This window comes from Actinomadura spongiicola, assembly GCF_003432485.1.
Lineage (GTDB): Bacteria > Actinomycetota > Actinomycetes > Streptosporangiales > Streptosporangiaceae > Spirillospora > Spirillospora spongiicola.
Genome location: NZ_QVNQ01000008.1, coordinates 57672 through 113771, shown reverse-complemented (window position 1 = coordinate 113771; position 56100 = coordinate 57672). Strand labels below are relative to the sequence as shown.

The 56100-nt window shown below is 70.6% G+C and carries 52 protein-coding genes and 1 pseudogene (1 of these 53 cut by a window edge); 21 read left to right on the top strand and 32 right to left on the bottom strand.

Going from position 1 to position 56100, the window contains the following annotated elements:
* Positions 1-45 precede the first annotated feature (45 nt).
* The 5 genes from D0T12_RS24710 to D0T12_RS24690 form a co-directional block, all read right to left on the bottom strand.
* The gene (locus D0T12_RS24710) at positions 46-1590 is read right to left on the bottom strand and encodes an MFS transporter (RefSeq protein WP_117402079.1); all 1545 of its coding nucleotides are present in this window, start codon (positions 1588-1590) and stop codon (positions 46-48) included.
* Between the two features lie 80 nt (positions 1591-1670).
* Positions 1671-4781, bottom strand: coding sequence for a BTAD domain-containing putative transcriptional regulator (locus D0T12_RS24705; RefSeq protein ID WP_199487679.1), 3111 nt, complete (start codon positions 4779-4781; stop codon positions 1671-1673).
* A gap of 45 nt (positions 4782-4826) precedes the next feature.
* Positions 4827-5897 carry a DUF6348 family protein gene (locus D0T12_RS24700; protein WP_117402077.1) on the bottom strand — a complete coding sequence of 357 codons (1071 nt, stop codon included), beginning with the start codon at positions 5895-5897 and terminating at the stop codon, positions 4827-4829.
* A 77-nt stretch (positions 5898-5974) separates the two neighbouring features.
* On the bottom strand, positions 5975-7141 hold the full coding sequence (locus tag D0T12_RS24695) for an epoxide hydrolase family protein (protein WP_117402076.1): 1167 nt from the start codon (positions 7139-7141) through the stop codon (positions 5975-5977).
* 126 nt (positions 7142-7267) lie between these two features.
* Positions 7268-8536: an outer membrane protein assembly factor BamB family protein gene (locus D0T12_RS24690; RefSeq protein ID WP_117402075.1), complete on the bottom strand. Its 1269-nt coding sequence runs from the start codon at positions 8534-8536 to the stop codon at positions 7268-7270.
* 293 nt (positions 8537-8829) lie between these two features.
* Here D0T12_RS24690 and D0T12_RS24685 point away from each other — a divergent pair, with 293 nt between their 5' ends.
* The gene (locus D0T12_RS24685) at positions 8830-9807 is read left to right on the top strand and encodes a DEAD/DEAH box helicase (protein WP_117402074.1); all 978 of its coding nucleotides are present in this window, start codon (positions 8830-8832) and stop codon (positions 9805-9807) included.
* Here D0T12_RS24685 and D0T12_RS36720 read toward each other — a convergent pair.
* The 8 genes and pseudogenes from D0T12_RS36720 to D0T12_RS24650 form a co-directional block, all read right to left on the bottom strand.
* Positions 9772-9861 (bottom strand): annotated as a pseudogene (locus D0T12_RS36720) (DUF397 domain-containing protein); the annotation flags it as partial. The gene D0T12_RS24685 and the pseudogene D0T12_RS36720 overlap by 36 nt on opposite strands.
* Positions 9851-10039, bottom strand: coding sequence for a DUF397 domain-containing protein (locus tag D0T12_RS24680; RefSeq protein ID WP_117402073.1), 189 nt, complete (start codon positions 10037-10039; stop codon positions 9851-9853). The gene D0T12_RS24680 and the pseudogene D0T12_RS36720, both read right to left, overlap by 11 nt.
* Positions 10040-10058: 19 nt before the next feature.
* Entirely contained in the window at positions 10059-10247 is a 189-nt protein-coding gene (locus D0T12_RS24675) for a DUF397 domain-containing protein (RefSeq protein ID WP_117402072.1), read from the bottom strand.
* Positions 10244-11125: a helix-turn-helix domain-containing protein gene (locus D0T12_RS24670; protein WP_117402071.1), complete on the bottom strand. Its 882-nt coding sequence runs from the start codon at positions 11123-11125 to the stop codon at positions 10244-10246. Before D0T12_RS24670 ends, D0T12_RS24675 begins: the two co-directional genes overlap by 4 nt.
* A gap of 462 nt (positions 11126-11587) precedes the next feature.
* Positions 11588-12097 carry a hypothetical protein gene (locus D0T12_RS24665; RefSeq protein WP_117402070.1) on the bottom strand — a complete coding sequence of 170 codons (510 nt, stop codon included), beginning with the start codon at positions 12095-12097 and terminating at the stop codon, positions 11588-11590.
* Positions 12097-12543 (bottom strand): hypothetical protein, encoded by a 447-nt coding sequence (locus D0T12_RS24660; protein ID WP_117402069.1) that lies wholly within the window; start codon positions 12541-12543, stop codon positions 12097-12099. Before D0T12_RS24660 ends, D0T12_RS24665 begins: the two co-directional genes overlap by 1 nt.
* A complete protein-coding gene (locus D0T12_RS34975) occupies positions 12540-14363 on the bottom strand; it encodes a hypothetical protein (protein WP_147339622.1) in 1824 nt (607 codons plus the stop codon). The genes D0T12_RS24660 and D0T12_RS34975 overlap by 4 nt, the downstream gene beginning before the upstream one ends.
* Positions 14364-15020: 657 nt before the next feature.
* Positions 15021-15467, bottom strand: coding sequence for a hypothetical protein (locus D0T12_RS24650; RefSeq protein ID WP_117402067.1), 447 nt, complete (start codon positions 15465-15467; stop codon positions 15021-15023).
* Between the two features lie 179 nt (positions 15468-15646).
* Between D0T12_RS24650 and D0T12_RS24645 the strand changes: the two genes are divergently transcribed.
* The gene (locus tag D0T12_RS24645; protein ID WP_158581619.1) at positions 15647-16552 is read left to right on the top strand and encodes a helix-turn-helix domain-containing protein; all 906 of its coding nucleotides are present in this window, start codon (positions 15647-15649) and stop codon (positions 16550-16552) included.
* Positions 16553-17053: 501 nt separating this feature from the next.
* Here the strand turns inward: D0T12_RS24645 and D0T12_RS24640 are convergent.
* Positions 17054-17350, bottom strand: coding sequence for a hypothetical protein (locus D0T12_RS24640; protein WP_117402065.1), 297 nt, complete (start codon positions 17348-17350; stop codon positions 17054-17056).
* A 31-nt stretch (positions 17351-17381) separates the two neighbouring features.
* Positions 17382-18920 (bottom strand): toxin glutamine deamidase domain-containing protein, encoded by a 1539-nt coding sequence (locus D0T12_RS24635; protein ID WP_158581618.1) that lies wholly within the window; start codon positions 18918-18920, stop codon positions 17382-17384.
* Positions 18921-19453: 533 nt separating this feature from the next.
* On the opposite strand from D0T12_RS24635, the gene D0T12_RS24630 reads away from it, so the two are divergent.
* From D0T12_RS24630 to D0T12_RS24615, 4 genes are all read left to right on the top strand, one after another.
* Complete coding sequence (locus tag D0T12_RS24630) at positions 19454-20011, top strand: SMI1/KNR4 family protein (RefSeq protein ID WP_117402063.1); 558 nt, start codon at positions 19454-19456, stop codon at positions 20009-20011.
* A gap of 109 nt (positions 20012-20120) precedes the next feature.
* Positions 20121-20351 (top strand): hypothetical protein, encoded by a 231-nt coding sequence (locus D0T12_RS24625; RefSeq protein WP_117402062.1) that lies wholly within the window; start codon positions 20121-20123, stop codon positions 20349-20351.
* Between the two features lie 430 nt (positions 20352-20781).
* Positions 20782-22587: an McrB family protein gene (locus D0T12_RS24620; RefSeq protein ID WP_117402061.1), complete on the top strand. Its 1806-nt coding sequence runs from the start codon at positions 20782-20784 to the stop codon at positions 22585-22587.
* Positions 22584-23786: an McrC family protein gene (locus D0T12_RS24615; protein WP_117402060.1), complete on the top strand. Its 1203-nt coding sequence runs from the start codon at positions 22584-22586 to the stop codon at positions 23784-23786. Before D0T12_RS24620 ends, D0T12_RS24615 begins: the two co-directional genes overlap by 4 nt.
* A gap of 83 nt (positions 23787-23869) precedes the next feature.
* Here the strand turns inward: D0T12_RS24615 and D0T12_RS24610 are convergent, their stop codons facing one another.
* Together D0T12_RS24610 and D0T12_RS24605 are read right to left on the bottom strand one after the other, a co-directional pair.
* Positions 23870-24325 (bottom strand): hypothetical protein, encoded by a 456-nt coding sequence (locus tag D0T12_RS24610; protein WP_147339620.1) that lies wholly within the window; start codon positions 24323-24325, stop codon positions 23870-23872.
* Between the two features lie 279 nt (positions 24326-24604).
* Positions 24605-25471: a hypothetical protein gene (locus D0T12_RS24605; protein ID WP_117402058.1), complete on the bottom strand. Its 867-nt coding sequence runs from the start codon at positions 25469-25471 to the stop codon at positions 24605-24607.
* A gap of 356 nt (positions 25472-25827) precedes the next feature.
* Between D0T12_RS24605 and D0T12_RS24600 the strand changes: the two genes are divergently transcribed.
* The 3 genes from D0T12_RS24600 (at position 25828) to D0T12_RS24590 (ending at position 27808) form a co-directional block, all read left to right on the top strand.
* A complete protein-coding gene (locus D0T12_RS24600) occupies positions 25828-26253 on the top strand; it encodes an ATP-binding protein (RefSeq protein WP_117402463.1) in 426 nt (141 codons plus the stop codon).
* On the top strand, positions 26250-26828 hold the full coding sequence (locus D0T12_RS24595) for a hypothetical protein (protein ID WP_117402057.1): 579 nt from the start codon (positions 26250-26252) through the stop codon (positions 26826-26828). The genes D0T12_RS24600 and D0T12_RS24595 overlap by 4 nt, the downstream gene beginning before the upstream one ends.
* A gap of 101 nt (positions 26829-26929) precedes the next feature.
* Positions 26930-27808 (top strand): SAM-dependent methyltransferase, encoded by an 879-nt coding sequence (locus D0T12_RS24590; protein WP_117402056.1) that lies wholly within the window; start codon positions 26930-26932, stop codon positions 27806-27808.
* Between the two features lie 18 nt (positions 27809-27826).
* Here the strand turns inward: D0T12_RS24590 and D0T12_RS24585 are convergent, their stop codons facing one another.
* On the bottom strand, positions 27827-28228 hold the full coding sequence (locus D0T12_RS24585) for a PPOX class F420-dependent oxidoreductase (protein ID WP_117402055.1): 402 nt from the start codon (positions 28226-28228) through the stop codon (positions 27827-27829).
* A 154-nt stretch (positions 28229-28382) separates the two neighbouring features.
* Between D0T12_RS24585 and D0T12_RS35975 the strand changes: the two genes are divergently transcribed.
* Positions 28383-29015: an excalibur calcium-binding domain-containing protein gene (locus D0T12_RS35975; RefSeq protein ID WP_199487678.1), complete on the top strand. Its 633-nt coding sequence runs from the start codon at positions 28383-28385 to the stop codon at positions 29013-29015.
* A gap of 33 nt (positions 29016-29048) precedes the next feature.
* Here D0T12_RS35975 and D0T12_RS24575 read toward each other — a convergent pair whose 3' ends face one another.
* Genes D0T12_RS24575 through D0T12_RS24565 form a run of 3 tightly spaced genes read right to left on the bottom strand, consistent with a single transcriptional unit; the run spans position 29049 to position 30827 of the window.
* Positions 29049-29522, bottom strand: a complete 474-nt coding sequence (locus D0T12_RS24575; RefSeq protein ID WP_117402054.1) for an NUDIX hydrolase — start codon at positions 29520-29522, stop codon at positions 29049-29051.
* 18 nt (positions 29523-29540) lie between these two features.
* Positions 29541-30104, bottom strand: a complete 564-nt coding sequence (locus tag D0T12_RS24570) for a carboxymuconolactone decarboxylase family protein (protein WP_117402053.1) — start codon at positions 30102-30104, stop codon at positions 29541-29543.
* Positions 30105-30131: 27 nt separating this feature from the next.
* Complete coding sequence (locus D0T12_RS24565) at positions 30132-30827, bottom strand: DUF4286 family protein (RefSeq protein ID WP_117402052.1); 696 nt, start codon at positions 30825-30827, stop codon at positions 30132-30134.
* A gap of 140 nt (positions 30828-30967) precedes the next feature.
* Between D0T12_RS24565 and D0T12_RS24560 the strand changes: the two genes are divergently transcribed.
* The 3 genes from D0T12_RS24560 (at position 30968) to D0T12_RS24550 (ending at position 34422) form a co-directional block, all read left to right on the top strand.
* Positions 30968-31744, top strand: a complete 777-nt coding sequence (locus tag D0T12_RS24560) for an IclR family transcriptional regulator domain-containing protein (protein WP_117402051.1) — start codon at positions 30968-30970, stop codon at positions 31742-31744.
* Positions 31745-32040: 296 nt separating this feature from the next.
* Entirely contained in the window at positions 32041-33381 is a 1341-nt protein-coding gene (locus tag D0T12_RS24555; RefSeq protein WP_117402050.1) for a cation:dicarboxylate symporter family transporter, read from the top strand.
* A 225-nt stretch (positions 33382-33606) separates the two neighbouring features.
* Entirely contained in the window at positions 33607-34422 is an 816-nt protein-coding gene (locus D0T12_RS24550) for an SGNH/GDSL hydrolase family protein (protein ID WP_117402462.1), read from the top strand.
* A 24-nt stretch (positions 34423-34446) separates the two neighbouring features.
* Here the strand turns inward: D0T12_RS24550 and D0T12_RS24545 are convergent, their stop codons facing one another.
* The gene (locus D0T12_RS24545; protein ID WP_117402049.1) at positions 34447-35535 is read right to left on the bottom strand and encodes a lysylphosphatidylglycerol synthase transmembrane domain-containing protein; all 1089 of its coding nucleotides are present in this window, start codon (positions 35533-35535) and stop codon (positions 34447-34449) included.
* 255 nt (positions 35536-35790) lie between these two features.
* On the opposite strand from D0T12_RS24545, the gene D0T12_RS24540 reads away from it, so the two are divergent.
* A complete protein-coding gene (locus D0T12_RS24540) occupies positions 35791-36990 on the top strand; it encodes an aminotransferase class I/II-fold pyridoxal phosphate-dependent enzyme (protein ID WP_117402048.1) in 1200 nt (399 codons plus the stop codon).
* Between the two features lie 49 nt (positions 36991-37039).
* Here the strand turns inward: D0T12_RS24540 and D0T12_RS24535 are convergent, their stop codons facing one another.
* On the bottom strand, positions 37040-38089 hold the full coding sequence (locus D0T12_RS24535) for a threonine aldolase family protein (protein WP_117402047.1): 1050 nt from the start codon (positions 38087-38089) through the stop codon (positions 37040-37042).
* 64 nt (positions 38090-38153) lie between these two features.
* Entirely contained in the window at positions 38154-38717 is a 564-nt protein-coding gene (locus tag D0T12_RS24530) for a hypothetical protein (protein WP_117402046.1), read from the bottom strand.
* 536 nt (positions 38718-39253) lie between these two features.
* Between D0T12_RS24530 and D0T12_RS24525 the strand changes: the two genes are divergently transcribed.
* Positions 39254-40744 (top strand): helix-turn-helix domain-containing protein, encoded by a 1491-nt coding sequence (locus D0T12_RS24525; protein WP_233526266.1) that lies wholly within the window; start codon positions 39254-39256, stop codon positions 40742-40744.
* On the opposite strand, the gene D0T12_RS24520 is transcribed toward D0T12_RS24525, so the two are convergent.
* A complete protein-coding gene (locus tag D0T12_RS24520) occupies positions 40728-41471 on the bottom strand; it encodes a histidine phosphatase family protein (protein WP_117402044.1) in 744 nt (247 codons plus the stop codon). The genes D0T12_RS24525 and D0T12_RS24520 overlap by 17 nt on opposite strands.
* A 61-nt stretch (positions 41472-41532) precedes the next feature.
* Here D0T12_RS24520 and D0T12_RS24515 point away from each other — a divergent pair, with 61 nt between their 5' ends.
* Together D0T12_RS24515 and D0T12_RS24510 are read left to right on the top strand one after the other, a co-directional pair.
* On the top strand, positions 41533-41898 hold the full coding sequence (locus D0T12_RS24515; protein ID WP_117402043.1) for a hypothetical protein: 366 nt from the start codon (positions 41533-41535) through the stop codon (positions 41896-41898).
* 118 nt (positions 41899-42016) lie between these two features.
* The gene (locus tag D0T12_RS24510; protein WP_117402461.1) at positions 42017-42427 is read left to right on the top strand and encodes a hypothetical protein; all 411 of its coding nucleotides are present in this window, start codon (positions 42017-42019) and stop codon (positions 42425-42427) included.
* 75 nt (positions 42428-42502) lie between these two features.
* Here the strand turns inward: D0T12_RS24510 and D0T12_RS24505 are convergent, their stop codons facing one another.
* Positions 42503-43141 (bottom strand): NERD domain-containing protein, encoded by a 639-nt coding sequence (locus D0T12_RS24505; protein WP_233526265.1) that lies wholly within the window; start codon positions 43139-43141, stop codon positions 42503-42505.
* Between the two features lie 446 nt (positions 43142-43587).
* Entirely contained in the window at positions 43588-44352 is a 765-nt protein-coding gene (locus tag D0T12_RS24500; protein ID WP_199487676.1) for a TetR/AcrR family transcriptional regulator, read from the bottom strand.
* Between the two features lie 109 nt (positions 44353-44461).
* On the opposite strand from D0T12_RS24500, the gene D0T12_RS24495 reads away from it, so the two are divergent.
* Both D0T12_RS24495 and D0T12_RS24490 read left to right on the top strand, forming a co-directional pair.
* Positions 44462-45427 (top strand): ATP-binding cassette domain-containing protein, encoded by a 966-nt coding sequence (locus D0T12_RS24495; RefSeq protein ID WP_117402042.1) that lies wholly within the window; start codon positions 44462-44464, stop codon positions 45425-45427.
* Positions 45424-46215, top strand: coding sequence for an ABC transporter permease (locus D0T12_RS24490; protein WP_117402041.1), 792 nt, complete (start codon positions 45424-45426; stop codon positions 46213-46215). The genes D0T12_RS24495 and D0T12_RS24490 overlap by 4 nt, the downstream gene beginning before the upstream one ends.
* Positions 46216-46551: 336 nt before the next feature.
* On the opposite strand, the gene D0T12_RS24485 is transcribed toward D0T12_RS24490, so the two are convergent.
* A complete protein-coding gene (locus D0T12_RS24485) occupies positions 46552-47286 on the bottom strand; it encodes a zf-HC2 domain-containing protein (RefSeq protein ID WP_117402040.1) in 735 nt (244 codons plus the stop codon).
* Positions 47283-47882, bottom strand: coding sequence for a sigma-70 family RNA polymerase sigma factor (locus tag D0T12_RS24480; RefSeq protein ID WP_117402039.1), 600 nt, complete (start codon positions 47880-47882; stop codon positions 47283-47285). The genes D0T12_RS24485 and D0T12_RS24480 overlap by 4 nt, the downstream gene beginning before the upstream one ends.
* Positions 47883-48223: 341 nt before the next feature.
* On the opposite strand from D0T12_RS24480, the gene D0T12_RS24475 reads away from it, so the two are divergent.
* Positions 48224-48982 carry a hypothetical protein gene (locus D0T12_RS24475; protein ID WP_233526264.1) on the top strand — a complete coding sequence of 253 codons (759 nt, stop codon included), beginning with the start codon at positions 48224-48226 and terminating at the stop codon, positions 48980-48982.
* A 76-nt stretch (positions 48983-49058) separates the two neighbouring features.
* Positions 49059-49487: a PPOX class F420-dependent oxidoreductase gene (locus D0T12_RS24470; protein WP_117402038.1), complete on the top strand. Its 429-nt coding sequence runs from the start codon at positions 49059-49061 to the stop codon at positions 49485-49487.
* 197 nt (positions 49488-49684) lie between these two features.
* Here the strand turns inward: D0T12_RS24470 and D0T12_RS24465 are convergent, their stop codons facing one another.
* The 3 genes from D0T12_RS24465 to D0T12_RS24455 form a co-directional block, all read right to left on the bottom strand.
* The gene (locus D0T12_RS24465; protein ID WP_117402037.1) at positions 49685-52258 is read right to left on the bottom strand and encodes a GMC oxidoreductase; all 2574 of its coding nucleotides are present in this window, start codon (positions 52256-52258) and stop codon (positions 49685-49687) included.
* A 43-nt stretch (positions 52259-52301) separates the two neighbouring features.
* Positions 52302-53396: an alpha/beta hydrolase gene (locus tag D0T12_RS24460; protein WP_117402036.1), complete on the bottom strand. Its 1095-nt coding sequence runs from the start codon at positions 53394-53396 to the stop codon at positions 52302-52304.
* A gap of 186 nt (positions 53397-53582) precedes the next feature.
* Positions 53583-56100: the 3' portion of a helix-turn-helix transcriptional regulator gene (locus tag D0T12_RS24455; protein WP_117402457.1), read on the bottom strand. 497 nt of this gene lie beyond the right edge of the window; only the last 2518 of its 3015 coding nucleotides appear in the window; its start codon lies beyond the right edge, outside the window; it ends in the stop codon at positions 53583-53585.

Below are 56100 nucleotides of genomic sequence, written 5' to 3'. Positions count from 1 at the left end.
CTCGTTGTGAACTATCACCAATCTAGCAAAGTGATATCACTTTTCCTAGTGCGGGGGTGTGCCGACCGGTTCGCGGTCCGCGGCGTCCGGGATCACCTTCGGTACGCGGCGAAGCGTGACCAGCGCGAACACCGCGACCAGGGCGGCGAACCCGGCGCTGCACAGGAGCGCGGCGTGCATGCCGTCCACGAACGCGTCCCGGGCGGCCGCACCGACCTGGGCGGCGAGCGCGGGCGGAAGCTCCGCGGCCGACAGCAGAGCCGCGCCGAGGGAGTCGCGGGCGGCGGAGGCGGCGGGCGCGGGCACGCCCGCCGGCAGGTCGAGCACGTTCCGGTACACCGCGTTCAGGACGCTGCCGAGGACCGCCATGCCGAGCGCGCCGCCCAGTTCCGTGGCGGTCTCCGAGATCGCCGACGCCGCCCCGGACCTGTCCTTCGGCACGGACGCGAGCACGGTGTCGCCGGTGACCGTGAGGCCCATGCCCATGCCGACTCCCGACAGCAGCATCATGGGCACCATCGCCCAGTACGAGGTGTCCGTTCCGACGGTCAGGAAGAGCCCGAAACCGCAGGCGGCGAGCAGGAGCCCGGCGGCGACGACGCGGGCCCGGCCGAGCACGGCGATCAACGGCGCGGCCAGTAGCGCGCCGCCGACCATGGCGCCCGCCGCCCCCGGCAGCCCGGCCAGGCCCGCCCGCAGCGGCGACCAGCCGAGCGCCAGCTGGAAGAACAGCGAGAAGATCAACGACTGTGCGACCAGGGCGAACATCGCGAACATGGTGGTGACGACCGAGCCGGCGAACGCGGCGCGACGGAACAACCGGACGTCGATCAGCGGCTCGTCCAGCCGCGTCTGCCGGATCATCAACGCCGCCAGCGCCACCACGCCCACCGCCGCCGAGACGGGGATCCGGGCCTCGTCGAGACCGTGCGCGGCGGCCTCCTTGATCGCGTACACGAGGCCGAGGACGCCGACGACCGACAGCGGGACGCTGAGCAGGTCGAGCCGTCCGGGCACGGGGGCGCGCGACTCGCGCAGCACGACCGCGCCCGCGATCGACGCCAACGCCATGATCGGCACATTGATCAGGAAGACGGAGCCCCACCAGAAGTGGTCGAGCAGCGCGCCGCCGAGGACGGGCCCGAGCCCGACCCCGAGACTGACGACGCCCATGAACGCGCCGACCGCCATCGTCCGTTCCTTCGGCTCGGTGAACGCCCGGCGGATCAGCGACAGGCACGACGGCATCAGTGTCGCGCCCGCGACGCCCAGTACGGCGCGGGCCGCGATGAGCAGTTCGGCGCTCGGCGCGTAGGCGGTCACGGCGGACGCGGCGGCGAACAGCGCGGTCCCGATCAGCAGCAGCCTCTTGTGTCCGATCCGGTCGCCGACGCCGCCCATCGTGATCAGCAGTGCGGCGAGCGCGAAGCCGTAGGCGTCCGCGATCCACAGGAGCTGGGTGGACGAGGGCCGCAGGTCGGCGCTGAGATGCGGGACGGCCTGGTTGAGCGCGGTGAGGTCGATGTTCGGCACGAGCGCGACCAGCAGGCAGATCGCGAACGTGCCCCACTTGCGTGCGGGGGTGTCCATGCCCGTGACCTTCGCGGGCGGCGCTGACCGTCCTCGCACCGTCTACTGACGGGCCCCGACCCCGCGTGGTCAGCGGACGGTCAGCCAGCGGCGAGTAGGGTGTGGGCCTCCTCGCGGGACAGCGCGGCGCCCCGGCCGAACGCCGCCTCGTACGCCGTGTCGCCGAGCAGGCCGCGCGCCCCGGCCGCCACGCGCGCCGCGTCGGTGTCCCCGGCGACCTGGACGGCCCGGAGCACCGCCGACGCGCCGAGCAGCGTCGCCGCCCGCTCGCCGTCGCCCTCGGCGACCGCGACGCCCGCCAGCCCGACGCCCGCGTTCGCCCGGTACATGAAGATCGGATGGTCCAGGGACATGTCGAGGGCCTCGGAGAACAGCGCGCGGGCCCGGTCGTGGTCGCCGTCCGCCGCCGCCAGCCAGCCGAGCCCGACCAGCGCCGAACCGCGGACGGCCGCGGCGATGAACCGTTCGGAGGTGTACCCGGTCAGCGCCGTCTCGTACAGCCGCCGTGCCGCGGCGACGTCCCCGCGCAGCCGCGCCACCTCAGCGAGCCCGTGGTAGCCGCCCGCGACCTTGTCGGGGGTCCCGGCGCGGCGGGCCGTGTCGATGCCGCGTTCGAACTCGGCGCGCGCCGCGTCCAGGTCGCCGTCGAGGATGCGCACGAAGCCGCGCTGGTACAGCAGGTCGGCGGTGTCCTCCAGCGCGCCGAGCCGTTCCATGAGCGCCACCGCCTCGTCCAGCAGCGCCAGGGCCCGGCCGCGGTCGCCGCGCCGCGCGGCCCCCTGGGCGAGCGGGTCCAGCGAGTTGGCCGTGCCCCAGCGGTCGCCGCACTTCCGGAAGCCGCGCAGGGCCAGCGCGCCCGCCCGCTCCATCTCCGCGACGTCGCCGTTCGCCTGGGCGATGAACACGTCGCTCATCCGCACCAGCGCCCGCGACCACGGATCGTCCCCGACCTGCTTGGCGAAGATCTCCAGGTCGGTGCGGCCGGGCCCGGCGGTCAGGGCCCACAGGACGATGGCGACCGGATGGGCGAGCGGACGCTCGATCCGCCGCAGGAACGCCTCGGCCCGGTCGAGCCACGCCACCGCCCGCTCCCCGGTCACACCGCCCGCCACGGCCGAGGTGACGCACAGGACGTACTCCTCCTCCAGGCCCTCCGGCGGGTCGTCGACCGCGTCGAGCAGCTCGACCGCCAGCGGCGCGCCCTCGACACGTCCGCGCAGCCACCAATACCAGGTCAGCGCGGCGGTCAACCGCAGCGCCGACGTCGGGTCGGCCCGCACGCACCGTCGCAGCGCCGCGTGCAGGTTCCCGTGGTCGGCGGCCAGCAGGTCCAGCCATTCCAGCTGCGCCGACCCGCGCAGATGCGGGTCGGCGCGCTCCGCCAGTTCGAGGAAGAACGCGGCGTGCGCCCGCTCGAACCGTTCCGTCTCACCCGCCTCGGCGAGCCGCTCCGCGCAGAACGCGCGGATGGTGTCGAGCATCCGGTACCGGTTCCCGTCGCTCTGCACCAGCGACTTGTCGGCCAGCCCGGCGACGAGCTCGCCCGCGTCGCCCACCCCGCAGATGCCGGACGCCGCCGCCAGCGTGAACCCGCCGGAGAACACCGTCAGCCGCCGGGCCAGCGTCCGTTCCGCCTCGTCCAGCAGGTCCCAGCTCCACTCGACGACGGCCCGCAGCGTCCGGTGGCGGGGCGCGGCCGTCCGGTCGCCGCGCGACAGGAGCCGGAACCGGTCGTCGAGCCGCGTCGCGACCTCCGTGACCGGCAGCGACCGCAGCCGCGCGGCCGCCAGCTCGACCGCCAGCGGCAGCCCGTCGAGCGCCCGGCAGATGCCCGCGACGGCCTCGGCGTTCCCGTCGGCGACGGCGAAACCCGGACGCACCGCCTCCGCCCGGTCGAGGAACAGCCGTACCGCCGGGTACGCCGCCAGTTCGCCCGCCGGGACGCCCTCGGGCGGCGGCTCCAGCGGCGGAACGGGCAGCAGCGCCTCACCGGTGATGCCCAGCGCCTCCCGGCTGGTCGCCAGCACCCGCAGCCGCGGGCACGCGCTCAGCAGCCGGTGCGCGAGTTCCGCCACCGGCGCCACGACATGCTCGCAGTTGTCCAGGACGAGCAGCGCCCGCCGCCCGTCCAGCGCGGTGACCAGGCGTTCCACCGGGTCGGGCGGACCACCGGGCACCGGCCGCATCCGGCCCTCCCGCAACCCGAGCGCCCCGAGCAGCGCCTTCGGCACCTCCCCACCGCCGACGGGCGCCAGGTCCACGAAGCAGACCTCGCCGTCCGCCCGCTCCGCCGCCTCGACCGCCAGCCGCGTCTTCCCCGCCCCGCCCGGCCCGAGCAGCGTGACGAGCCGCCCGTCCGCGAGCATCTTCCCGACCCGCCGCAGCTCGTCCTCCCGCCCGACGAAGCTGGTGAGCCGCGCCGGAAGGTTCGCCCGGACCGTCCGCTCCGGCTCGCCGCGCAGGATCGCCACGTGCGCGTCGGCGAGCTCCGGCGACGGATCGGCGCCGAGCTCCTCGGCCAGCGACCGCCGCCCCGCCTCGAACACCCCGAGCGCCTCCGCCTGCCGTCCGTCGCCGTGCAACGCCCGCATCAGCAGGGCCCGCGCCCGCTCCCGCAGCGGCTGCGCGTCCACCAGCTCCCGCAACAACGGGACGACCGCGCCCGCGTCACCGTCCGCGAGCCGCGCCGCCGCGAGGTCCTCCACGACCGCCGCGCGCTCCTCCTCCAGCCGTACCGCCCGGGTCCGCGCGAACGGCGCGGCCACGTCGGCCAGCGCCGCTCCCCGCCACAGGCCGAGCGCCTCCTCGAACAACGCGCCCGCCGCGCCGTGCCGCCCCTCGGCCGCCGCCCGCCGTCCGTCCATCGCGAGCCGCTCGAACCGGTGGACGTCGACCTCCTCGGCTTCGACGAGGATCCGGTACCCGGCGGGCAGCCCTTCCACGACCACGTGTCCACCCGGATCGGCGTCCCGCAGGACCCGCCGGAGCCGTGACACCTGCGACTGCAACGCGTTCGCGGCCCCGCTCGGCGGCTCCTCCCCGTACAGCCCGTCGATGAGCCGCTCATGGGTGACGACCCGTCCCGCCTCCAGCACCAGCATCGCCAGCAACGCCCGCACGGTGGGCCCGCCCACCGGCACGTCCGCCCCGTCGACCCAGACCGCCACCGGGCCCAACACCCCGAACCGCATCCCCCGATTCTCCCGCAGGACGGGTGCGCCGGCGGCGCCGTGCCGCTACGGGCCGTCGACGGGGACGAGGAGGCCGAACACCCGGGTGCCGACCATCCCGGTGGGCAGCGGGGCCGGGCTGCCGGCGACCACGGTCTCCCCGGCGGGCCACGGCCGGCTGTCCAACAGCACCTCGTTCGTCTGCAACCGGCCGTCCTGGTAGGCGGTGAACACGCGCAGCGCGTGCACCTTCCGGGTGAGCGGCTCCGCCCGCAGCGTGTCCAGAAGCCGGTCGAGAAGGGGTTCGATCGACGGGACCGTCTGGTCGGTGAACGTGTTGACCTGGTGGCCCAGGACCAGCTCGAACATGCCGCCGGGGTGCTCGTGCCGCGACCGCTCCACCTGGTCGGGGGCGGCGCCGGGACGCAGTAGCCCGTCGATGATCGGATGCAACGAGCCGCCCTCGAACTTGCGCACCGCCATGCCGATCGCCTCCCGCCAGGTCGCGCCGAACCCGGCGAGGCTCTCCACCAGCCACGGGGCGGCCAGCGCGGGATGCGCCACGGCGAAGTCGATCTGCACCATCACCATGCCGTCCGGTGCGGGGTGGACGAACAGCTTCGTCTCGGCCCGCGCGCCATCGTCGAGGCGCACGTCGTGACCGTCCAGCATGGCGTTGAAGATCGCCCGCGGCGAGGGCACCCCGCCGTCGCCGGGCTCGACCGGCCGCAGGTCCGTGGCCGCGCTGGTCTCGCCGGGCACCAGCTCCTCCAGCTTCTCCCCGGCGTTCAACGCGTTGTTGATCGCGTTGAACTCGCTGCTGCGCAACGCGATCCGCTCGATCTCACCGCGGTCAGCCTGCTGCGCGCGGGCCAGCGCGGCCAGGAACACCGGCTCGTCCCGCAGGTCCACCCGTCCGCTCGGCGTCACCAGCACGTCGTGGAACGCCACGTTCGGCAGCAGCCGCCGCGTGTACGCCATCGGCAAGAAGACCAACAGTCGGTCGGCGAGCCACGGCTCGACGCCGGCCCCCGTCAGCCGCCGCCACACCTCCTGGTCGCCGGGCGGCTCCGCCCCCGCGCAGAACGCGGCGACACCCGCCTCGACGGCCCCGTCGAATCCCACTAATCCGATCATCGCGGCACCCTATCGCGCCCGTGACACCGGACGAGGCCGCCCGACCCTTGGGGACGGACGGCCTCGAAAGAGGTGGGTCAGCGCAGCGAACGGAAGAAGGCGCGGACGTCGCCGGTGAGCAGCTCGGGACGTTCCATCGCGGCGAAGTGGCCGCCCTCGTCGAAGTCGGACCAGTGGACGATCTTGTTGGCCTGCTCGGCGTACCGGCGGATCGCGACGTCCTCGGCGAAGCAGGCGACACCGGTCGGGGTGGTCGGGGGCTCGGTGTTCCACGAGCCGCCCCCGTGCAGGTTCTCGTAGTACATGTTCGCGGCCGAGCCGATGGTGTCGGTGAGCCAGTACAGCATCACGTCGGTGAGCATCCGGTCGCGGTCGATGGCGGTCTCCGGAAGATCGGCGGACGGGAACGTCCACTCCTTGAACTTCTCGACGATCCAGGCGAGCTGGCCGACGGGGGAGTCGGTGAGCCCGTACGCGAGGGTCTGCGGCCGGGTCGCCTGGATCTGGAAGTAGGCGCTGCCGTCCTGGTGCCAGTTCGCGAGCCGGTCGAGGCGGGCGAGCTCACGGTCGTCGAGGCCGGCCTTGTCCTCGTCGGACACGTCCCCGAACGGGATGAAACCGAAGGTGGCGGCGTTCACGTGGACGCCGACGACGTGCTCGGCGTCGATACGGCCGAGCTCCGGCGCGACGAACGCGCCCATGTCACCGCCCTGCGTCCCGTAGCGGTCGTACCCGAGGCGGCTCATCAGCTCGGCGAACGCGCGGGCCACACGGTCGGTGTTCCAGCCCGGCTCGCCGGTCGGACCGGAGAAACCGAACCCCGGCATGGACGGGATGACGACGTGGAACGCGTCGGCGGGGTCGCCGCCGTGGGCGCGCGGGTCGGTGAGGGGCCCGATCATGTCGAGGAACTCGACGATCGAGCCGGGCCATCCGTGGTTCAGCAGCAGCGGCAGCGCGTCGGGTTCGGCGGAGCGGACATGAATGAAGTGGATGTTCTGCCCGTCGATCTCGGTGGTGAACTGCGGGTACCGGTTCAGCTCGGCCTCCTGGGCACGCCAGTCATAGGTGGTGCGCCAGTACTCGGCGAGTTCGCGCAGGTAGTCGCCGGGAACGCCACGCTCCCAGGCCGCCCCGGGCAGGGCCGCGCCCCACCGGGTGCGGGCGAGACGGTCGCGGAGGTCCCGCAGGTCTGCTTCCGGGACGTCGATGCGGAACGGGCGGATCTCGCTGGAGACGGTCATGATGCTCCCCTGATCGGAACGGATCGTTCTGTTCTCACTATAGCAGAACGGAATCATCTATTCCAATAACCGGGTGGGCGAGAGTGAGGCGGCCACCTCGACGGCGATCGCCACGGGGCGGCCGGCTCACTTCCTGCCGGCAGGCTTCTCCTTCGGCGGCTCGAAGGCGGCGAGCACCGGCTCGGCGCCCGCCCTGGAGCCCTGCCGGACCAGGATGAAGCGCCCGTTCGCCCAGTACAACCGGGCCTCCCGCCTGATCATCTCCTCGATCCCGGTCATCGACGTGGGGATCGCCATCAGCTCCGTCGACCTCCCGGTGCGCGGGTCGAGGGCGACCACGGTGCCGGGATCATCGGCATGGCCGCGTCTGCGCGACGGGATCGGCGGATGCGCCGCGATCAACCGGCCGCCCTCCCAGGCCACCGGGACCAACTCGGCCCCGTCCTCGATGTCGCTCTCCCACAGGCGGCGTCCCGTGCCCAGGTCGTGGGCGACGACCTTCTGCCCGCTGAACGTCCCCGACGACACGCGCAGGTACGCCGTCGTCCCGTGGAGCACGAGCCCGTTGCACCACGTGACCTCCCCGTCCGCGCAGTGGACGTGACGGCTGGTGTCGCGGCTCAACTTCACCCGCCCCACCGGGGCGCCGGTCTTGTCCAGCATCATCACCTCCTTAACCTCCCCGCCGTACTCGTCGCCGATGCCGACGACGACGGGGTCCGTCGAGAAGATCCCCGCCACCCCGGTGTCCTCACCGAGCTGCCGGGTCCACCGCGGCCTGCCGTCCTTCGCGCCGAGCAGCTGCATCGCGGTGGTCATGCCGCCCCGGCACCTCAGCTCGGCGACCAGCGCGGCACCGCCGCCGACCCCCGAGTACAGGCAGCCGTCGAGCAGCCCGATGTGCCGCCAGGCGGGCCTGCCGTCACGCAGCCGGAACGCGTTGATGCCCTCGTCCTCCCGCTGCACCGCGACGAACCCGTCCGCGATGACCACCTGGGTGTCCTTGTCACCGCTGGAGTCCCACGCGGGCAGCGGCCGCTGCCACACCGCCGTGCCGCGCACGACATCGATCACCTGGACGCGGTCGCACTTGAGCGTCCCACCGCCGTGCAGCACCGCGATCCGTCCTCCCGCCATGTGCTTGGACGCGGCGCACAGGTCCCCGGGCAGCGCCACGGCCCAGCGCTTCGTCCCGTCCATCACGCCGTACCCGACCACCTGCCGCGCGGCGGCGAGCACCAACACGTCCCCGGACGGCCACGCCAGGGGATCGTGCGGCGCCGGCGGCGCCTTGGCATTGTCGAGCCACCACGCCAACCTCGCCGTCGGCCCCGACGATGTTCCGCCACCGAAGAAGACGTCCCGCACGACGAAGAACGCCATGACGGCGAACATCACCGGAAAGATGAGAAAGACCAGATACCGAGGGTCCTGAAGCTTCCGGCGACCCCGTTCAGACCCCGGTGGCGGACAAGAGGAGTCAAATGGCGAAGGCACGCGTAGTTCCTACCACGAACACCCATTCCCGAGGCGCACCTGGGGCCAATTCGTGTTAACTCGATCAACAGATAGATCAAGAGACATACTGGTTTGACGGCCGCCCCGCGGGCGGCCACGGTTTCCCGGAAGCTTGTCACCCGGCGGCTTTCCGGGGCCTCATTTGAGGAGCCGTGAACGGGAGGGGCGGGATGGACGTCTTCGGCGTGCACGACCGGCTGATCAAGGACTATTCGGAATTCACCTCCTCCCTTGTCCAGGTCCGCGACGTGAAGATCGCCGACCATCTGCGGGACGAGCAGGAGGACAAGGTCCGCTGGCCCGACCCCTGGCTGTCGCTCAACCCGAACTTCGAGCCCGGCGGCACCGTCACCGAGCTCGTCGCGCGGGACGTGCTGCACCCCCACTGCGCACGCTTCTTCCGCGCGAAGAAGCACGAGGCCGACGACGGCGCCCGCACGCTCACCCTTCACCGGCACCAGCGGGACGCGATCGAGGCCCCGAAGTCAGGTGACAGCTACGTCCTGACGACCGGCACCGGGTCCGGCAAGAGCCTCACTTACATCGTCCCCATCGTCGACTCCATCCTGCGCGACCCGGAGCCCGGCCGGATCAAGGCGATCGTCGTCTACCCCATGAACGCCCTGGCCAACAGCCAGCTCCACGAGCTGGAGAAGTACCTGACGTGGGGCATGGCCGCCGACGACCGGCCCGTGACGTTCGCCCGCTACACCGGCCAGGAGGGCGAGGAGGAACGCGACCGGATCCTGCGCCGCAAGCCGGACATTCTGCTGACCAACTACGTGATGCTGGAGTACCTGCTGACCCGCCCGGTCGAGCGGCAGCAGCTCATCGGCGCCGCGCAGGGCCTGCGGCTCCTCATCCTGGACGAGCTGCACACCTACCGGGGACGGCAGGGCGCGGACGTCGCGATGCTGGTCCGGCGACTGCGGGACGCCTGCGACGCGCCCGGCCTCCAGTGCGTCGGCACCTCGGCCACCATGGCGACGGGCGCGACGTTCGCAGAGGCCCGAACGCGTATCGCGGCCGTCGCGTCCAGGCTGTTCGGCGCGGACGTGCGACCGGACCGGGTGATCGCGGATGCCGATGGTGCCCCTGTGGCTACGGGCCACCTCGACGCACCCGCCGTCAGGGTTGCTGTGCCGTGACTTGCGCCAGCCGTGGAAGGTCTTCGTCACGTACCCAATCCTGTCAGGTGCCACGACGAATGTGCTCGAGGAAACGAGCCCATTCGGCCGGTGAGAACTCGAGGATGGGGCTGTGGTGAAGCTTGGTGTCGCGGACTCCGATGGTTCCGTGGATTGCTCGGCCCACCTCGATGCAGTGGCCGTTGGGTTCGCTGTGGCGTGACTTGCGCCAGCCGTGGAACATCTGGGTCATGTCCGTGATCCTTCTTGGCTTAGGCGTCACGGCGGATACGTTCAAGGAGTTGTGCCCACTCGGGGGTGGAGAACTCGAGGATGGGGCTGTGATCGAGCTTGGTGTCTCGGACTCCGATTGTGCCGTCGCTGGCTCGACCAGCTTCAATGCATCCGCCGTTCGGTTCGCTGTGACGTGACTTGCGCCAGGAGGAAAAGTTCTCGGTCATGGCATCGATCCTGTCTGGTCGGAGAGCCTGTTGGCTACCTGATCGAGAAAGGTCGTGCTGTCTTCCCGGGACAGGGCCGCCTCACGGAGACGATCGTACATTCCCGCGTAGCGTCCCACCTCACCGCGCTGGGTAACGACGTGATCGACGGTGACGGTGTCGATCACTGCGATCGGTGAGTCGCCTGGTTCTGCGAATGTGTAGAGGTAGAACGCTGACTTCGGCAGGAACCCTCCCGGGACACTGGCGTCGTAGCGAAGTACACGGACGGTGATTCGTTCGTGCTCCGCAACCACTTCGACCATGTGCCGGAGTTGGGCGATCTTCGCTCGCGGGGGTACGGAGAGTCTATGAATCACGCACTCGTCTAGGACGGTCTCGTAGGACGGGCCTCCTGGCCGAAGTAGCTCGCTTTGCCGTCGCATACGCGCTTCGGTCATGCGCTCTGGAAGGTAGTCGAGCTCTCCGTGGCATCTATCTAGGTCAACGAGAGCGGATATGAACTCGGGGGCCTGGAGGACGGCAGGCATCACGGTCTGGTTGTACTCGCGGACAGTGTCGGCGCTGTACTCGAGGTCCGCGTAGAGTTTCTGGCGGGAGCCCATCGACATGCCGTACCGGTCCCACCAGCCCCTTTCTGCGGCCTCGCGGGTTAGCTTGAAGAGCTTGTCGTACTGGTTGCCGGTCACTTCGAGGAGGTCCAGGATCTTGAGGATCTCGGCCACGTCAGGGCGTCCCTGGGCGTTTTCCAGCCTGGAGATCTTCGAGCGGGTGTAGTACATCAGGTTGGCCAGGGCGTCGGTGGTGAGGCCACGGCTTTCGCGGAGTTTGCGGATCTCGACTGCCAACTGACGGCGGCGGAGGTAGGGGCTTGGCATGATCGTCCTCCCGATATCGCGTCGGACACGACCCGTGGTGATCGCTAACGTTGTGCGATCCTTCGACTATCGAGCAATCATATGGTCACGCTCAGTCAAAGTCGCGACATGTAAGCGCGGGATCGAAAATCAGCACGTCCACGATTCGAGCACCATAGATTCAAGCCCACTCGGCCGACACCAATATCACCGAATAGCAGCAAATGCCGGATTCGAATTCAAGCGTTCGCGCCCTATCCTTCACCGCATACCGGCCGAACCGTCCAGAACAACCACATGCAGACAAGCAGGCCGATCTCTCCCAACTGCGCCCCCGCCTCGCTAGTGCGTGAACGGCAAGGTTCGTTCATATGCGGCGTGTCGGTTTTATCCGGCCTCCCAGAACCTGACTCGCCGCAAGTGAACGCATCCAGTGAACCTTGGCGGACACCGGGGCCGGTCGCTCTCTCCAGGCCGCCGCTCTCAGACCGTCCCCGAGGAAGGCGCAGCAGACGCCTCGGCCCGCCGCGCCACCAGCCACTCCTCGGTGTACGCGACAGCCTCATCAATAAACTGCTCCAACTCCGCTCGACCGAGATCGGCTTCGGTGATGAGGTAGAGGAGGACGTAGACCTCGGCATGAAGGGCGAGGCTCACGTCGTCCGGGCCACCGTCTTTTAACGGGGGTGCGCCGATGGCACGGCGGATCATGTCCTCGGCCACGAGCGGGTTGATCAGACCTGCCTCCTCGCCGGACTTGATCCGTAGCTCGGCTACGAAACGCACGATGTCGCCTACGGTGTAGGCTGGTGCGAATTTTCGGCGCACCGCGACGTTAAATGCCCCATAGAGCAGCGACATGTAGCCTGCCGCCGTCTCATCGTCCTTTTGCATCTCGCTTTGTAGGGACGCCCACGTCACCGGCCCCTCCAAGAGGAACGCCCGTAACGCCAGGATATTTTTCTCGCGAATTTCGACGGCTGAATAGTCCACTATTCAAGCATCTCTTCCGCGTCCGCACAAATCTTTCTCATGAAGGCATTGAGTTCAGCTTCGTTGTAGCGGGCCTGTGCCACCAAACCGGCCAACAAGATGATTTGGTGGCGTGTAATAGCGCTGCTATCTATCCCGGAAAGCGAACCTTGGCCCAGTGCATGCAGGATGATTCGCTCTGCCACGTCGGGGTTTACTTCGTCCGGAGAAGACTCACTTCTTGCGCGTACCGTAGCGATGAAGTCGATGACCTCAGAACGATCCGCAACTTTGCCGTCTTTGACAAAGCGCCGCTGGATCGCTTCGAAGAGTCCGGCGGCGAGCAGCGCCGCGTATCCGATGTGATCGGTCTCGTCGAGTGCGTTGAACAGCCGAAGGTGCTCTTCTGCGGGTCGTCCCGCGAGTTGAACATGCAGGGCTTCGACTTGCCTATCGTTTATGGTCATTCTTCCTTGTTCCTAGATCGTTTCCTCAAGCCGAAACCTAGACGAACTAGTTCCGTCCCCAAGATGACGCTGCCGATGATACCGACCAGTGCGTCGCCAGCCTTGAGTGGCTGTTCCACGCTGTTGATATGGTCCGAAATGTTACGACCAATGCATGGCTGTGACTTTGGGGGACGTGCATCGAATTGTTCGAGCGCAGGCTTGGCGGTCTCGTTGACGTCCTTCTTGAAGGTTGGGCCGGCCTCCATCATCTCCCGGCGTAGGTCCCTAGGACTACGCGGCCGCTCGGGGTCTCGCTCGCGCGGGTCGCGGTCTGCGGGGTCGTCCTCGGGGCGGCGGAGCTCGCCGCGTCCCGGCGTATCGGTGTGAACCTCATGGCGACTCGATGGAATCGGCTTGCCGTCGCTGTCAACAGGGATGGTGATGCGTTCCTTGTAGCGGCTAGGCTCGATTTCTGTCGACTTTTCTTCATGGGAAGCTAACTTTTTGCCAGATTTCGTCGTTTCACCGGATTGGCCGGAGTGTTCAGTCTCTTGGATCGCCGGCTCGGTGTTGTCGTCTTCGGCTTTCTTACCACGGTCGTTGTCTTGGGCGTCGTTTTCGGCGCGGGGTTCTTGCGCTCCGGTGGGCTGGTCGGTGGTCTGGCCCTCGGGAGCGGATGCCTGTTCGCCGGTCCGGTTGTCGGGTGGGGACGGTGTGTGGTCGGTGTCCCCGTCCGGGGCCTGCGGGGTGTGTTCGGCGTCGCGTGTCGGCTCTGTGGTGTGGTCACCCGGCCGGGGGTCGCCTGGTGTGGTGTCCGGGCGGGTCTCCGGCTGCCCTGGGGATGCCTGATCGGTGGCCTGTCCGGTCTGTTCGGGCGGGGTTTCGCCGCTGTCGCCCAGGGAGGCGCGTGCGTCCCGGGTGTCCTGCTCGGTGGTGGCGGGTTCGGGGGCGTCCTGCCGGGGGAGGGGCTGGTGTTTCCGGTCTTGGGGGCGGTCGGCCTCGGTGGTCCGGGCGGCTGGTCCCTCCTGATCGCGTTCGCCGGAGGCGGTGCGGCTGTCGTCGGAGGTGCCGTCGTCCTTCTGCGGTTCGCTCTGGTCGTTGTCCTGGCTGAGGGTCTCGGGTTTACCGGCCGCTTCGCCGTTCCGGGATGTGGCGGGCCCGTCCTCACGGTCGGTGGCGGGTTCGGTGCCGTCGGTCTGGCGGTCCTGTGCCGCGTGTTGTTGGGCTTCGCGGGCACGGGCGAGGCTCTCCAGGCGGGACGGCTGCTCGGGTGATCCCGGCATGTCGCGTTTGGGCCATTCGCTGGTGGCGGGCTGTTCGGCCCGTCCGCTCTCGGACCCGGCTTCGCTGTTGCCGGAGTCGCGGTCCTTGCCGCTTTCGGGTGCCCGGGCGTCGGCGGGTTCGTCGTCGCGGTCCCGTCCGGTGGTGGCGCTGGTGTCCTTGGTTTCGCCCCGCTGGGTTCCGTTGTCCTGCTGGGCCTCACGAGCTCGCGCTTGGCTTTCCAGCCGGGACGGCTGCCCGGGTGATCCCGGCATGTCGCGGTACTGCTGGTCGCGCGGGCCGGGCCGTTCGCCCCCACCTTCGCCGCCGGAGTCGCGGTCCTTGCCGCTCTCGCGTGGCTGCCCATTGGTGGTCTGGGGCTTGTCGTGGCGTTCCCCGCCCGGCGGGCCACCGTTGTCCTGCTGCGCTTCGCGGGCGCGCGCCCGGCTCTCTAACCGGGATGGCTGCTCGGGCGAGCCGGGATTGTCGGCCGGGGGCGTGTACGGCCGTTCGGACGAGGCCGGCTTGTCGCTGTTCTCAGTACGGGTGTCGGTCCCGCTGCCGTGCTCCACGCCCACGCTCGCAGCCCTTCCGGTTGGGGGACGCGAACCGGCCCGGACGGGATCGTCCAGCAAACCGTTCGCCGGGCGTGCCCCTCAACGCGCGGGGCCGACATCCAAGGACACACCGCCCCCTATGAAATCGTGCACGTCCAAACTTTGCACCCTTCAGGATCACCCACACCGCACCCGCCCTCCGCCTCAGTGGACTCCATCTCCCGAAAACGATCACATCGTCCCGAGTAACGGCCCCAACATGGCGAACACAGATATCGACGGGCCACCATTCAAGCGATGCGAACATGTCCCAAATGTTCGGATTGTGGGGTGGCGGGCTCGGTCCGGGCACCGGGTGTCCGGCGACAGCACGGTGCCCCGGCAGGGGCGGCCGCTGCCGCCTCCTGGCGTCCTCGGTGTCCAGCATGGCCCTGAAAGATCGTTTGAAGCGGGGGAGTTCAGGACTGGGAGGTTTCTCGTCGGATCGCCGATTCCTCTGGCTGAGGGGCTACCGCTTGCCTATGCCGCCTCGACGTTTGTCCTGCTCATGCGCAGAAGGCTCCGACCAGGAAGCCCTGGTCGGAGCCCGTGTTGTCCTGCGCTTCGAGATCACCGATGGTCGGGTGACCTTATCGGGACTTCCGTGTGCCTTCGACGACTTGTCGAGACGGCGGCGGATCAGGCCGCTCGGACTCGGCGGAGCTTGCTGGACCAGATCCAGCCGATGTTGTCGGCCGCCTTGGGAGCGGCGATCGCCGTGTACCACCTCTTCTCGCGCTTGTTGTAGTAGGTCCAGCGCGCGCAGTAGGGCGACTTGACCACGTGGCCGGGACGCTTCCAGACCTTCCTGGGCTTGATGTGCTTGATCTTCGTGGGCTGCTCGAACACCTCCACCCGCTTGGTCCCCTTCACCTTCCAGCGCGGACACTTCGCCTTCGCCGTGCTGGACGCGGCAGCGACGGCATGGGTGCTGATCTGCGCGCCCGGCGACGGGACGGGGGACGCTGCGACACTGTCGACGGCTCCGCCCAGGAGCGCTCCACTGACCAGAAGACCGACGGCTCCGGAGAGAGCTCGGTGTACGCCCCGTCCGTTGTTGGACGAATTGGTGGAAACGTTCTCCATGGCATTCCCTTCTGGGAGACTATGTGGCCGTGAGGTTCACGCCCACGACTTCAAGAGTTGCAGTGAGCGGAATGTCCCGCCACACAAAATGTGAACGAGATAAAAAACGCTGTGACCTGCGGTTTCCCGTGTGTGTCTTGTCCCGAGTGGGGCGCGCGGGACAAGAAAAGGAGACATGCATGGCTGCTGACACGACTCCGACCTCTCCGGAGGAGATTGCAAAGCTCCTGAGGGACGTGAGGGAGTCCACCGGTCTGACTCTGAGGGAGTTCGAGGAGGCGACCGGATTTAAAGCCAAGACCTGGAGTGCTTACGAGAACGGAGGCCGCAAGAATGGTGTTCCGTCGGCGATGCTCCAAAAAATTCTAGATCTGGATGAGAGTGTTCGCGGTCGGCTTCGGCGTGACCTGCTCAAACGCGTTGAGGAGGTCCTGGCCGAACGGAAAGCGGCCAATCAATCGTCCGACGAGCCAGCCGAGCCGCCTGCTCGTTCAAAGGTCTATCGCCACCGCTTCGAGAACGAACTGGTGGTCAAGATAAAGAACCATCGGTTGGCCGTCCCCGCCGCTGGCGGCCTCGCCATAGCAATCCTCATCGGAGCATGGATCGGTTTGCACTTCAGAGATACTGTGTCCGAGCCGCCGACATCCGCGACCGCGCCGGTCGCTCAGCCCAAACACAACCCGGAGCCCACTTTCCAGCCCCGTCCGCCTGACGCGTCCACCAGTCTGCGACCTACGTCAGCGGCCCCCGTTCCATCGCCAACCCGCACCGCACCGGCAGCCCCGGTGGAACCTCAAAAGACTGCGCCGGCCCCGGTCGCCCAACCTTCCGTACCCCCACAGCCCACAGAATTGAAACGCGGCTGCCAGTGGGAGGTAGTCAGGTCGTCGGCTCGTGTCTTCGAGAACCCGGATTCCAGCGAGCGCTCACTGAAGGAAAAGGAAAGTGGTGATGAAGTTGGTCCATACTGCACGACTTGGCGCAACCCAAGAGATGGTATTACCTATCTGGCCGTGACGACCAAGGCCGCCGCTGACAAGATCGGCTGGATGAATAAGACCACACTGGTGAGGATTTCGTAGGATGACGCGACGACGCTGGCGGCACTCTCCTGGTTCGGGTGGGCTCATCGCCAGGGACGGGGCAACGCCGTCGGCCGTAACCGTGACCTGCGGCTTTCCAGCCGGGACGCCTGACCGGGCGAATCGGGGATCGTCGGGCGGGGGGCGCGTACGGCCCGTTCGGACGAGGCGGGTTTGTCGCCGCTCTCGTGCGGGTGTCGGGCTCGCTGCCCTGCTCCACGTTGCCCACGCTCGCAGCTATTCGATCCGAATGAACACGGCGGCCAGGTCACGCCCGCCTGACCCTTTGGCGCGGTCGAGTTTCCAGGTCTGCTCGCCGAGCGAAGAAGTGCAGTGTGTAGTCGTCCTCGGTGGCGATAACGACCGTGGGTCGATCGTCGTCCTGCCTTTCGCGGGCGGAGAAGATCTTAATGCTTCCCATTGCCGGTGGTGGCTCGACCAGCTTCAATGCATCCGGGTACGGGCTGAAGGCTTACATCCGGACGTGTACGATGTTTTTGGTCAGTACCGAAGTGTAGGGCTTGGGTTTGGTCTGCTGCGGATGGACGGATCAGTTGCGATCAATACCGATGGTCGGGACTCCACCCGACCGTCTTCCTTGAATACGATCGTCACTCCACCCACGGTGGAGAAGGCAACGTCGCCGCCAACGATAAATTCGTATGCGTCGATGTTAAACACGTAGAACTCGTCGTTTTCGACGATCATGCGATCGTCCAGGCAGAAGGTGCCGTTCGTCCATCCGGGTTCGAACCGCTCCCGGACGGTCTCGCGGGCTTGCTCGTAGGTCACTGCCATGCCTTATCTCCAAGGTGTGAGTTAATGGGATTCAGGGCTCTAGAAAGCGTGCGACCGCTCTCTTTGGCGGCGTCGGTAGGTTGTCAAGCCTTAGATAGTGCGTGTTGGTGCCCAACGCAAAATAGTGAGAGGCGTCCGGCACCGAAGGCGTGGGCTGGCCGTCGACGAAACGTACATTTCCTCCAACGTTCTCCACGTTGAAGACATGCGCGCCACCTCGGTTCCAGCCGATATAGACGATACCCCGTGATCCCGGTTCTTTGAACGCGTCTTCGATGTCCGCCTTGGAGCCAGGAACAAAATTGTCGCCCCACGCTCGCTCAATAACTGTCAGTGGCCGACCTCCTTGTCCGCCTTCGTCCGTCCGTAGCGACCTTTCCAGCGGTCCGGCCTCTACATCAGAGCCGCGCCGCTGTAACTCGTTCGCCTGCACAACACCGGTACAGTTTTCGGAGTATGCAGACCTGGCACAGTCGAATTTAGGATTGACCTTGTCCAGGATACTGTCGATCTCGGTGTTGATCTTATTATCGGTGAGTTCAGCTAGTTCTTCCCCCAGCTTACGTTGAGGGGCGTCGCCGGGACCGTCGCTGTCGGCGCGGGGTTCTTGTGGTCCGGTGGGCTGGTCGGTGGTCTGGTCCTCGGGGGCGGTTTCCTGTTCGCCGGTCCGGTTGTCGGGTGGGGCCGGTGTGTTGTCGGTGGTCCCGTCCGGGGCTTGTGGGGTGTGTTCCGCGTCGCGTGTCGGTTCTGTGGTGTGGTCGCCGGGTCGGGGGTCGCCTGGTGTGGTGTCCGGGTGGGTCTCCGGCTGCCCTGGGGATGTCTGGTCGGTGGCCTGTCCGGTCTGCTCGGGCCGGGTTTCGCCGCTGTCGCCCAGGGGGTTGTCTGCGTCCGGGGTGTCCTGCTCGGTGGCGGCGGGGTCTGGAGTGTCCTGCCGGGGGAGCCGGTCCTGGGGGCGGTCGGTCTCGGTGGTGCGGGCGCTTGGTGCTTCGTGGTCGGGTAGCCCGGTGGTGGTGCGGCTGTCGTGGGAGGTGTCGTCGTCCTTCTGCGGTTCGCCCTGGTCGTTGCTCTGTCCGAGGGTCTCGGGTTGACCGGCCGCTTCGCCGTTCGGTGATGTGGCGGGCCGGTCTTCGCGGTCGGTGGTGGGTTCGGTGCCGCTGTTGGTTTGGCGGTCGTGTGCCGGGTGTTGTTGGGCTTCGCGGGCGCGGGCGAGGCTTTCCAGGCGGGATGGCTGCCCGGGTTGGCCTGGCATGTCGCGTTGGGGCCATTGGCTGGTGGCAGGTTGTTCGGTCCGTCCGCTCTCGGTCCCGGCTTCGCTGGTGCCGGAGTCGCGGTCCTTGCCGCTTTCGCGTGGCTGCCCGTTGGTGGTCTGGGGCTTGTCGTGGCGTTCCCCGCCCGGCGGGTCCCCGGTGTCCTGTTGTGTTTCGCGGGCGCGCGCCCGGCTCTCTAACCGGGACGGCTGGCCGGGGGAGCCGGGATTGTCGGGTGGGGGCGTGTACGGCCGTTCGGACGAGGCGGGCTTGTCGCTGTTCTCGGTGCGGCTGTCGGTCCCGTTGCCGTGCTCCACGCCCACGCTCGCAGCCCTTTCCGTTGGAGGACGCGAACCGGCCCGGACGAAATCGTCCAGCGGGCCGTTCGCCGGGCGTGCCCCAACGCGCGGGGCCGACATTCAGGACACACCGCCCCCTATGAAATCGCGCACGTCCAAACTTTGCGCCCACCAAGAATCACCCACACCGGACCTGCCCTCCGCCTCAATGGACTCCATCTCCCGAAAACGATCACATCGTTCCGAGTAACGGCCCCAACATGGCGAACACAGATATCGACGGGCCACCATTCAAGCGATGCGTACATGTCCCAAATGTTCGGATTATGGGGTGGCGGGCTCGGTCAGGGCACCGGGTGTCCGGCGACAGCCCGGTGCCCCGGCAGGGGCGGCCGCTGCCGCCTCCTGGCGTGCGAGGATTTCGTAGAATGATGCGACTACGAAGAACCTGTATTTTGGGCGGGGCAGAATAATTCAATACTTGCGGCCCGAAGTGCCGCTCCCGGTGCGGGTGTCGGTCTCCTCGCGCGGCCGAAGGATCTGGCAACATCGCGGTCATGACCGACATCGACGACATCGTGCAGCGCGTTGCGGCGCGGGCCACGTCGGACGGCGACAGCCTCCCCACCCGAGTGAGCGACGAGCGGATCGCGGAGGCGGAGAGGCAACTGGGCTTCGCGCTGCATCCCCTTCTCGTGCGCCTGTATCGCGAGGTCGCCGATGGCGGCTTCGGCCCCGACTATCAGCTGCTGCCCCTGCTCGGCCCAGGCTCCAGCGTTGTCGGTGAATACCTCGAGCGGCGTGAGGCGTCCGTTGGCGTGCGGTACCCGGAATGGCCCGAAGGCGTTGTGCCGATCCTGACGTGGGGCTGTGGCATGTATGCGGGTATTGACTGCTTCAATGAGGCCGGTCAGGTCCTGCTCTTCGAACCGAACCCCTACGGTGGCGGGTCTTGGGACGAGTGCTGGTTCCTCGACTCCGCCAGCCTGGAGGCGTGGCTGGAGACCTGGCTGGCGGGAACGGGCTGGTTCGAGGAGGACGCCTCCGACCAAGGCGACCTGGTCGAGCCGCAGCCATGGACCGAGGCCGCGACCCGCTTGCCCACCGGTGCCTGATACGACAGTCCGGGCTCGGGAGCTGAGCCGGAATGGGGCGGCCGTACGGAGCCGCTACACTACGAATAACTCGCAGAGATTCCGTGGTCACGTCAGGAAAGCATCTGTCATGTCGCCCTCCGTCGCCTACGGTCGTTGGCTTTCCTTCGGAGTGAGTGCGGTGCTCGCTCTCCTGCTCTCTCCGATAACGGCGATCTTCGCGACGCTGATCGGTCTGGTGGGGTTCCTCGGCACGCCGCTCATATCGAAGAACCAGCGAACGACCATTGCCGTGGCCATCTTTGGAGGGCTCGTCGTGGGCAGCATTCCGTACCTCGCGGGCGGTTTGCTCATCCAGTGACCGAACGGGCCGGTCGCCGCGCAGCGGGCGAGCGGTCAGTGCTCCTTCACCAACAGGCGCGCGCGTCGGCGGGCAACTCGGTATGGAGGGATATATCGATACATAGTTGGGCAAACGGGTCGACATTGCCTGATGGCTGGAATGTCATGCTCGGTTCTGTCAACCTCGATCCCGTGACGAGTCGGAACGAGATCACCGCGGAGATGGTCTTCGGCGCCGTGCGGCTCCTGATCGGCGATGCCCCCGCCACGGCGCCGACGGGCATTCGCTACCGCGAACTGCATGATCGTTTGCTGGGGACGATTCCCGACCTCGAAGCCCGCTGGCGGCAGATCGGAGGTGATGCCTGGTACGACTCCTCCTATCTCGCTCTCCAGTTCGCGAGTATCGGGCTTGTCAAGGCGGGGTGGCTGCACAAGAGTCGGCGGAAGTGGTTTTCGACCGGTCTGGGGCGCCGAGCGATCGAGGAACACTCGGACGCTTCGGCCTTCTACGCGGCGTTGGGGCGCGCGTACGACTACTGGGACGGCACAGGGACCGTTTCCAGCGCGCGACGGCGCTGGCCGAGGCGCTGCCAGAAGGGCGGTGGACCCCCCTCACGGACATCGCGTCCGAGGTCGGTGTCGAGTCCCGCGCGCTTGTCGGACTGCTCCTGGGAGACCGGTCCGAAGGCTGGCACAGGCTGCTCACCGACGATGGTGGCCTGCCGGGGGAGGCGCACCTCACCGAGGCCGAACGTGAGGACTGGCTCGACCTGCTCGCCGACGACGGGGTCCTGGCCCCGGACGGTCGCGCCGACGCGCAGCGTCGGATACCGGCATCCGAGCTCGCCGCGCGACTCGGACCGGCCGGCGGTGGCGAGCGGACGCGCCGCGCGTGGCTGATCCGGGCGTCCATCGTCCCCGGCGGTGACCTGATCAGGGACCTGTGGCTCCCCGAAGGCGTGTGCTCGCTGGCCGCGTCCCGGCTCCGCGATCTACCGGCGGGAGCGTCCCGCGAGGAGGTCGCGGACGCGGTCCGGGAGGACTATTCCGGCGCGGGCACGGAGGAGAAGACGCAGCGGACCGCCGAATTCCACGCCTTTCTCTCCCGGATGAGAGAACACGACATCGTCGTCACCAACGACGGCAGCAACGTCCACCTCGGGACGATCGACGGAATCCCGACCTTCGTCAGCAGCGTGGGGGAGCACGCCAACCTGCAACGCCCCGTGAAATGGCACGACGCCGACCGGCCCGTCGACTACGACGACCTTCCCGACGAGTTCTCCGTCCTGGTCGGCAACCCGGACCTCTCCGTCGTCGAACTGACCGGGTTCTTACCGGAACTCGAGAAACTGCTGGGCGAGCCCGTCGACGTCCCCGAACGGACGATGCGGCTCCCCGATGTCACCGTCGAACTCGCCCATGACCTCCTGGTCGACCAGGGCTGGCTCCAGGAATGCGTCGAACTGCTCCGCGAACGGCCCCAGCTCATCCTCTACGGCCCGCCCGGCACGGGGAAGACCTACCTGGCGCGGCACCTCGCCCGCCACCTGACCTTCGGCCGACCGGAGTGCGTCCAACTCGTCCAGTTCCACCCCGCCTACTCCTACGAGGACTTCTTCGAGGGCTACCGGCCCGCCAAGGCCGACGACGGCACCGTCTCGTTCGACCTGGTGCGCGGGCCGTTCCGCAGGCTTGTGGCCGCCGCCCTCGCCCACCCGGGACGGCCCTACGTGCTGATCATCGACGAGATCAACCGCGGCAACCTCGCGAAGATCTTCGGTGAGCTGTACTTCCTGCTGGAGTACCGGGACGACCGGGTCAACGTCCTGTACGGCGCCGCCGACGACCACGGCTTCTCCCTGCCGCGCAACGTCATCATCATCGGCACGATGAACACCGCCGACCGGTCCATCGCCCTCGTCGACACCGCCATGCGGCGACGGTTCTGGTTCACCGAGCTCCACCCCGACGCGCCGCCCGTCCGGGAGATGCTCGCCCGGTGGCTCCACCGGGAGGAGATGCCGGACGAGCCCGCGCGGCTGCTCGCCGAGCTCAACAGCCGCATCGAAGACCGCGACTTCAGAATCGGCCCGTCCTACCTGATGCGGAACAGCGCGGCCACCGAGGCCGGGCTGGAACGAATCTGGCGAACCCAGATCCTCCCGCTGTTGGCGGAACACCACTACGGTGACGGCACCGACGTCCCCGCGCGGTACGGACTGGACGCACTGCGCAGGCGGCTGACGTGACCGTCGTCCAGCTCCGGGAGAACGGTCCCTGGACCGAGCACGAGCTCACACCGGAGCAGGTCACCGCCCTGTCCGCAGCCGGGCTGGCGCGCGTCGCGCCGGGGCCGCGCCCCGGGCTGTGGCGGGTCCGCGACAACGGCCTCGTCGGCGCCGCGAGGGCCGGTCCCGCGGGTGATCCGGTCGAGATCCGCGTCGAGCCCAAGACGCCCATTGATCGGCTCCTCTTCCTGCTCGGCCACGCCCGCGGCGTTCGCGGGTGGCGGCAGGAGGAGGTGGACGCCGAAGGGCGGCCCGACCTGCTGCCCGCCCTCGCGCACGCGTTCGCGCGGGCCGCCGAACGGGCCCTGCGGCAAGGCGTACTGCTCGGCTACCGCGAGACGGAGGAGGCCCTGCCCGTCGTGCGTGGACGCATCCGCGTGGCCGACCAGCTCCGGCGGCGCCACGGGTTCCCCGCTCCGGTCGAGGTGCGCTACGACGACTACACCACCGACATCCCCGAGAACCGGCTGCTGCTCGCCGCCGCGCACAGGCTCCTCGTCCTGCCGGACGTCCCCGCGGCCACCCGTGGGCTTCTCCGACACCTGTTGCTGCGGCTGGACGGGGTGGAACGGCTCGTCCCCGGCCGCCCGCCGCCCGCCTGGAGCCCGTCCCGGCTCAACACCCGGTATCAGACCGCGCTCGGGTTGGCGGCCCTCGTCCTGCGCGGAGCGTCCTATGAACTCGACGACGGCACCACCGTCCGGGTGGACGGGCTGATGCTGGAGATGTGGCGGGTCTTCGAGGACTTCGTCTGCGTCGCCCTCGCCGAAGCGCTCCGTCCGTACGGGGGCACGGTGAAACTCCAGGACAAGCGTCACCATCTGGACCGCGCACGCCGGGTACCTCTCCGACCCGACCTCGTCGTCAACACCGCCGACGGGCGCCCCTCGACCGTCGTCGACGCGAAGTACAAGACCGGGGACACGCCCCAAGGCGACCTGTACCAGGTTCTGGCCTACTGCACGGCGATGAGGCTCCACCGTGGCTATCTGGTGTACGCCTCGAAAGCCGAGACGCACACCCATGTCATCACCGGCACCGACGGTCTTCGGGTCGCGGAGACCGCGCTGGACCTTTCGTCGTCCCCGGACGGGCTCCGCGCCCAGGTCGAGCGGCTCGCACACCGCATCGCCGTGGTGGACGCCGCCGCCGTACGCTGACCGCGCTCATCCCGGACGCCGGCCCAGGGCGTCGCGGGGCCCGAAGAGCGGATCGGTCGGCCGTTCCCCGTTCGCGGCCCCGCTCACGGCTGCGTGATCATCTCGGCGCGCCGTGCGGCGAGCCAGTTGCCGGTGTAGGCCACGACATCGTCGATGAACCGGTCCAGTTCGGCGTCGGAGAAACCGGCCTCGGCGACGAGGTAGAGCAGGATGTGGGCCTTGATGCCCAGGACGGTCGTCAGGTCCTGCGAGCCGTCGTCGTCCAGTGGCGAGGCGTCGACGGTATGGCGGATCACGTCCTCGGCCACCAGTGGGTTGATCAGGCCCGGTTCGTCCTGGTGGCTGATTCGCAGCTCCGTGACGAAGCGCATGATCTCGGCCGCGTCGCAGTTCGGCGGGAACCTTCGGCGCACCGCGACGCTGAACGCCCCGAGGAGCAGGGACACGTACCCGGCCGCCGTCTCGTCGTCCTTGCGGAACTCACCGTGGAGGGGCTGCCACGCCGAGGGCCCGTCCAGCAGGAAGTGGCGCAACGCCATGATGTTGTTATAGCGAATCTCAACCAGCGAATAGTCCATTGACCGGGATCTCTTTCGCTTCGGTACCGCGCTGAGCAGCGTGCGCACACGAACCGAATCACGATCGGGAGCGCCGCATACTCCGGCGGGTGCGGTGGTCGGGGGCTTTGCCATTCTTATCACGGTCGTCGTCGAAGGTGAGGCTGTGTTCGTAAAGTTCGTAAAGTTCGTACGGCCCGGCGCGCCGGGCCGTGGCCTTCCTGCCATGACCGGACCACGGACTCCGCGCGCCGTCCGTGGTCAGTCCGTGCGGTTGTCCTGTGCGTCCGGGGGGTGCGCGCCGCGGGCGGGTCGGTGGCGTGGACGGTCGGTCTTGGGTTCGACGCGGATCGACGAATGGCCGTAACCGGTCCGGCGGGTGGGAAGCACGCCGGGGACGCTCTCGCTCGCCATGAAGGCCAGGCTCTGCCGGAGGTACTCGCGGGGGCCCGGGTTCAGGTGGACCGCCCAGGACGGGTCGGGCTCGTGCCGCAGCCAGGCGTAGCAGGCCAGCGCGTAGCCGAACTCCCGCTGGGTGAGATAGCCGAGCCGTGCGGCGCCATCGTTGCGGGCCGCGTTGAGCATACGGTCGTCCAGGTGGCCGAGGGGTCGCACGGACCAGCCCCGGGCGGCCGCGCCGAACCGGAACGCGGCGTTCGTGGTGAAGATCCCGAAGCCGAAGAACACGGTGAGCAGGTCGGTAAGCCGCTCGCCATCCTTGCGGTCGGGGTCGACGCGGCCCTCACCGAGAAGCCGGACATGGGACATCTCGTGCGCGATGATCGCTGTGAGGTACCTCGCGTCCGCGGCCTCCGTACGGTCCAGGCCGATGATCGTCTGACCGTCCTTGACCCGGTAATGCCCGACGACGCGTTCCGTCCTTCGTTCCGCCGACCCGCCTTCGTTCGCCCGGTCGAAGAGTTCCAGGGTGAGTTCGGACGCGACGATCGCCATCACCTCGCACACTCCGGCCACCAGGTCCGCGATCTGCGTGGGCGTTCCCGCGTACCCGTGGGGCAGGAAGCCCGAGGTCGGCAGGACGGGGCCGCGCACGATCGGCGCCAGGCCGAACTCGTGGACGCACCAGTTCAACCACTCCTCGATCCATGCCCGCTGGGCCAGGCTCACCGGGCATCTGGTTTGCTCCTTTCGCAGCCAAGGGGGTGGTTCTTCCGAATTTCTGTACATCATGCTCCCGCCCGATCCGTTTCGACGTGGGTCGGCAGCATTCTCTCCGCGTACTCCCCGAATCTGGCCGCGGTCGGTGAATAGGGGAGATAAGAGGACCTGCGCCATTCGGGAGGACGAAATTTGTACAGGTGAAATTCGAGAGTCTGACGGCCGTCCGTACCAATCCTCCGGCCGGGGCCCAGGTGTGCGAATTCTTCGTGCACGGGAGGCAACATCCTGTGACGATCGATGCGCGGACCTGGGGTGACCCGAACGATCCGCAACAGATGTCCGTCACGACCCGAGGTGTTCTGATGTCCCTGACGATGCATCCGGCAACGCAGTCCGCGCCGCTGTGCTGGCGGCGGTCCTTCCCCGGCGTGGTCGAGCAGGCCCGTGCCGTCCGCCGGTTCGTCGGCTGCCTGCTGGCCGACTGTCCCTACCTCGACGACGTGCTGCTCGCCGCCGACGAACTCGTCGTCAACGCCCTGTGCCACACCAAGTCCGGGCAGGACGGCGGCTTCTTCGTCGTCGAGATCGTCAGGGACGGCGGACGCGTCGCCGTGTCGGTGGCCGACCAGGGCGGGCCCGGCGAGCCCGCCGTGCTCGACGCCGCCGAGCTCGCTGAGTCCGGGCGCGGGTTGCGCACCGTCTCCCACACCGCGGCGAGCTGGGGCTGGTACGGCAACGACCAGGGCCGCACCGTCACCGCCGTCTTCGCGGGGAGCTGGGCCGCGTGAGCGAACCCGCCGCCTGGACGCACCAGCAGGTCCACCATCAGGTCCACCGACGCGTCCACGCCGCCATGACCGCCGCGATGCGCGCCGACGTCCACGCCATCGAAGCGGCACTCGCCCGAACCGGAGACCTCGACCCCTACAGCCGCGAGTTCGTCGCCGGGTCCCGGCGTCTCGTGCTCGCCGGCACGGCCGCGCTCACCTGCGTGCTCTCCGCGCACCGGCCCGGCGACGACCCGCACGGGGGACAGGTCTGCCGCGGCTGCGGCACCCGCCACTGCCGCACTCTGCACGGCGTCGCCGACGTTCTTGCCGCCTACACCGTCCACCCGGGGACCGTCGACCGCGCCGAGGCGTGGCGCCGCGCCGACGCCCACTTCGGTCGCGGCGCCGTGCCCGTCCCGGTGATCATCGAGGAGTTCGCGGACGGGTTCATCGCCCGCGCCGCCGACGGCCCCCACGACGACCCCGCCCCACTGCTGATCGTCGACCGGCACACCGGGGCGCTCAGCCGCTGGCCGTCCCTGCCGGTCGACGTCCTCGTCCGCGAGTACACGAACCGCCGGGCGAGCCGGTAGGGGTCGGCCGCATCCGGAAACGGCCGTGTCACCGCTTTACCATCTCTGTCATGATGTGTTGATTTCTGTCGGTCGACCAGTTCGGACGAAAGGTCTCGGCCATGGGGGAAGCAGGGCCCACTCCGCCGTCGGGCGTCGACACCGCGGTCCCCAACGTCGCCCGGATGTACGACTACTACCTGGGCGGAAAGGACAACTACGCCGCCGACCGGGAGGCCGCGGAGAAGGTCATCGCGGCGATGCCGGGATCGCGGATCGGGGCGCGCGCCAACCGGGCGTTTCTCATGCGCGCCGTCCGGTATCTGGTGGGGGAGGCGGGAGTCACGCAGTTCCTCGACATCGGCGCGGGGCTCCCCACCCAGAGCAATGTGCACGAGGTGGCGTTGTCGGTAAACCCGGACGCCCGTGTCGTCTACGTCGACTGGGACCCGACGGTCTGCGCGCACGGCCGCGCGCTGATCCGGAACCCGCGCCAGGTCGGCGTCGTCGAGGGGGATCTGCGATGTCCGGACGCCGTCCTGCGTCACGAGACGACCCGGGCGCTCCTGGACTTCGACCGTCCGATCGCGGTGATGATGGTGTCGATCCTGCATTTCGTCGCCGACTCCGACGATCCCCCGAGCCTCGTCGCGCGGTACCGCGACGCCACCGCCCCGGGAAGTCACCTGGTCGTCTCGCATCTGACCGGGGACCTGCTGGAGAAGGCCGTCCCGGAGGAGACCGAGCGGGCCAAGGAGGTCTACCGCCGCACCGCCAGCCCCGTCCACCTGCGGTCGCACGAGCGGATCCAGGAACTGTTCAAGGGGTACGACCTGGTGAGTCCGGGGCTGTCGTGGCTGACCGACTGGCGCCCCGACCAGCCGGCCCCGGACGGCTCCACCGTGGTGCGACTCGACGAACGGCGCGGCGCGCCGGTCGAGGAGGCTCCCGGGTACGGCGGCCGGATCCCGGCCTACGCGGGCGTGGGCCGCAAGTCCTGACCGTCCGGGGCCGGGAGGTCAGGCGGCGGTGCGCTTGCTCATGCCCTCGACGGCGGGGTCGAGACCCCAGGTGAAGATGGTGTGCGGGTGGACGCGGATCAGGTCCGGGCCGAACGGGGAGCCCGGCCCGGGGTCCTCCACGAGCGTCTCGGCGCGGCCGCGGATCTCGATGCCGCGGACGTGCCAGGGCTGGACCGAGGCCAGGTCGTCGATGACGAGGGCCACCTGCTCGTTGCCGGCGATGTTGCGGTACTTGCGGGACTTCGTGAGGTTCCAGCCCCGGATGTCGAAGGCGCCGATGTCGGCGTTGTAGGTGTACCCGACCGGGTTGTTCTGCGGGTCGCCCTTCGGGCCGACCGTGGCGAGCCGGGCCAGGCGTTGGGTGGCGAGGTAGTCGCGCTCGATGTCGGTGAGGAACATGGCCCCAGCATGGAACCTCAACTCATCTTCAGGTCAAGTGCGGCATTTGGCGAGATATTCGCCTCCGGGAGACGTGTTCCTTCTGTTGGTATCCGAAGGTTTGCTGTGAACTGGGTGTCATGGTGCGGCGGGTTCCACGAGGGAGCCACGTACCATGCCGGAACCATCCCGTTCTCTTGCCGACCGTGTCGCACACCGCTGGTTTACGGCGGTCCTCGCCGTTCTGGCCGTGGCCGTCCTGCTCGGAGCGCTCGTCTCGTGCGGAACGGGTTCGGACGAACCTGAACAGGCCGGGCGACCGGGGACGACCGTGCCGCCCACCTCGGCTCCGCCGACGCCGCCACCTCCGCCGCGGACGCCACCTCCGCCTCAGCCCGGGGAGGAGTCTCCGGACCCCCGCCCGGAGGACGGTCTCGACCCGCGCTTTGCCACGTGCGCGCAGGCCAACGCTCGCGGCTACGGCCCCTACGTCAGGGGCGTGGACCCCGAGTACTACTGGTACCTCGACCGTGACCGTGACGGCATCGACTGTGAGCCCTGGATGTACTGGCCGTCGCCGAGCGAGCCGCCGAGTGAGGAGCCGAGCCCCCTGCCGAGCGAGCCGCCGAGTTCCCCGCCGGACGAGGTTCCGGATCCCTCGTCGCCTGGTGAGGCGCCGTCCGACGGAGACACGCGCACGGAACCGCCGTCACCTCCGAGCGAGGAGCCGCCGGGGCCCGGGGAGCCGCCGTCCGACACCGAGCCCGGTGGGGAACCCTCGGAGCCGGTGCCGGGAGAGCAGCCGTAACGCGATCGTCCGTCCCGGCGGGCGGGGCGGAGGTCAGGACGGGGGCGTCAGGGAGAGGATCAGCGCTCGCAGGCGCGGGGACATCTCGTCCGGCAGGTCGTCCAGCGCGTACCAGCGGGCTTCGAGGATCTCCGCCGCGTCCAGGTCGAGGCGCCCGCCGGTCACGCGGGCCTCGTAGTACGTCTCGATCCGGTGCCGGAAACCGCTGGCGACCGCCGCCGGGGGGCCGCCGACCTTCACCTCCAGGGACGTCTCCTCCCGCACCTCCCGGGCGACGCCGTCCTCCAGCCGCTCACCGGCCTCGACGTAGCCGCCGGGCAGGCCCCACGCCCGGTACGCGGGCCAGAGCCGGTGCCGTAGCAGCAGGATCCGGCCGTCGTCGTCGCGGACGATCCCGCCCGCGTACACCAGGAAGGTCCGGTGCCGGAGCCGGGCGAGGCGCCACTGCGTCCGCCCGCCGAGCCGCCTCCAGGCTCGCGCCGCCGCGGCGGCGAACCGGATCCTCATTGCGCAGATGGTAGCCGTTCAGTCGGTGACGCGGAGGACGCGGAGCTGGTCCGCGACGAGCCGGTAGTAGCCGACGAGCGTCACCAGCTCGTACAGGCGGGCGAGGCCGAGGACGTCGGTCGCCGCGGTGAAGCCGTCGTCGGTGAGGTCGCCGCTGGCGGCCAGTTCCCGGGCCGTGGCGAGGACGGTGATCTCCACCGGGTCGTCGAGGCCGCAGTCGGCGCCCGCGCGGATCGCGGCGAGCTGGTCCTCGGTGATCCCGGCGTGCAGCGCCGCGTGGCTGTGGACGGCCCACTCGTACTCGGAGCGTTCGTGCGCCGCGACCGCGAGGATCGCCAGCTCCTTCTGTCTCTGGGTGAAGCCCGTCCCGAAGCGGACGGCGGTGCCGAGCTCCTGCAACGCGTTGCCGAGTTCCGGGCTGAGCAGCATCCCGTTGAACGGGCCGCGCAGCCGTCCCTCCTCGTCGGCGATCGGGAACGGGCGGTTCGTGGTCGCGCGGGCGCTGTCGAGGAGCCGGTCGTACAGCGCGCGCTGTTCGGCGGTCAGGTCGGCGGGCCGGAACGCGTCGACGCGGGCAGGCATGTGTCTCCCCCGAGAGAAGGTGGTCGGTCAGCGGGCGCCGGCGGGGGCGCCGCCGGTCCGGAAGCTGTTGTGGTAGGCGAAGGCGCGGCGTTCCTCGGCCGTGACGGTGCGCATGACCTCGGTTCGCCACGGCGTGTTCGTGGCGGCCCGGTAGGCGTCGCCGTCGAAGACGCCCGGGTCGTCGATCTCGTGGAGGGCGAGGAAGCGGGGCGCGTCGCCGTCGACGAGAGCGTACCGCCGGGTCCGGCGCCAGCCGGGCAGCGCGTGCAGGGCAGGGATGTGCTCCTCGGTGTACCAGGAGTGGAACCCGGACTCCCGCGCGGGCTCGACGGTCATCCCGCGGGCCAGCACGAGCGGGGGCGGCGTGGCGGCGGGCGTGCCGTGGTCGTCCACCAGCTCGTAGATCCGGCGGTCGAGGACCTCCAGCGCGGACATGACGGCGGTCTCCCGCGCGCTGCGCCGCTCGCGCAGCCGCCGGTACCCGGGAGTCTGGAGAACGCCCAGGTCAAGGTCGTACCATGCGAGCCAGGACGGGGCCTGGCCGTCGACGGCGCGGTACCGGTGACCCCGGTGGACGCCCGGCAGGGCGAGCCGCGCGGGGCCGTGCTCGTCGTCGTACCAGTCGTGGAACGCGGCCTCGTCGCCGATCCGCGGCTGGGACAGGACGTAGAGCAGACCCTCGGTCCCGCCCAGCGGCTCGTCTTCGGGCTCGTCTTCGGGCACGGTCGGGCCTTCCCTCGCTCGGCGGGTCCCCGGATCCCGGGGACCGTTCCGGATGCCGGAGACTAGGGTTGTCCACGGAATCCGTTCTACTGACGAACGTTCGTGCGTCGGTAGATAACATTGGAGTCGGGAGTTCAGGAATGTCAAGGCAGGACCCGGATGTGATCGACTCGGTCGAGAAGGCGTTCCGCGTGCTGGAGGCCTTCTCGGCGGACCATCCGACGCTGACCGTGAGCGAGGCGGCGGAGCTCACCGGCCTGTCCCGGGCGACCGCCCGGCGCATCCTGCTGACCTGCGTCCGGCTCGGGTTCGCGGAGGTGGACGACCGCCGGTTCCGGCTCCTGCCGCGCGTCCTGCGCCTCGGCTACGGATACCTCGCCTCGCTGCCGATCTGGGAGCGCGCCCAGCCGCACATGCGCCGGCTGGCGGAGGAGGCGCGGGAGTCGTGCTCGGCGGCCACCCTGGACGGCGAGGAGATCGTCTACGTCGCCCGCGTGCCCGCCAAGCGCAGCATGTCGATCGTGCTGAACGTGGGTTCGCGGCTGCCGGCCCACCCGACGTCCATGGGGCGGGTCCTGCTGGCCGCGCTGCCCCCGGACCGGCTGCGCGACCGCGTCCGCACGATGCGGCTCGACCAGCTCACCCCGCACACCATCACCGACCCGGCCGCGCTGGCGGCGGAGCTCGACCGCGTCCGCGAACAGGGTTACGCGGTGGTGGACGGCGAACGCGAGGAGGGGGTCCGCTCGGCCGCGGCGCCGGTCCGGGACGGGTCGGGCGCCGTGATCGCCGCCATCAACGTGTCGGCCAACGCGGGCCGCGTCTCGGTCGCCGACCTGTACGAGCGCTTCGTCCCGCTGGTCGTCCAGGCGGCCGACGCCATCTCCCGGGACATCGACTTCGTCCCGTCGAGCTAGGGGCAGGACCGGCCCACTTCGCTCGCCTGGCGGCTCGCTACGTGACCGTTCCTGGGGCGAACGCGCATCGCTTCGCGATCTGCCCGGTTTCGCTCGCCTTCGGCTTCGCTGCGTCGGGCAGTTACGCGTTCGCGTGCGGGCTGAGGGCACGTCGAAACAGGCCCTCGGCGTAGTTCTTCGACGAGACCAAGCCTGACGGCTCTGGCTCGTCGGACTCTTGACCTCGATCTGCCCGTCGGTCACACTCGCCTTCTAACCGGCGTACACTTGTGCGACTGACGAACAGAGGTGGAGCGATGTCCAGGGCCACGTCCGCACTGCGGACCGCCTTCACCACGAAGCTCTGGCTGACGGTACTGATCGCCCTCGCGCTCGGCGCCCTGCTCGGGTTGGTCGCGCCGGACGCCGGGGCGTCCATGCAGCCGCTCGGCGACGGCTTCATCTCGCTGATCCGGATGCTCGTCGGCCCGGTGATCTTCTGCACGATCGTCACCGGGATCGCCTCCGCCGGCGCCCTGGCGGGCATGGGCCGCGTCGGCGTCAAGGCCCTGGTCTACTTCGAGATCATCACCACCATCGCGCTGATCATGGGCCTGGTGGTGATGAACGTGCTGCGCCCCGGCGACGGCGTGCACGCCGACCCCGACGCGATCAAGCTCACCGGCAAGGCGAGCGAGTACGCCGCCGACGGGGAGAACCAGCACTGGTACGACTTCCTCGTCAACATCATCCCGGAGAGCGTGGTCAGCGCCTTCGTGGACGGGAACGTCCTGCAGATCCTCCTGGTGTCCGTGCTGTTCGCCATCGCCCTGAAGATGATGGGCGAGCGCGGCGCCCCCATCGCCCGCGGCGTGGAGCGGGTCGGCGAGGCCGTCTTCGGCATCGTTCGGCTGATCATGTATCTGGCCCCGGTCGGCGCGTTCGGCGCGATGGCCTACACGACCGGCAAGTTCGGCACCAAGACGCTGACCAGCCTCGGCGCCTTCGTCGGCCTGTTCTGGGCCACCGGGATCGTGTTCTGCCTGCTCGTGCTCGGCGCCGTCGCGAGGCTCTGCGGCATCCGCATCCTCCCCCTCTACCGCTACTTCAAGGACGAGCTGCTCATCACGCTCGGCACCGCCAACTACGAGGCGGTCATGCCGCAGCTCATCGAGAAGCTGGAGAGGCTCGGCTGCCCCCGGCCCATCGTCGGGCTGGTCGTCCCGTCCGGGTACGCGTTCAATTCCGACGGCGTCTGCCTCTACATGGGGTTCGCCGGGCTCTACATCGCGCAGGCCTTCGACATCGGCATGTCGTTCTGGCAGCAGCTCGGCCTGCTCGCGGTCTTCCTCATCACGTCCAAGGGCGGCGCGGGCATCGCCGGGGCGGGCTTCGTGCTGCTCGCCGCCAGCCTCTCCACCACGGGCGTCATCCCGATCGCCGGGATCATGCTCATCTTCGGTGTCGACCGGTTCCTGTCGATGATGCGCGGCATCGTGAGCCTCTGCGGCCAGATGCTGGCCAGCATCGTCGTCAGCAAATGGGAGGGCGTGTTCGACCGCGACCGCGCCATGCTGATCCTTAGGGGCGGCACCCCGGCCGACGAGCCCGCCACCGCCGACCCGGTTCCCGCCGCCCCCGTCGGCGGCAAGGCGTGACCGCGCGGCAGGGAAGGCCGCGGGACGGAATTTCGTCGGGGGAGAGTATCGGTAATGATCGTTGAATGGTGGTCACTTTCACGAGGAGCCTCGGAAATGTCCTGAGATGTCCAGATCTCAAGGGCGAATAGTGACAAATGATGTTGATCAGATCGTAAGCTTCGGGGAATTGCCGCGAGGGTATGATGCCGACGTTACAATTCGATACCTCGCCCCGGAGTGCAGATGCGCCCTCTCCGCCCCAGCCTGGTCGCCTTCGGTGTGGCGACACTCGCCGCCGGATCCCTGCTCTGGCCCGCGTCCGCCTCCGCGGCCGCGACCAGCTATGTCGCTCTAGGAGACTCCTACTCGTCCGGCACGGGGGCCGGAAGCTACGACCCGGCCAGCGGGTCGTGCACGCGCAGCACCAACGCCTATCCGAAGCTGTGGGCGGCGGCGCATGAGACCGCGTCGTTCAAGTTCGTCGCCTGCTCCGGCGCGACGACCGAGACCGTCATCAGCGGCCAGCTCGGCGCGCTGAGCTCGTCCACGACGCTGGTCAGCATCTCGGTGGGCGGCAACGACGCCGGGTTCGCCGACGTCATGCAGACCTGCGTGCTGAAGTCGACCTCGACCTGCCAGAGCCGGGTGGCGCAGGCCGAGACCTACATGAAGAACACTTTGCCGGGACGGCTCGAATCGGTGTACTCCAAGATCCGCGACAGGGCGCCGTCCGCCCGCGTCGTGGTGCTCGGCTATCCCCGCCTCTACCAGATCGTCGACGTGTGCGTGGGGCTGAGCAAGGCCAAACGCACCGCCCTCAACCACGCCGCCGACACGCTGGCCGGGGTGACCGCCAAGGCCGTGAGCCGCGCCGGCTTCACCTGGTCCGACGTGCGGGACGAGTTCTCCGGCCACGAGCTGTGCTCAGGCGACGACTGGCTCAACGCCGTCACGATCCCGTTCGAGTCGTCCTACCACCCGACCGCGCGTGGCCATCGGCTCGGCTACCTGCCCGCCCTGACCGCTTCCGCCCGCGCCGCCGTGAAGCAGGACGCCTAAACCTGATCTACAACGTAAAGGCGCTCACCGGCGGAGCGTACGACAGGCCAGCACGCCCAGGGGGACGGGCGCCCAGAACGTGATGGCCCGGAAGAGCAGCACCGCGTGCAGGGCCGGGCCGGCCGCGACGCCGAGCGCGGCGAGCGCGGCCACCAGCGCCGCCTCGGTGGTCCCGACGCCGCCGGGCGTCGGGATCGCCGAGCCCGCCGCCGCGCCGACCAGGTAGGCGGTGACGAGCGCGAGCACGTCGGTCGGGCCCGCGCCCGTTCCGGGCACGGCGAGAACGGAGAGCGCGAACCCCAGGCCGAGCGCCAGCGTGGTCGCGGCGGACCCGGCGAGGGTGACCGCCAGGTCGCGCGGGCGGCGGCACAGGTCGGCGAGGCCGGCCGCGGCCCGTTCCAGCGCGGCCCGTCCGAGCGGGGAGCGGCCCGCCGGGGTGGCGCGGGCGGCGCGCCGGGCCCACAGCGCGGCGGCGGGCAGCAGCACACCGCCCACGACGAGGACCGGGACGGGCGGGACGAGTCCCGCGGCCGCGACGGCGTGGCTGCCCAGCGCGTCCAGGACGCGGCCGTCGCCGCCGCCGAGGCCGAAGACGGCGGCGAGCAGCAGCAGGTCCGCGAGAACGCCCGCCACCTGGAAGACGGTGACGGCGATCGCGGCCCGGGGGAGCGGCAGACCCCGGCAGACGAGGTAGCGGGTGTTGACGGCGACGGCGCCGAGCCCGCCCGGCGTGACGCGGTTGGCGGCCGCGGCGGTCAGCTGCGTCAGCGTCGTCTCGTACAGCGGGATCGGCCGTCCGGACGCGGCGCGCAAAGCGATCGCGGAGAACACGAAGTGCAGCGCCGACAGCAGGATCAGCGCGGGCAGGAACGCCCAGCGCATCCGGGTGAACGCCGCCGCCGCGCCACTGATCGTCGAGCGGAGCGGGCCGCCGGTCAGCAGCAGCGTGACCACGGCGGCGGTGAGCAGTGCCCCGAAAATGGTCCAGCGGGTCAGGCGGATCCGGCGGGTCCGGTGGGACCGCCGGAGCGGGAATGGTGTCGCGGCGTCCGCGCCGGGGCCGGGGAGTCCGGCGGGCGCCGCGCGTTCAGCGCCTGCGGCGATCGTCTCCACACCTCAGTGATCGGCTATTTGACTGAAGCGTACGCGACGGCCAGACCTGCGCGGCACGAACGATGGGGGACGTTCGAGGCGTCCGCATCGCCCGCGCCCGCGGGGTTCGGGCGGCGTGGCGGACGGGGCGGAGGGATTCTTGCGCGGCGCGCCTCTTTGGTCCACGCCATAGTTGAATTTCACACTATGATTAGGCTCAGTTACAGGACGTGACGGTCGCATGACCGAACTTTGGAGGACCGGGGGAGTGAAAGCATGACCGGCGTACACCAGCGGCTGGGTGAACGGATCAGGCACCTCAGGGGAGGCAGGTCCGGCAGGGGCGGCCGCCGCCCCGGGCCGGCGAAGGCCTCCGGCGGCCGGGCGATCGTGCTGACCTGTGGCGACTACCTCGCGATCGCCGAGCATCCGGCGATCACCGACGCCATGATCGTCGGCCTGCGGTCGGCGGACGCCGCGGCCCCGACGCCCGGCCCGTGCCTGTCCGACGATCATCCGCAGATCGTCCTCGGCGCGGAGTTCGCCCGGCACATGGGCGCCCGCGCGGGGGTGCTGTGCCCGTCGGGCTGGGCGGCCGGCACCGGTCTGATGCAGGTGGTCGCCGGGCCGGAGGTTCCCGTCTACCTGGACGTCCTCGCGCACCCGTCGCTGTGGGAGGGGGCGCGGGCGGCGGGAGCGGAGCCGGCCTGCTTCCGTCACAACGACCTCGGCGACCTGGGCCGCCGGGTCGAGGCGGGCGGCCCGGGGGTGGTCGTCGTGGACGCGGTCTACGGCACCGACGGTTCGGTGGCGCCGCTGCCCGCCCTGGTGGAGTTCGCCGAGGAGCACGGGTGCCTCCTCGTCGTGGACGAGTCGCACTCGCTCGGCACGCACGGCGAGCGCGGTGAGGGCCTCGTCGCCGCGCTCGGGCTCACCGGACGGGTCGACTTCCGCACGGCGAGCCTGACGAAGGCGCTGGCCGGACGGGCGGGTCTGATCGTCTGTGACCGTCCGGGGTTCGTGGACTACTTCGCGCACGCCGCGCTGCCCGCCGTGTTCGGCTCGGCGTTGCTGCCGCACGACATCGCGGGTCTCGCGGCGGCGCTGAAGGTCGTCCGGGACGAGAGCCGTCGCCGTGACCGGCTCCGCGTCGTCACGCGCCGCCTGCGGGACGGGCTGACGGAGCTCGGCTGCCGGTTGGTGGAGTCCGACACGGCGATCATCGCGATCGAGGCGGAGTCGGAGGCGGAGGCGACGCGTGTCCGGGACGCGATGGTGTCCGGTGGGGTCTACAGCGCGGCGCTGTTCGGACCGACGGCGTCGGCGGGGCGGACGCTGGTGCGGCTGTCCGCGCACGCGGGGCTCACCGACGGCGACGTCCGCCGGGTGCTGGAGGTGTTCGCCCGGACCGGCGACCCGGTGGCGGCGTCGTCGCGGTCCGGGCGGTCGGTTCGTCACGGCGCCGGTCGGTCGTGACCGTGCCGGGGCGACGGCGCGGTTCGGGGCGGCGCGGTTGGGGGCGGGGTCAGGCGGACGTCTCCTCGGCGAGCGCGGCGGCGAAGGCGTCCACGTCGTCCTCGGTGGTGTCGAAGGAGCACACCCAGCGGACCTCGCCGGTCCGTTCGTCCCAGATGTAGAACGGGAAGCGTTTGCGCAGCCGCTCCGCCGCGGCCCTCGGCATGACGGCGAACACGGCGTTGGCCTCCACGGCCTGCGTGATCTCGACGCCGGGCACGGCGCGGGCGGCGTCGGCGAGGCGGCGGGCCATGGCGTTGGCGTGGGCGGCGTTGCGGAGCCACAGGTCGCCGTCGAGCAGCGCGGCGAGCTGCGCCGACACGTACCGCATCTTGGACGCCAGTTGCATGCTCGACTTGCGGAGGTAGGGGACGCCGCGCGCCGCGTCCGGGTTCAGCACGACGATCGCCTCGCCGAGCAGCAGCCCGTTCTTGGTGCCGCCGAACGACAGCACGTCCACGCCCGCGTCGGTGGTGAGGGCGCGCAGTGGCAGGCCGAGGGAGGCGGCGGCGTTGGCGACGCGGGCGCCGTCCATGTGCAGGGTCATGCCGTGCTCGTGCGTCGCCGCCGCGATCGCCGCGGTCTCCTCGGCCGTGTAGACGGTGCCGAGTTCGGTGCTCTGGGTGATGGAGACGACGGCGGGTTGGCGTCGCTGGACGTTGCCGAAGCCGGTGGCGTGCGCCTCGACGAGGTCGGGTGTCAGCTTGCCGTCCGGTGTCGGCACGGTGACGAGTTTCAGGCCCGCGATCTTTTCAGGCGCGCCGCACTCGTCGGTGTTGATGTGGGCGGACTCCGGGCAGATGACGGAGCTCCACCGTTCCGACATGGCCTGCAACGACACCACGTTCGCGCCGGTGCCGTTGAACACCGGGAACACCTCGGCCCGTTCGCCGAAGTGGCGCCGGACGATGTCGCGGAGCCGGGCGGTGGTCGTGTCGTCGCCGTAGGCGGGTTGGTGCCCGGTGTTGACGGCGGTGAGCGCGGCGAGGATGTCGGGGTGGACGCTCGCCTGGTTGTCGCTGGCGAACGCCGGGGCGGTGCCGGTCGGGGACTGTGTCATAGGTGCATTGTCCGACACCCTGATTTGTGCCGTTCTGTCGGCCGGTGTTGGCGTTCCGCCGCTTTCATGCGGGCCGGTCGGTGATGTTCTGGACCGGGGCGGGTGTGGCGTCGGCCGGGGGTTCGGCGGCGCGCAGCGCCATGCGCGCCCGCATGGCGTCCAGGTCGTCGCCGAGCCGCGCGACGTTGGCCTGGAGGTCGCGCCACAGCCCGGTGCGGTGCTCCAGTTGCGCGAGTTTGGTGCGCAGGTCGGCGATGCGTCGTTCGGCGGCCTCCAGCCGGGTGTGGTGGCCCGCCGTGTCGCGGCCGGTGCGGATCAGGCTGGTGGCGACGGCTGCCAGGTCGCGTTCGGTGTCGTCCATCCGCTCGTCGATGCGCGGCAGGAGCCGGTCGTTGAGCTGGCCGACGAGGGAGTCGAGTTCGGTGCGGAGCGTCCGCAGCTCGGTGTCCTGGTCGCGGACGGTCTGTTCTAGACTCGCGAGACGTTCGGTGTAGGAGGGGAGGAACCGGCCGAGTTCCGCCGACCGTTCCAGATCTCGCCCGAGTCTGACGAGAAGGCCCGCGCCTTCTCGCAGCTGGCGCTCCGCCTCGGCGGCGGCGCGGCGGACGAGACCCGGGATCACGGTCATGGCGCTCCCTCCAGGGGACGGTTGGGATGGATTCCTCCTAAACTCTAGGCGAACCACGTCTGAACGTTTTGTGGTCCGGACGTTTATTTCGGTGGTCGGAGCCGATTTCCGGCGTTCGTCGGGTGGGGTGCCGTGCGGCAGCCGCACAGCCCGCGGCGGACGATGAGCCAGGCGCGTTCGGCGGTGTAGTCGGCCCGGGTTCGGGCCGGGCGGACACGGTGACAGGTCAGGCAGAGCATCGGTCGTTCGTCCTCCCCGTGGCGCGGGCGGCGGCGGTACCGGCGCGGCGTCCCGTGCGCGTTCCCCCGAACGCCCGTGCGGGACGACGGGACCCCCGACCGGCCGTCCTGCTCCCAGCGCCGCCACGTTAGGCGCCCGAAGGTTGCATGCACGTTGCGGTCGATTGGTCACTGTCCGTGTGAGATTTCGCGGTGGGAACCCCGGAAACGGTTGCGCCGCCACGCGGATGGGCCGATCCTCGGACGGGCCGGGATGCAGTCGGAGGATCGGGGTAGTTCGGGGAGGGAGTGTTGGTGGTGCAGAGTCCGGTGGCCGTCCGGCCGCCGATCCTCGAGTCGTGGCGCCGCTCCCAGGTCGCCGGTGTCGACGCGGGTGTGGCGGCCGCGCCGCTGGTGTTCGACCGCGACGTTCTCGCCGACGCCCGGGTCGCCCATCCGCTCGAACGTCACCTGCCGATGCTCCAGGAGCTGCTCCGGCGCGTGGCCGACGAGACCGAGCATCTGATGGTGATCAGCGACGGCACCGGGCACGTGCTGTGGCGCCAGGGGCCGCCGGCCGTGCGGCGCGCCGCCGACGCGATCGGGCTGACGGAGGGTTTCCGCTGGTCGGAGGACGCCGTCGGGACCAACGGGATCGGCACCGCCCTCGCCACGGGACGGCCCGAGTACGTGTACGCGGCCGAGCACGTCGCGCACGTCCTGCACGGCTGGTCCTGTGCGGGCGCTCCGATCACCGACCCCGACTCGGGACTGGTGATCGGCTGTATCGACGTCAGCGCGACCGCGGCGGCGCTGCATCCGGCGACGGTCGCGCTCGTCGCGGCGGCGGCGGGGCTCGCCGAGGCGCGGCTGGAGAACGAGATGCGGCAGCGGGACGAGCGGTTGCGCGAACGGCTCCTGCCGCATCTGCGCGCCTCGCGGGAGACCGGTGTGCTCGTCACCGCGACCGGCCGGATCGTCGGGACCGGCCCGGGTGAACCGGGCGTGGCGGGGTGGCGGGGGCGGCGGGTGCGCGTCCCCGAGTGCGGCCGGACGGTCACGTTGCCGGACGGGCGCGCCGCGGTCGCCGAACCGCTCGGTGAGGCGTTCCTGTTGCGCCTGCGCGGGGGTCCGCCGCCGCGTGCCGCGTCCGTGTCATCTCCCGCCGGCGGCTCGCCGTCTCTCGGTGGCGCGCGGGTCGGGGGCGGGTCGCCGTCCCCCGGTGGGAGGCCGCTGCTGACGCTGTCGTTCCTCGGCGACGACCGCCCGCGGGCCCGGTTGGACGGCGCGCCGTTCGCGTTGACGCTGCGGCACGCGGAGATCCTCGCGCTGCTCGCCCTGCATCCGCGCGGCCTGACCGGTGACCGGCTCGCGCTGTACCTGTACGGCGACGACGGCAGTCCCGCGACCGTCCGGCCGGAGATCCACCGGCTCCGCCAGCAGCTCGGCGGTCTCGTGCGCGCCCGCCCGTACCGGCTCGGATGCGCGGTGGAGGCCGACTTCCTCACCGTCCGGCGGTTGCTGGACGAGGGTGACGTCGCCGCGGCGGTGCGGCTCTACGCCGGGGAGTTGTTGCCCGGTTCGGACGCGCCCGCCGTCCGCGCGGAACGTGACGAGTTGGCGGTGCAGCTCCGGCGGCTGGCGCTCGACCGCGGCGGCGCGGACGCGTTGTGGGCCTACGCGCAGACGGAATCGGGGCGCGCGGACCTGGAGGCGCTGGAGCGGCTCCGGGCCGTCCTTCCGGCGGGTGATCCGCGGTTGGCCGCCGTCGCCTCCCGCAGCGACCGTCTCCTCAACGAGGAGCCTTAGACGGGGAGTCGTCGACGTCGGTGAGATGGGTGCTGTCGTTGTAGCAGACGGCCCGCGGACCGGATCCGTCCAGCCGCCACCGGCTCACCGAGGCGTTCGCGACGCGTGTCTTCTCGATCTCCAGGACCTCCCGCTCCGACAGGCCCTCCACCAGGTACCGGGTCATGACGACGATCACGTCGTGCGCGACGACCAGGACACGTCCCCCGGGTGCTTGGGCCTCCAGGTCCCGGTAGAAGCTGCGCAGCCGCAGCGCCAGGTCGGCCCAGGACTCGCCGCCGGGCGGCCGGTAGTAGAACTTGCCGAGGCGGCGCAGCCGGTCCGCCTCGTCCGGGAAGCGGCGGCGGACTCCGAGTTCGGTGAGGCCGGACAGGACGCCCTGCTCGCGGTCGCGGAGCCGTTCGTCGACGCGGAGCCGTAGCCCGTCCGGGGCCTGCGGCGCGGCGTACGGCGTCTGCGCGAGCGCGATCCCGGCCGTGTCGAGGGCGCGGACGAACGGGGAGGCCACGACGGTGGTCGGGCGTTCGTCCTCGGGGAGGGCGGCGAGCCAGCGGCCGAGGTTCGCGGCCTGCGCGCGGCCGGTGTCCGACAGCGGGACGTCGGCGTCCCGTTCGGGGACGTCGTACTCCTCGGCGTCGGTGCCGAGCAGGGCCTCGTAGGCGAGGTTGGCGGTGCTCTCGCCGTGCCGGGTCAGGATCAGCCATCGCAGCGCGTTCACGCCCGCCATGGTGCCACGCCTCCACCTTTCCGCGAACGCGTCCTCTACAGGCTGTAGTACTCTTTTGTCCGTGACGGACGCCCTGTCCACTGTGATCATCGTGGTGGCCTTGCTGGTCGCGGCCTACGCCCTGGTGACGACGCTGCGCAACCGCGCCATGGACGCCGCGCATCTCATCGCGCTCGGCGTTCTGGAACTTCTGCTGGTCGCGCAGGCCGTCGTCGGGATCGTCAAGCTCTCCGGCGACGAGGGACCGGACGGTTCGGTGACGTTCGTCGGCTACCTGATCGGCATCCTGCTCATCCCCCTCGCGGGCGCCGGATGGGGCCTGCTGGAACGCACCCGGTGGGGATCCGCCGTGATCATCGTGGTCGGGGTCGCGGTCGCGGTCATGGTGGTCAGGCTGGGCCAGCTGTGGAGCGGCACCGGTGTCTGAGTTCGAGCGCGCCCGTCCCCCCGGTGGCGGGGCCCGTGCGGACGGCGGCGTCCGCGCCGACGCCGGCGCCCGCACGGGCGGCGCGTCCCGTCGCGGCACCGGGGGAGGGCCGGGACGGCTGCTGGTCGCCGTCTACGCGGTGTTCGCGTTGGCGGCCGGTGCTCGGGCCGGTGTGCAGATCGCCACCCGGTTCTCCGACGCGCCGCTCGCCTACGCCCTGTCGGCGTTCGCGGCGGCCGTCTACGTCCTGGCGACGGTCGCGCTCGCCCGTGGCGGCCGGACGTCGTTCCGGGTCGCCGTCGCCGCCTGCGCGACCGAACTGGCCGGCGTGCTGGTGGTGGGCTCGCTCAGCGTCGCCGACCCCGACGCGTTTCCGGACGAGACCGTCTGGTCCGGGTTCGGGCGGGGTTACGGGTTCGTGCCGTTGGTGCTCCCGGTCGTGGGCCTGCTGTGGTTGCGCCGCACCGCCCGCTCGGGTGGCGGGCCCGAAACGGGCGGTGGGCGCCCTGTGGGCGGCGGCGGCGAGTGAGCCCTCCGACCACAGGTGTCCGTGGGTCCCAGGGTGGGTTCTGCGCGCGGTCATGCCGGGGTCACGCGGGCGCGTTCACGCGGCGGTGGGCGGGGTGAGCCGGCCGCCGATCGGAAGGGCGCGCACGGCGGCCCGGGCGATGGCCTCGACCTCGTCGGGGGAGTAGTCGGCGGACGGGTTGCGTTTCATCCAGCGGATCAGTCTCAGTGGCGGCGCGAACACGATCCCGTCGGCGGCGAACGGCGCCCGGACGAGTTTGCCGCCGTGCACGGCCAGCACCGGCCGCACCTTCACGGGCACCTCCGCGACCCGTGAGATCAGCTCGGCCGCGGCGTCGGCCCGCGCGGTCAGCTCGCCCACCAGCTTGGACTGGGTCCGGCCGTCGATGAACAGCCGTCCGCCGTGGTGGGAGATCTCCGCGTCGGGACGCCAGGCCTCGTTGTGCACCAGCCACACGCCGCCCGGCCCGACCACGAGTTCGTCGGCGGACCCGTGACCCGGGACCACCCGCTCGTACAGAACCTGGTGTCCGCGCCGCTCCAGCATGAGGCGCGACCACCGGTTCATCCGCTCCGTGCCGCGCAGCCCGCGCCGCCACACGCTGGACGCGTGGTAAACGCGCCAATGGACGAACGCGTCCGCCGACGCCACCAGCACGGCCATCACGATTCCGAATATGGCGTTGACCAGCAGCCCGCACACAAGGAGCGTCACCACCGCCAGAATTGCGCGGGTCCGCAATCTCCCTTTTCGGCCGCGCTGCCACAGGTCCTCGTATACGGCCTGAGGTGAACCTCCGGTGAACGCCGCCCTGTCCCTCAGGTAGATGGAGCTGCCGATCATGACGAACCTTCCCAGCACCCTGCGATGACGCCCTCATTATGGGGACGTCCGAGGCAATGTGGCCACACTTTGGAAGGTGACGTAAATCAAACGTGGAAGCAACTTCCCGGCTGGAAAGCATTGCCTACCTGGTATTTCTGCATGGTTGGACGGACCGATCCGCGGGAAGATTTCTGAAGCGGCCACAGAATGGCTGAAAGGCACGGTGCAAGTCTCACCGCAACGAACAGAGCCTTTTTCATTCGGGTGGCATGACCCGCATGAGCCGTCACGCAGCGGAACGGTCCCGGCGGCGCGTGGTGGGGGTCGCGCCGGTCCTAGCGGGAGCCGATGAGGGCCTCGATGCCGTCCAGGATGCGGGCGAGCCCGAACTCGAAGGCGCGGCCGGGGGAGATGGCCGAGTTGTACTCCATCCCGGCGGCGGTCCCGACGCGGGTGGCGACCGGATAGTCGTCCTCGTTCACGAACGTGTCGAGGGCGGGCGCGACGGCGTTCCACCACTCGACGTCGCTGATGCCGCTGCGGCGCTCGGCCTCGGCGGCGTTGACCGACACGCGGGCGGCGCTCTCGGCGAAGCCCGTGACGAGGGCGACGACCGAGTCCATCTCCACGTCGGTGAGGCCGACGCCCTCCACGGCGCGCAGTTCGTTCTCGTACTTGGCGATGGTGTTCGGGCCGAGCGGCGGGCGCGCCAGCGTCACCCGCAGCAGCCACGGGTGGCGGTGGAAGAGGGCCCAGTTGTCGCGGGCGACGTGCTCCAGCCGCTCCCGCCAGGTGTCGCCGGACGCGGGCGTCAGCTCTCCGAACACGCGGTCCACCATGACGTCGATCAGCTCGGCCTTGCCGGGCACATAGGTGTAGATCGACATGGGGGAGACGCCGAGCTCGTCGGCGATGCGGCGCATGGACGGCGCGTCCAGGCCCTCCGCGTCGGCCAGCGCGATCGCGGTGCGGACGATCTCCTCGGCGGTCAGTCGCGGCTTCGGCCCGCGCCTCGGTGGACGGTCGCCCCGGTCCCGCGCGCCCCACAGGAGCTCCAGGCTGCGCATCGGGTCGCCGGCCCCGCTGTACTCGGTCGTCACATCGCGATCCTCTCAGGGATGAAACTCTGTACGTCGTACGTTATATTGTCCGCGAACAGCAACTCCGTACACCGTCCATAGTTGTGGCGTACATAGTTTTGGAGGACGGGTGACGCGATCTTCCTTCGCGGTCCACGCCGCGGGCCTGCGCAAGCGCTACGGCGACACGGCCGCCCTCGACGGGCTCGACCTGCGGATCCCCGCCGGGACCGTGCACGGCCTGCTCGGCCCGAACGGCGCGGGCAAGACCACCGCCGTGCGCGTCCTGACGACGCTGACGGCGCCGGACGCCGGAACCGCCAGCGTCGCCGGGCACGACGTCGTCCGGGAGGCGGAGCGGGTGCGCCGCGCCATCGGGCTCGTCGGGCAGCACGCCGCCGTCGACGAGGTGCTCGGCGGGCGGCAGAACCTCGTCATGTTCGGCCGCCTCTACCACCTCGGCTCCGCGGAGGCGCGGCGCCGGGCGGACGAACTGCTCGACCGGTTCCGGCTCACCGACGCCGCCGACAAGCCCGCGGGCACACTCTCAGGCGGCATGCGGCGGCGGCTCGACCTGGCCGCGTCCATGATCCTCGCGCCGCCGGTGCTGTTCCTGGACGAGCCCACCACCGGCCTCGACCCGCGCAGCCGCATCGAGGTGTGGGACGCCGTCCGGGACCTGGTGGACGGCGGCACGACCGTCGTGCTCACCACCCAGTACCTGGAGGAGGCCGACCGGCTCGCGCACGGCGTCTCGGTGATCGACCACGGCCGGGTCATCGCCGAGGGCACCCCCGACGCCCTCAAGGGCCGCCTCGGCGGCGACCGCGTCGAGGTCGTCCTGGACGACCCCGCCTCGCTCGAAACGGCCGCCGCGATCGTCGGCCGGGTCGCGTCCGGCGAGGTCGACGTGGACACCGACGCCCTCCGCGTCGGCGCGCCGGTCTCCGGGCGGGGCGCCGCGCTCACCGAGACCGTCCGGGCCCTGGACGACGCGGGCGTCGCGGTCGCCGACATCGGCCTGCGCCGCCCCACGCTCGACGAGGTGTTCCTGAGCCTCACGGAAAAGACCGCCGAACAGGAGGTACGCGCGTGAACGTCCGGACACTGCGCTGGGCCGTCGCCGACGGCCGGACACTCACCGGGCGGGCCCTCGCCCACTGGGCGCGCAAGCCCGGCGAGGTCGCCGTCGCGCTGCTGTTCCCGGTGATGGTCGTGCTGATGATGGGCTACCTGTTCGGTGGTCAGATGGACGTGCCCGGCGGCGGCGCCTACCGGGAGTTCCTCATCCCCGGCATGTTCGCGCTGACGATGGTGTTCGGCGTCGAGACGACGTTCGCCGCGGTCGCGAGCGACGCGGCCAAGGGCGTCACGGACCGGTTCCGTTCCATGCCGATGTCCTCGTCCGCCGTGGTCGTGGGCCGGGCCGTCGCCGACATGCTGCACTCGGTCGCCGGGCTGGCCGTGATGGCGGCCTGCGGCGTGCTGATCGGCTGGCGCGTCCACGACGGCGCGGGCCGGGCGCTCGCCGCGTTCGGGCTGCTGCTGCTCCTGCGGTTCTCGCTGGTGTGGCTCGGCATCTTCCTCGGCCTCCTCGCGAAGGGCCCGGAGTCGGTGGCGGTCGTCCAGACGCTGGTGTGGCCGATCGGGTTCCTGTCCAGCGCCCTGGTCGCGCCGAGCACCATGCCGGACTGGCTCGGCGCGATCGCCGAATGGAACCCGATGTCGGCGACGGTCACGGCGTGCCGGGAACTGTTCGGCGACGGCGTGACAGGCGGGTCGTGGGCGGCGGAGCACAGCGTGCTGATGGCGGTGGTGTGGCCCCTGCTGATCACCGCGGTGTTCGCCCCGCTCGCGGCCCACCGCTACCGCACCCGTTCATGACAGGAACGGCCCACTTCGCTCGCCTGGCGGCTCGCTGCGTGACCGTTCCTGGTGCGAACGCGCATCGCTTCGCGATCTGCCCGGTTGCGCTCGCCTTCGGCATCGCTCCACCGGGCAGGTCACGCGTTCGCGCGTGGGCTGAGTCCGCGGACCGCTACCGCAACCGTTCATGACAGGAACGGCCCACTTCGCTCGCCTGGCGGCTCGCTGCGTGACCGTTCCTGGTGCGAACGCGGCATCGCTTCGCGATCTGCCCGGTTGCGCTCGCCTTCGGCGTCGCTCCACCGGGCGGGTCACGCGTTCGCGGGGTGGGCTGAGGCCGCGGGGGGACCGGCTCTAGCCGGGGACGGTCAGGAGCGTGCGGGGGCTGCCCGCGAACTCGCCGGTCGTGCGGACCTCGAAGCGGGAGATCTCCCGCGGTCGCAGGGCGGTGCCGCCCTGCAACGTGAGGCGTGGTCGCGCGGAGCCGGGCAGCCCGTACCCGGCCGCGGGCACCGCCCAGCCCGCGACCGTGTGCGGGCGGCCCGCGCGGTCCACGGCGACCAGTTCGCACTCCAGCGGGCCGCGGACCCTGCTGAGCTCCAGCGCGATCCGGCTGCCCCACGCCGTCCGCCGCGTCGCGACCGTCCCGGTCGCGCCGGTGGTCGCGTCGGCCGCCGACGTCCGGTGACCGTCCCGCAGGAGCGCGGCCGTTCCGGCGTCCTCCTGGGACGCCGTCCGGTCACGGTCGGCGCCCAGCGTGTAACCGGTGCCGAGCGCCCCGCCGACCAGCACGACGCCGGCGGCGGCCGCGGCCATCGCCCGGGCCGCGCGGTGTCGCCGCTCCCGGCGGATCCGCCGCCGCAGCAGGTCGGAGATCACCGCCGGTTCGGGCGGAGCCGGGGGCCCGCCCGCCGGTTCGGGGATCCGGCTTATGCCGTCCAGCGTCGCGGCGACGCCGCGCAGCTCCGCGAGCTCGGTGTCGCAGGCAGGGCATCCCGACAGGTGGTTCTCGAACGCCCGCCGGTCGGGCTCCTCCAGCAGGCCGAGGGCGTAGGCGCCGACGTCGGTGTGCGACATGGCCGCGCTCATGGCGTCACGCCCCTTTCCTCCAGGGCGACGCGCAGCGCCCTGAGCGCGTAGTAGACCCGGGACTTCACGGTTCCCACGGGAATGCCGAGATGTTTGGCGGCCTCGTTCACCGAGCGGTCCCGGAAGAAGGTCTCGTCGAGGATCTCGCGGTGCGCGGGGGACAGCGCGAGGAGGGCCTCGGACACGACGACGGAGCGCAGCAGGTCCTCCAATCCGTCGGGGACCCGCATGTTCTCCAGCGGGCCCTCGCCCGCCTCCTGCGGCCGGGCGTTCTTGCGCCGCTGGTCGTCGATGACGATCCGGCGGGCGACCGTCGCCAGCCACGGCAGCAGCGAGGCCGCGTTCTCGTCGAGCTGGTGCGCGCTGCGCCACGCGCGGATCATCGTCTCCTGCACGACGTCCTCGGCCCAGTGCCGGTCCCCGCCGGTCAGGCGGAGGACGAACGACAGCAGCGGACGCCCGTACACGCGGTACAACTCGGTCACGATCACCTGGTCGTCCACGTCGCCCGCGGGCCGCGGGCCGCGGAACCAGCTCCACGGACCGGCGGGACGTTCTCGGGGGGCCGACACGGCGGCCGGTGATCTGTGCGCCATTTCGGGGGTCTCCGGCTGAAGCGGGGGCGGACGACGCGGTGACCGTGCGCCGGACGGGGGTCGAGCGTCGGCATCGCGTCGAGAAGCAGTACGGGACCCCGGCGCCGGAGGTTCAACGGGAGCCCGGTGGTGGCCGGTCCGCACCCCGTTCCTTACTGGTTCGCCACCTTCTCCTTACCGTGGGCGCGGACGGTCCGCGGGCCGCGTCCTAGTTCCGGTGATGGACACGGCACCCCGTCGCCGTCGGTCCGGAGCAGGGGCAACGCTCACTCCAACCCGTGGAGCGAATGCGGGCATCAGGCCCATTTGCCCAGATCAGGACCGAGGGGCGGGATCGGGACATGAGAGGGAACGGCGACACACGACTCAGCTACCGCCTGCTGGTGGCGGTGGACATCCAGGGGTACAGCAAACGCGACACCCGCGAGCAGCTGCTCGCGCAACGCGACCTGTGCGACGCGCTCGACCGCGCCGCGCACGCCGCCGGCCTGGACCGGGGTCGGTGGGACAAACAGGTCGGCGGGGACGGGGAACTGGCGACGCTGCCGGACGGCACCGACCCGGCGGCCGTGGCGGGCGACTTCGTCATCGGCCTCGCCGACGCGCTCCGCGAACGCAACCGGGAGACGACCGGCGCGGCCCGCCGCGACACGGGCCGGCACCCGCTGCGGGTGCGGCTGTCGCTGCACCACGGCACGCTGACCGCCGGGCCGTTCGGGCCCGCCGGCGACGCGCCCATCGTCGTCCAGCGGTTGCTGGACGCCGCGCCGCTGCGCCGCCTCCTGCACGACGACGCGGATCGCGACCTGGCCTACGTCGTCTCCGACTCGCTGTTCGAGGACGTCGTGCGGACCGGGTTCTGCGCGCTGGCGCCGGAGGCGTTCCAGGCCATCAAGGTCACCGCGAAGGGCACGGCCTTCCGCGGTCACATCCTCACCGGCCGCGCGGCCCACCGCCCCGCCGAGACGGAAGCCCGCGGCGACCGCCACGACGGAGGGGGTGGCGGCGGTGGCGATTCCGGTTGCGGCGGCGGCGAGCCGGGCGATCGGCTCGCCCCCGAGGCCCGCGTCCTCGACTTCCCGGCCTTCGCCGTCGGCTAGGCCCGGGAAGCGAACGGGCGGGTGCGCGGTTGACGCCTGCGAGACCGGAGATACCGGTGTGCCACGGAGGTGGACGATGGCGGACGAAGCGGCCCTGGCGAAGCTGTTGGCGGAGCACGACCTCGGAGTGCTGATCACCCTCAAGCGGGACGGCCGGCCCCAGTCGTCCAACATCAACTACCACTTCGACGAGGGCCGGCGGCTCGTCCGGATCTCGATCACCGCCGACCGGGCCAAGGCCCGCAACCTGGCCCGGGACCCGCGGGCGAGCCTGCACGTCAGCACCCCGGACGGCTGGTCGTACGCCGTCGCCGAGGGAACCGTCGAGCTGTCCGCCGTCGCCGCCGACCCCGGCGACGCGACCGTCGACGAACTCGTCGAGGTGTACCGGGACATCCGCGGCGACCACCCCGACTGGGACGAGTACCGCGGCGTCATGGTCGAGGACGGCCGCCTCGTCGTCCGCCTGCACGTCGAACGCCTCTACGGACGCGTCGGCTCCTGACCCTCCCGCGCCCGACGCCCCGGGACGCCGGGCCGGGGGCCGCGCGACCCCCCGCGCGGCCCCCGGCGAGAAAGGTGCGGGCCGAGGGCACCCCGCAGTTCCCTCGGCCCGCACGACCATGCCCCCCCGGGCGCGTCCCCCGACACGCCCCTCGGACAGGCCCCCCTGCACAGTTTTTCCTGGCACCAGGCTCCCGCTCACACGAGATCCGGGCCGTACACCTCCCACAGCTCGCCCGCGAAGAACCTGCCGAAGTTCAGCAGCGTCTCCGCGCCGTCCGGCCCCGCCGTCCGGAAGGTCGTGAGCTGCCGCGCGAAGTCCGTCAGCCGGATGTGCAGCACACCCGCCGCCACGACCTCCGCGCGCCCCTCGTCCTCCTCGTCGACGTGACCGTCCAGCAGCCGCACGTACAGCGTGGACGTGTCCGGCCAGATCCGCGTCGGCGGACCGTGCAGGACGTTCTTCGTCCCGCTCAGCGTGCGGGCCCGGCCCTCGCCGTCGGTGTAGAACAGGCGGTACCTCATCAGCCGCCGGTCCACCTCGCCGTCGGCGTCCCCCGAGGGATCGACGAACAGGTTGAACGTGCCGTGCTCGACCCGGCGGCGGCCGCCGTGACCGGACGCGTCGACCCACCCCTCGGCCCGCGCCCGGTGACCCGGCTCGCGGACGAACCGGTCGGTGTCCTCCGCCGTGATCGTCAGGCGGAACGACAGCGGCCGCCGCCCGTCCGCCCGACCGCCGGTGCGCGGATCGGACTCACCGTAGGTGACGAACCCCTTCATCTCCTCGGTGAACCACAGCGACGTACGGCCCGAGGCCACGGCGGACGATCCCCCCGTCACCCCGTGACCCCCCGAAACCGGGCCGTACGCCGCCGAGCCGTTCCGGGCCGCGCCCCCCGCGCGTCCCGAGCCGGTCCCGGTCATGCCCCCGGAGCCGTGCCGGGCCTCGCGCGGCGGGCCGTCGCCCGCCCCGTCCGGCGAGCCGGAGTCCCCGCCCGGCTCGGCCCCCGTGGCAGACGGGGCGGTGACGGCGGGACCGCCCGCACCTCCTTGTGCGGACGCGTGTTCCAGCAACCGCGTGGCCAACCGGTCGGCCTGCGCGGCGATGGTGAGCGAGGGGTTCGGGCCCACCGGTCCCGGCATCGCCGCCCCGTCGGCGATGTAGAGACCCGGGAACCCGAACACCTCGCCGAAGGCGTCGCAGACGCCCTCGCCCGGGTGGGCGCCCATCGGGGCGCCGCCGAGAGGGTGGACGGTGATGATGCGCTTGCGGAACCACATCGGGTTGTCGGCGTAGTCGGCGCCGAGCACGTCCGCGATGCCCCGCATCGTCCGGCGGACCCGGTCGAACAGCGCCCTGCTGGTCTCGGTCGTCCACTCCGCCGACAGCATCCCGTCCCGCAGCCGCAGCCGCCCGTCGGCGGTGTCGCGGCCCATGCCCAGCAGCGGCAGCGAGCTCACCGTGAGGGCGCCGTCCCCGATCAGCTCCGAGATCTCCTTGGACAGGTTGGTGTCCGGCCGCCCGCGGAACATGTCGGTGAACCGCTCCCACAGGAACTTCACCGCGCGTTCGAAGTCGTTCGCGACGTCGTAGCGCTCGACGATCCAGTCGGTGAACCCGGGGTAGCCGCCGTCCTGGATGTAGGCGCCGCGTCCCGCGCCGGGCACGTCGTCCAGCTCGTCCGGCAGCCGGATCGCCGTGGTGATCACCGGGCCGCGGCTGGCGTTGAGCGGCCGGACCCGGTTGCGGTCGGTGGCGCGCAGCAGGAACGTCAGCAGGTCGCCGTTGCCGCTGAACCGGGTGCCGAGCGCGTCGCTGAGCCCCGGGAACGCCTCCCGCGACTTCAGCAGCAGGTACGTGGTGCCGTACGTCCCGGCGCCCAGGACCAGCCGGTCGCACGTGATCGTCCGGATGGGCAGCCGCCTGCGCTTCTTCAGCGACACGGCGAAGGGGTCGCGCGGGACGTCGTGGTGGACGTAGTCGACCTCGTAGCCCCCGCCCGGACGGGGCCGCAGCGCCTTCACCTCGTGGCAGGTGCGGATGTCCGCGCCGTGGTGCTCGGCCGCCGACAGGTAGTTGTGGTCCAGGCTGTTCTTCGCGCCCTCGTTGCAGCCGATGTCGCACTCGCCGCACAGCTGGCACGTCCGGCGCGGGACGCCGTGGATGTTGCCGTAGCCCGCGTCCACGATCGGCAGGCTGATCCCGGGCTCACCGCCCGGCCGCTCGGCGAAGCTGACCGCGAGCGGCGGGAGCGTGCACTGCAACCCCAGCTCCGCCGCCGCGTCCTGCATCGCGTGCGTCTTCGGCGTGTTGTCGTAGGGCACCCGGTCCAGCGGGTACGGCGCCGCGCCGATCATCCTTTCGACCGCGTCGTAGTGCGGGTCCAGGTCGGCGCGGGAGATCGGCCACGGCTCGTGCGCTCCACCGGGCAGGTCGTTGACGAACCAGTTCTCGTCCTTGCGCAGCAGCACGTTCGCGTAGATCAGCGATCCGCCGCCGAGACCCGCGGACACGACCGAGTCGCAGCCCTTGAAGCTCCACACGTCGAACATTCCGTAGAGCCCGGCGTCCGGGTCCCAGAACGCCCGTCCCATCTCGGCGGGGGAGCGGGGGAAGGCGCCCGGCGGGTACGGCTGGCCGCGCTCCAGCAGGACGACCGACAGCCCGGCCTCCGCCAGCCGGTACGCGGCGACGGAACCGCCGAACCCCGAACCGACCACCACCGCGTCGACGTGCTCCCCGCCGCTGTTCCTGGTGCCCTCGCTCATCGCACCGAGCCCTTCGCCGCCGTGCCGTTCCGCGTCGAGGTCCTCATGAGCTGTGCCGCTTGAGGAAGTCGACGATGTGCGGAAACACGTCGAGGTGGGCGTTCTTGCCGATGAGGGGATCCAGATGGCCGTAGCCGGGCAGGACGGCCAGCTCGTGGCGCCCGGGCGCCACCCGCTCCAGAAGCCTGTGCATATGAATGTTGGAGTCGGTGAAGACGCGGTTGTTGCTCGGCGCGAGCAGCAGCATCGACGTCTCCACGTCCGCCGCGTTCGCCAGGTAGTCGCGCGGCAGGGCGGCGTACCGCGAGTCCCGGTCCGCGAACCGCACCGCGCGCCCCGCCTTGATCATCTTGCGGACGTGCTGGTAGTAGCTCAGTCCCGACCCGGCGCAGATGTCGGCGACGCGGGCGTGGGTCTCGGGCAGCAGGTTGGAGTGCTCGTACATCGCCGGCTTGCCCGCGCCCCACTGGAAGCTCTGCATGTGGCAGGCGCGGACGTCGCACTCGCGGTGGAACACCGACACCGCCCGCGACACCATCCACGGCCGGGTGAACGGCCGCGCCTGCCCGAACCTCGGGTCGAGGAACGGCAGGCCGATGACGTACTCCAGAACCCAGAGGCCGAGGCTCAGCTTCAGCTTCGACCACGCCGGGACCCGGGGCGTCAGGGACACGCTGTTGCAGGTCAGGGTGGCGATGTCGGTGACGGTCCCGGCGGACATGCTCATCGCGAACGCCACCGCGCCCAGGCAGTGCGCGATGACGTGCACCCTGCGGTCCCCGATGTGCCGGCGCAGCTCCGCGATCGCGGGCGGGAAGTCGTGCAGGGCGATGTCGTCGAGGTTGAAGCCGTGCGTCTCGGTGCTGTACGGGTAGCGGCCGCTCATCCGGAAGTCGAGGGCCCAGACGTCGGTGAACCCGTTGTCGAGCAGGTGGGACGCCAGGTTGGGGATCTCAGGGAGGATGAACAGGTCGCTGGAGGAGGTGAGCCCGTGGATGAGCAGGACGACGTCGTCGCTCTCCTCGCGCAGGAACCGCGTCAGGTGCAGCCCGAGGCCGTCCTCCGTCGTGACCGGATACGTCGAGATGTCCGCATCCTTCACGCCATCGAACGTGAACCTGGGGATCAGCCGTTCCATCTGTGCTCACCTCCATTTGTCTCGCAACGATGATGCTGGGATCCACCGGCGCGGGGCATCGTGGTAAACCCGTACTTCTCCCCCGAGAACCCGGTTCGGTGGACACGGGACGGATCCGCTCACGTCCGCGACCATCGTGTCCGTTACTACTGTGATGGTCTAGGGCGCGCAGAGGTTCCGAAACCGTCAGTCGGTACCGGGAGCGCCGGGTTCGGCCGTGCCCCGGGTGAGGGCGTTCACCACACCCACCCGGGAACTCACCCCGAACTTGGCGAAGATGTGCGACAGATGCGTCTCGACCGTGCGGATGCTGACGTACAGCCGGTCGGCGATCTGCGAGTTCGTGCAGCCCTCGACGACCAGGGACGCGACCTCGTACTCCCGCTTGGACAGCCCGCCCGGCAGCCGGGAGTTCCGGCCGCCCTTGGACCCCTTGGCCGGCACCCGCACCCCGAGCCGGCGTTGCTCCCGGACCACCTGGGCGTGCAGGGCCCGCGCCCCGCAGCCGGAGAAGATCTCGGCGGCCAGCCGCAGCTGCGCGCGGGCCGCGGTCCGGTCACCGGCCTCGGCGTGCGCCTGACCGGCGCGCAGCCGGGCGCGGCCGACGTCGATCCGGTGCCCCGCCTCCTCGAACGTCTCCGCCGCCGCGAGCGCCTCCCGCGCCGCCTGCGCGGCGTCGGTGGGCTGGAGGGCGTGCGCGCGGGCGAGCCGCGCCAGCGCGTTGTGCGCGTCCAGGCCCGGGATGATCAGATGCTCGGTGCGCTTCACCCACCGCGCCGCCGCGTCGGCGCGACCCCGCGCGGCCTCGACCCCGGCCATCATCTCGCTGATCGACAGCTGGGTGCGCTGGTCCAGCGGCCCGCTGACCGCGCGTTCGAACGCCTCGGCGGCCTCGTCCGGACGCCCGAGCCCGAGCAGCGCGGTCGCGTGCGCGTAGCGGGCCATCGACCCCCACCACTCGCCGACGCCCGCGCCGACCTCGATGGCCTCCTCGGCGTGCCGCAGGGCGGTCCCGTTGTCGCCCGACCAGCCCGTCACCAGGCTCTGCTGGGTCAACGCGAACACCAGCTGCTGCCCCGAGTTGAGGAGCCGCGCCTCCTCGACCGACTCCTCCGCGGCCGCCGCGGCCTCCTCCAGCCGCCCCAGCATCCCGTGGGCGCGGGCCAGACCCGCCATCAGGTTCGTGACGATGTACAGCTGGCCCGTGGACCGGGCGATGGCGACGGCCCGCTGGAACCGGTCGGCCGCGTTGTGGAATTGGCCCATGAACGTCTCCGCCCAGCACAGCCAGGCGATCGCGTCCATCCACTCGGCCAGGTGCTCGTCGGGCGCCGCGTTGGTCAGCCGGTCGGCGGCCTCCAGGTAGCGGATGGCGTCCTGGACGCGGCCCGCCGCCAGCGCGGGCATCGGCCGCACCGCGGCGACCGCCAGCTTCAGGCTGGGCTCCCAGTCCTCGGAGTTGTCGGGCATCAGGTCCAGGACGGCCTGCGCGGCGCGGAAGTCGATCCGCATCATCCGCTCCGCGACGAGCCGCATCCGCAGCGGCACGGCGGCCGGGGACCGCGGGTCGGGCATCCGGCGCAGCTCGTCCAGCAGCAGGGCGCGCGCCTCGTGCGGGCGGCCGAGCTGCCGCTCCATCAGCGCGGCGAGCCGGGCCGCGCGGGCCCGCCGCTCGTAGTCGTCCGGCGGCAGCATCCGCAGCACGTTCCGCGCGGTCTCGCGTCCCTCGGTGAGGTGCCCGCCGACCGTCTGGACCCGCGCCAGCTCCATCATCAGTTCCAGGCGGGACGGCAACGCCGGATCGTCGGCCGTTCCGTCCGCCTCCGCGGCGGCGCCGGTCGTCGGCATGAGACTGAGCGCCGACTGCAACCAGTGCGCGGCCGTCGTCGGCGCCTGGGTGGCGAACGCACGCGCCGCCTCCACCAGGGTCGCGATGGCGTTCCGGTCGCCGACGCGGCCCGACCGCTCCAGGTGCCGGGCGCGGACGGCCGCGGGCGCGCCGATCTCGGTGAGGTACGTGGCGATGCGGCCGTGCGCCGCCAGCCGCCACCCCGCCGCCGCCGACCGGTACGCGGCGTGGCGGACGAGCGGATGCCGGAACCGGAACCGCTCCGCCCGGGGCCGCACGATGTCGCGGGCGACCAGCTCGTCCAGCGCGGCCAGCGCCTCCTGCTCGCTCACCTGCGCCGCCGCGGCGGCCAGCATCGGGGTGAACTCGTCGGCCGCGACCGCCGCGCTCTGCGCGATCAGCTGCGCCTCCGGCGACAGGCCGCTCAGCTCCAGTTGCAGCGCCGCGCGGACCGCGGGCGGCAGCTCGCCCTCGGTGTCGCCCGCGGCGAGCGGTTCCCGGGTGCGGGCCAGCGCCTCCAGGTAGAAGGGGTTGCCGCCGCTGGCCTTGTACAGTTCGCGGCAGCGCGTCCCGCTGACACCCGGGCCGAGCAGCTCGGCGACCTCGTCCTGGGTGAGCGGCCGGACCGGCAGCCGGCTCCCGCCGACCGCCTGGAGGGACGCCTGCACCAGCGCGGCGAGGCGGGCGGACGCCTGGGCGGGCCGGTACGCGAGCGCGATCAGCACGCTGGCGCGCGGCGGATGCCGGACGAGATGGTCGAGCAGTTCGATCGTGGCGTCGTCGGCCCAGTGGACGTCGTCGAGGATCAGCACCAGTCCCGACGGCGCCGCCACCTGCTCCAGCAGATGCCGCACC

Coding starts and splice junctions, on each gene's coding strand:
- D0T12_RS24465 (WP_117402037.1), bottom strand. CDS start 52,258: ATGAGCGAGGGCACCAGGAACAGCGGCGGGGAGCACGTCGACGCGGTG.
- D0T12_RS24590 (WP_117402056.1), top strand. CDS start 26,930: ATGGGGGAAGCAGGGCCCACTCCGCCGTCGGGCGTCGACACCGCGGTC.
- D0T12_RS24555 (WP_117402050.1), top strand. CDS start 32,041: ATGTCCAGGGCCACGTCCGCACTGCGGACCGCCTTCACCACGAAGCTC.
- D0T12_RS24640 (WP_117402065.1), bottom strand. CDS start 17,350: ATGGCAGTGACCTACGAGCAAGCCCGCGAGACCGTCCGGGAGCGGTTC.
- D0T12_RS35975 (WP_199487678.1), top strand. CDS start 28,383: ATGCCGGAACCATCCCGTTCTCTTGCCGACCGTGTCGCACACCGCTGG.
- D0T12_RS24585 (WP_117402055.1), bottom strand. CDS start 28,228: ATGTTCCTCACCGACATCGAGCGCGACTACCTCGCCACCCAACGCCTG.
- D0T12_RS24670 (WP_117402071.1), bottom strand. CDS start 11,125: ATGCCAAGCCCCTACCTCCGCCGCCGTCAGTTGGCAGTCGAGATCCGC.
- D0T12_RS24520 (WP_117402044.1), bottom strand. CDS start 41,471: ATGGCGGGCGTGAACGCGCTGCGATGGCTGATCCTGACCCGGCACGGC.
- D0T12_RS24705 (WP_199487679.1), bottom strand. CDS start 4,781: ATGCGGTTCGGGGTGTTGGGCCCGGTGGCGGTCTGGGTCGACGGGGCG.
- D0T12_RS24650 (WP_117402067.1), bottom strand. CDS start 15,467: ATGGAGAACGTTTCCACCAATTCGTCCAACAACGGACGGGGCGTACAC.
- D0T12_RS24575 (WP_117402054.1), bottom strand. CDS start 29,522: ATGAGGATCCGGTTCGCCGCCGCGGCGGCGCGAGCCTGGAGGCGGCTC.
- D0T12_RS24550 (WP_117402462.1), top strand. CDS start 33,607: ATGCGCCCTCTCCGCCCCAGCCTGGTCGCCTTCGGTGTGGCGACACTC.
- D0T12_RS24625 (WP_117402062.1), top strand. CDS start 20,121: ATGTCGCCCTCCGTCGCCTACGGTCGTTGGCTTTCCTTCGGAGTGAGT.
- D0T12_RS24630 (WP_117402063.1), top strand. CDS start 19,454: ATGACCGACATCGACGACATCGTGCAGCGCGTTGCGGCGCGGGCCACG.
- D0T12_RS24570 (WP_117402053.1), bottom strand. CDS start 30,104: ATGCCTGCCCGCGTCGACGCGTTCCGGCCCGCCGACCTGACCGCCGAA.
- D0T12_RS24540 (WP_117402048.1), top strand. CDS start 35,791: ATGACCGGCGTACACCAGCGGCTGGGTGAACGGATCAGGCACCTCAGG.
- D0T12_RS24475 (WP_233526264.1), top strand. CDS start 48,224: ATGAGAGGGAACGGCGACACACGACTCAGCTACCGCCTGCTGGTGGCG.
- D0T12_RS24690 (WP_117402075.1), bottom strand. CDS start 8,536: ATGTTCGCCGTCATGGCGTTCTTCGTCGTGCGGGACGTCTTCTTCGGT.
- D0T12_RS24700 (WP_117402077.1), bottom strand. CDS start 5,897: ATGATCGGATTAGTGGGATTCGACGGGGCCGTCGAGGCGGGTGTCGCC.
- D0T12_RS24660 (WP_117402069.1), bottom strand. CDS start 12,543: ATGACCATAAACGATAGGCAAGTCGAAGCCCTGCATGTTCAACTCGCG.
- D0T12_RS24695 (WP_117402076.1), bottom strand. CDS start 7,141: ATGACCGTCTCCAGCGAGATCCGCCCGTTCCGCATCGACGTCCCGGAA.
- D0T12_RS24685 (WP_117402074.1), top strand. CDS start 8,830: ATGGACGTCTTCGGCGTGCACGACCGGCTGATCAAGGACTATTCGGAA.
- D0T12_RS24480 (WP_117402039.1), bottom strand. CDS start 47,882: ATGGCGCACAGATCACCGGCCGCCGTGTCGGCCCCCCGAGAACGTCCC.
- D0T12_RS24680 (WP_117402073.1), bottom strand. CDS start 10,039: ATGACCCAGATGTTCCACGGCTGGCGCAAGTCACGCCACAGCGAACCC.
- D0T12_RS24600 (WP_117402463.1), top strand. CDS start 25,828: ATGTCCCTGACGATGCATCCGGCAACGCAGTCCGCGCCGCTGTGCTGG.
- D0T12_RS24675 (WP_117402072.1), bottom strand. CDS start 10,247: ATGACCGAGAACTTTTCCTCCTGGCGCAAGTCACGTCACAGCGAACCG.
- D0T12_RS24645 (WP_158581619.1), top strand. CDS start 15,647: ATGGCTGCTGACACGACTCCGACCTCTCCGGAGGAGATTGCAAAGCTC.
- D0T12_RS24485 (WP_117402040.1), bottom strand. CDS start 47,286: ATGAGCGCGGCCATGTCGCACACCGACGTCGGCGCCTACGCCCTCGGC.
- D0T12_RS24535 (WP_117402047.1), bottom strand. CDS start 38,089: ATGACACAGTCCCCGACCGGCACCGCCCCGGCGTTCGCCAGCGACAAC.
- D0T12_RS24470 (WP_117402038.1), top strand. CDS start 49,059: ATGGCGGACGAAGCGGCCCTGGCGAAGCTGTTGGCGGAGCACGACCTC.
- D0T12_RS24560 (WP_117402051.1), top strand. CDS start 30,968: ATGTCAAGGCAGGACCCGGATGTGATCGACTCGGTCGAGAAGGCGTTC.
- D0T12_RS24710 (WP_117402079.1), bottom strand. CDS start 1,590: ATGGACACCCCCGCACGCAAGTGGGGCACGTTCGCGATCTGCCTGCTG.
- D0T12_RS24460 (WP_117402036.1), bottom strand. CDS start 53,396: ATGGAACGGCTGATCCCCAGGTTCACGTTCGATGGCGTGAAGGATGCG.
- D0T12_RS24610 (WP_147339620.1), bottom strand. CDS start 24,325: ATGGCGTTGCGCCACTTCCTGCTGGACGGGCCCTCGGCGTGGCAGCCC.
- D0T12_RS24530 (WP_117402046.1), bottom strand. CDS start 38,717: ATGACCGTGATCCCGGGTCTCGTCCGCCGCGCCGCCGCCGAGGCGGAG.